Source organism: Cupriavidus sp. 2KB_3 (assembly GCF_052115685.1).
Lineage (GTDB): Bacteria > Pseudomonadota > Gammaproteobacteria > Burkholderiales > Burkholderiaceae > Cupriavidus > Cupriavidus campinensis.
Genome location: NZ_JBFRHD010000033.1, coordinates 1 through 54,514, shown reverse-complemented (window position 1 = coordinate 54,514; position 54,514 = coordinate 1). Strand labels below are relative to the sequence as shown.

The following is a 54,514-nucleotide window of genomic DNA, read 5'->3' as shown; positions in this document are numbered from 1 at the left end:
TTGCGTCGTGGCATAGCCGAATACATCCGGTACTACAATCACGACCGCATCAAGCTCAAGCTAAAAGGGCTGAGTCCTGTGCAATACAGGACCCAGCCCTTGGCCGCGGCCTAACTTACCCGTCCAACTTTAGGGGGTCAGTTCAAAGCCGGGCGCCCCTTCATCGGTCTTACTAACGGTCAGACAATACTCAAACCGTAGTCTTGGCCTCCTGCGCCCGCAGGCGAATATGCAGCTCCCGCAGTTGCTTCTCGTCCACCGCCGACGGGGCCTGCGTCAGCAGATCCTGTGCACGCTGGGTCTTCGGGAAGGCAATCACGTCGCGGATGGAATCCGCGCCGGCCATCATCGTCACGATGCGGTCGAGGCCGAAGGCCAGGCCGCCGTGCGGCGGCGCGCCGTATTGCAGTGCGTCCAGCAGGTAGCCGAACTTGGCCCGTGCCTCTTCCTCGCCAATCTTCAGCGCGCGGAACACCTTGCTCTGCACGTCCTCGCGGTAGATACGGACCGAACCGCCGCCCATTTCCCAGCCGTTCAGCACCATGTCGTATGCCTTGGCGATGCACTTGCCCGGATCGGTTTCCAGGTACTGCAGGTGCTCGTCCTTCGGGCTCGTGAACGGGTGGTGCATGGCCACCCAGCGCGCGTCTTCCTCGTCGTACTCGAACATCGGGAAGTCGATCACCCACAGCGGCTTCCACACGTCCTCGAACAGGCCGCTCGACTTGCCGAACTCGGAATGGCCGATCTTCAGGCGCAGGCCGCCGATGGCGTCGTTGACCACCTTGGCCTTGTCGGCGCCGAAGAAGATGATGTCGCCGTCCTGGGCGCCGGTGCGCTTCAGGATCTCGGCAATCGCGGCGTCATGCAGGTTCTTGACGATCGGCGATTGCAGGCCGTCGCGGCCCTTGGCCACTTCGTTGACCTTGATCCAGGCCAGGCCCTTGGCGCCGTAGATGCCCACGAACTGGGTGTAGGCGTCGATTTCGCCACGCGAGATCGAACCGCCGCCCGGCACGCGCAGACCCACCACGCGACCGTTGTCGCTGTTGGCCGGGCCCGAGAACACCTTGAAATCGACGTCCTTCATCACGTCGGTCAGCTCGGTGAACTCAAGCTTCACGCGCAGGTCCGGCTTGTCCGAGCCGAAGCGGGCCATGGCCTCGCGGAACTCCATCACCGGGAACTTGGCGTCCAGGTCCACGTTGATGGCGTTCTTGAACACGGTGCGCATCATGTCCTCGAACAGGTCGCGGATCTCCTGCTCGGTCAGGAACGACGTCTCGCAGTCGATCTGCGTGAATTCGGGCTGGCGGTCAGCGCGCAGGTCCTCGTCGCGGAAGCACTTGGTGATCTGGTAGTAGCGGTCGAAGCCCGACACCATCAGCATCTGCTTGAAGATCTGCGGCGACTGCGGCAGCGCGAAGAAGTGGCCCGGGTTCACGCGCGACGGCACCAGGTAGTCACGCGCGCCTTCGGGCGTGCTCTTGCCCAGCATCGGCGTCTCGATGTCGATGAAACCCTGGGCGTCCAGGTACTTGCGCACTTCCATGGCCACCTTGTAGCGCAGGCGCAGGTTGTACTGCATCTGCGGGCGGCGCAGGTCCAGCACGCGGTGCGTCAGGCGGGTGGTTTCCGACAGGTTGTCGTCGTCCAGCTGGAACGGGGGCGTGACCGACGGATTCAGCACGGTCAGCTCATGGCACAGCACCTCGATCTTGCCCGAGGTCAGGTTGGCGTTCTCCGTGCCGGCCGGGCGCGGGCGTACCTTGCCGGTGATGCGGATGCAGAACTCGTTGCGGATTTCCTCGGCGGCCTTGAACATTTCCGGGCGATCCGGATCGCAGACCACCTGCACCAGGCCCTCGCGGTCTCGCAGATCGACGAAGATCACGCCGCCGTGGTCGCGCCGGCGCTGTACCCAGCCGGTCAGGGCCACTTCCTGGCCGATCAGTTGTTCGGTCACCAGACCGCAGTAGTGAGTACGCATGGAGGACATAGGAGAAATTCCCGGTAATGCGCGGCCGCGAGGCGGCCCGCGCGCAATTCAATGAGTAGGGTTCGAGTCGGCGACCGCAACCGCCGCTTCGGCGGTGTCCGCGGCCTCGGCTGCATCCGCCGGGCGGCCCGGCGTGCCGGACTTGCGGGGCAGCTCCGTCGGCGCCACCACGCCCATCGAGACGATGTACTTGAGCGCGGCGTCGACGGTCATGTCGAGTTCGATGGTGTCGGCCTTGGGCATCATCAGGAAGAAGCCCGAGGTCGGATTCGGCGTGGTCGGCACGTAGACGCTGACGTATTCGCCCTGGAGGTGATTCTGCACGTCTCCGCCGGGCCGGCCAGTCAGAAACGCGATGGTCCACGACCCCTCGCGCGGATACTGCACCAGCAGCGCCTTGCGGAACGCGTTGCCGGACGACGACAGCAGCGTGTCAGAGACCTGCTTCACGCTGGTGTAGATGGGGCCCACCACGGGGATGCGGCCAAGCAGCATCTCCCACCAGCGCACCAGCCGCTGGCCGATGAAGTTGTGCGCCAGCACGCCCACCAGCAGGATGAACAGCAGCGTCAGGATGGCGCCAAGACCGGGAATGCGGCGCCCGAACAGGTTCTCGGGCTGCCACGCCACCGGCAGCAGGGCCATGCTCTGGTCCATCGTGCCGATGATCAGATTGAGCACCCACAGCGTGATGCCCAGCGGCACCAGCACGAGCAGCCCGGTCAGAAACCAGGTCTTGAGGGCGGACGTTTTCTTGGCAACCACGGTCTTGGCCATGAGGTCAGGCGCTGGCGCTGCCGCCCGCCGAGGTGCCGGGCGTAGACGACGTGGACGTGGACGTGGACGACGAAGCCGAAGCCGACGATCCGGACGACTCACCGCCCGAAGCCGGGGCCGGGGCCGATGCCGCCGCGCCGCCCGCGGCAGCCGGCGCGCTGGTGCCGCCGCTGCCGCCACGGAAGTCCGTGACGTACCAGCCCGAGCCCTTGAGCTGGAAGCCGGCGGCGGTCAGTTGTTTCTTGAAGGACCCGGCAGCGCCGCAGGATGGGCAGTCCGTGAGCGGGGCATCGCTCATTTTCTGCAGCACATCGCGCCCGTGGCCGCAGGCGTCGCAACGGTAGGCATAGATCGGCATGATGGTTCTTTTCGCGGAAATCTGGATTGGGAACAACAGGTGGCAGCGCCGGAGGCCATTTGCAATGGCAATTCGCGGAAAAACACCCGCACGGCGATGCAAAGCCTCGGATTATAAACTGTCGGAGCCCGGTCCACCGCCGGGAAAAGAGGCCATTCACGGCGCCTCAGGTCGTCCATAAGGCGCCTGGCGCCCGTTTCATGGGCGCCGCCGGGGTGCCGGACGCGGTTTCATGCCGGGAAGTTACGCAATATGCACTTCCTTGACGCCCGGCCGCTCGCTGATCCATTGCGGCAGCAGCGAGCCGAACACCATGCCGCTGATCGAGAACAGCAGGCCCACCATCTGGGGCGGCACGGCGGCGTCGGCGAAGGCCACCTCGCAGGTCAGCCACGACGCCAGCCCCAGCAGGATGGCCGCCAGCCCGCCCTGGCGCGTGGCGGGCTTCCAGAACAGCCCGAACGCCAGCGGCACGAAGGACGACACCAGCGTCACCTTGTAAGCGTTTTCCACCATGTGGAAGATCGACAGGTGCGAATTCAGCGCAAACAGCGTCACCAGCGTCGTGAAGACCAGCACCACGGCCTGCATCACGCGCAGGAACTGCTTGTCGGTCAGATGGCGGAAGTACGGCCGCAGGATGTTCTCGGCGAAGGTCACGGACGGCGCCAGCAGCGTGGCCGACGCGCAGCTCTTGATGGCCGACAGCAGCGCGCCGAAGAACATCACCTGCGCGAACATCGGCGCATGGGTCAGGATCAGCTGCGGCAGGATCAGCTGCGAGTCCGTGTTGATGTATTTCTCGACCATGCCGGGGTCGATCATCGTGGCCGAATAGGCCAGGAACATCGGGATGAAGGCGAAGAAGAAGTACAGCACGCCGCCCAGCACCGAGGCGCGCCCGGCGATCTGCTCGGTACGCGACGAGGTGACGCGCTGGAACACGTCCTGCTGCGGAATGGAGCCCAGCATCATCGTGAACAGCGCCGCCGCGAAGCCGATGATCTGCACCAGGTCCAGCGACGGCAGGAACTCGAACTTCCCGGCCGCCGCCGCGTGCGACACCACCGCCGTCACGCCGCCAGCCTGCCCGCTGACCTCGTAGCCGATATAGAGCATGCCGACCACGATGATGATCATCTGGATGAAATCGGTCACCGCCACCGACCACATGCCGCCGAACAGCGTGTAGACCAGCACGCTGGCGGCCCCGATCATCATGCCGGCGTCCTGCGACAGCGCGCCGTCGGACACTGTGTAGAACACCAGCCCCAGCGCCTTGATCTGCGCCGCCACCCAGCCGAGGTAGGACACCACGATACATAGCGTGGTCAGTACTTCGGCCACCCGCCCGTAACGGTTGTGATAGTAGTCGCCGATGGTCAGCAGGTTCATCCGGTACAGCGGCCGGGCGAAGAACAGGCCCACCAGGATCAGGCAGAGCGAGGAGCCGAACGGGTCGGACACCACGCCGGAGAGCCCCTCCTTGAGGAACACGGCTGGGATGCCAAGCACGGTTTCGGAGCCGAACCAGGTGGCGAACACCGTGGCGGTGACGATATAGAACGGCAGGCTGCGGCCGGCCACGGCGAAGTCGGCGGTGCCCTTGACGCGCAGCGCCGCCCACAGGCCAATGCCGACGGAGATAACCCAATAGACGATGACGAACCAGATCAGCATGCCGCTGCCCTATCCCAGATTTCCGAAGTTGCGGAGAAATGCCGGCGGATTATAGCGATGCAGACCCGACGGGTCGAAAAAAAATCCCCGGGCGCGGCGAATTCCCCACGCCGGTGCGGGAAGCGCCGCATGGACGACTTGGGAACGGCTCAGGCTGGATTCAGGCCCGGCGGCGCCAGACCTGCCAGCGCTCTTGCCCGGCCGCGAAGACCGGCAGCGGCGCGGCGGACGGCCGGTCCTCCACCAGTTCGAAGGCCGGCGCCAGCAGCCGGTCCAGTTCGGCGCGGGGCATGGCGAACGGGGGCCCGCCGCGCGTCTCGCCTATATAGAAGTAGCCGGCCAGCAATCCGCCCGGCAGCAGCAGCGCCGCCACGCGGTCAGCATAGGGCTGGCGCAGCGCTGGCGGCAGCGCGCACAGGAAGGCGCGCTCGTAGATCAGCTCGCACGGCGGCTCGGGCGTGAAGGCGAAGAAATCCGCCTCCCGCACCACCACGGCGGCAGCCCCAAGCGCCCGCCGTGCCGACGCCACCGCCTCGGCGGAAAAGTCGATGGCCGTCACCGGCCAGCCGCGCGCGTGGAGCCAGCCGGCTTCCCAGCCGTTGCCGCAGCCCGGCACCAGGGTCGGACACGGCGCCAAGCCGGACGCGAAGGTCTCGAACTCGGCCGGCACGCCCTGGGCGTCCCAAGGCGTGAAGTGCCGCGCAAAGCGCTCGTCCCAGAAGGCCGCATCCGCGGCGTTGCGGGTCTCGAATTCGCGTTTCGGGGCGCTAGACATCGTACTCGTCCGATGCTTACCAGTAGCCGGCCCAGGCCAGCGCCTGCACCAGCACGATGCCGGCCAGGAAACCGCCAACCAGCATCAGCGCCGTGGACAGCCGGCGGTTGGTGCGCCGCTGCTCCACCACCAGCTGTGCCAGCAGCCGCTCCTGCTCGCCATTGTTCTGCAGCGCGCGGCGCTCCAGAAACTGGTGCGCCAGGCGGGGGAAGTCAGGCAGCATCTTGGCCCACTGCGGCGCCTCCACCTTGACCCGCTCCCAGGCGCCCTGCCAGCCCACCTGCTCGTACATCCACTTTTCGAGGAACGGCTTGGCGGTCTTCCAGAGATCGAGTTCCGGATCGAGTTGCCGGCCCAGCCCTTCGATATTGAGCAGCGTCTTCTGCAGCAGCACCAGTTGCGGCTGGATCTCGACGTTGAACCGCCGCGAGGTCTGGAACAGCCGCATCAGCACCATGCCAAGCGAGATCTCGCGCAGCGGCTTGTCGAAGTACGGCTCGCAGCAGGCGCGCACGGCTGACTCCAGCTCCTCCACGCGCGTCTCGGCCGGCACCCAGCCCGACTCCACGTGCAGCAGCGCCACGCGGTGGTAGTCGCGTCGGAAAAATGCGATGAAATTCTGCGCGAGGTAGTTCTTGTCGAACTCGGACAGCGCGCCGACGATGCCGAAGTCCAGCGCGATATAGCGCCCGAACGTCTCCGGCTGGATCGACACGAGGATGTTGCCCGGGTGCATGTCGGCGTGGAAGAAGCCGTCGCGGAACACCTGCGTGAAGAAGATCTCCACACCCTCCTCGGCCAGCTGGTGCATGTCCACGCCCGCCGCCTTCAGCGACTCCATGCGCGAGATCGGGATGCCGTGCATCCGCTCCATCACGAACACGTTGCTGGTGCACCAGTCCCAGAACACTTCCGGCACCAGCAGCAGCCCGCTGTCGATGAAGTTGCGGCGCAGCTGGCTGGCGTTGGCGGCCTCGATCATCAGGTCGAGTTCGTCGTGCAGGTACTTGTCGAACTCGGCCACCACCTCGCGCGGCTTGAGCCGGCGGCCATCCACCCAGACGCGCTCGAGCCACGTCGCCATGTCGCGCATCAGCGCCAGGTCGCTGTCGATCACGGGCAGCATGCCGGGCCGCAACACCTTCACGGCCACCTCGCGGCCATGGTTCGGGCCACCGCGCAGCGTGGCGAAGTGCACCTGCGCAATGGACGCGCTGGCCACCGGCGTGTGCTCGAAGTTCTCGAACAATTCCGAAAGCGGCCGGCCGAGCGACTTCTCGATGATCTTGACGGCCAGCACCGGGTCGAACGGCGGCACCTGGTCCTGGAGCATCGCCAGTTCGTCGGCGATGTCGGGCGGCATCAGGTCGCGGCGGGTGGACAGCACCTGCCCGAACTTGACGAAGATCGGCCCGAGCGCGGTCAGCGCCATCCGCAGGCGCTCGCCGCGCGGCTGCTCCAGCTTGCGGCCGATGGTGATGACCTTCACCAGCAGCTTGATGCGCCGGCTCTTGAAGCCGGACAGCACGAGTTCATCGAGCCCGTAATACAGGATGACAAAGACGATCTTGCAGAGACGCAGAAGGCGGGTCATGCGGGTTCTTTACGGTGCGGAGGCAGGCCACGCGCGCAGGCGGCGGCGCAGGCGAAAAGGAGGGGGGACGACGGCCGGGCCATCAGCGGTGTGCGGACGGCAGCTTGCCCGGCGCGGCCGGCTGACGTTCCAGCCGTTCCAGCCGCTTTTCCAGCCGCTCGAGGTCGTCGCGCAGTCGCGCCACGTCATCGGTAAAGCCGTCCAGCGCGGCGTGGCGCACGAGCGTCGGTTGTTCGTCGAGCAGGTATTCCGTCACATTGTCGAGCAGGGCGCGGCCCACACGGGTGGCATTGCCGTGCACCTGGCGCGCGCCATCGACCACGCGTTGCGCCACGCTGTCACTGACCGGGCCGCCCATCACGCCGCGCAGCGCGCGCGCCAGGTCTTCGGCGGCGTCCCAGCGCAGGTTGCGGGCCAGCGTGGACACGGCGTTGGCCAGTTCCGCATCGCCTTCGATCCGCACATGCCGCATCGCGGCGGCCTGCCCGCCCTCGGCCACGTCGGCCACCACCAGTGGCCATTGCTGCAACGGCACCAGCAATGTCACAGCCGGCGCCTCGGCCACCGGAGCCTGTTCGATGCAGCCCTGTTCGGTCACCTTCAGCGCCAGCGCGAAGGCGGCGGCATCGAAGCGGATCACGCGGCCGGCAAAGGGCGACAGCAGCGCGCAGGCCCACGGCTCCTGTTCGATCAGGTGATTGAGTGCGGCGACGATCGGCGCGGCCAGCGGGGAAGGCAAGGCGTTCATGGCGAGCGGTCTGCGGAAATTCGGGCAATAAAAAAGGCCCACGCGCGCGTGGGCCTCCATTCTAAGCTACTCGCCCGCCGCATCCGTGGAAGCGGCGGGGAGATTACGCTCAGGACTCCTGCTGAATGCCGGCCAGCAGCCAGCCACCGTTGCCGCTGGTGGCCTTGGCCAGGTTCCAGACCTCGGCGAACGGCTGGGCCGGCTCGCCCGCGCGCTCGCGGATCATGCCGGCGTAACGCACGCTGGCAATGTGCTGCGTCGGCGTATCCTCGATGCCCAGCAGTTGGGCATCGAGCGTCACGACGTCGGTCTTGTTGACCTCGGCGCCACGCTCGGCCAGATCCATCTTGATCTCGGCGAACATTTCCGGCGTGGTGAATTCGCGGATGTCGTCGAGATTGCCGGCGTCCCAGGCGGCCTGCAGGCGCACGTAGTGAACCTTGGCATTGCGCAGGAAGGCTTCGGTATCGAAGTCGGCCGGTACGCCCCACGGTTGCTGCGATGCAGCAGCCACGGCGCCGGCAGCAGCGCCACCCATTACCGGGCTGGCCGCCGCGCCGCCGTAGGAGGCGGGTTGCGCGGGTTGCGCCGGCTGCTCGGCCTGACGGAAGCTCGGCTCGGCGGTGCGCGACAGGTCATTGCCGCCGAAACCACCCTGGCCGCCCTGGTTGCCCATGCCGGCGTAGGCCGGCTGCTGGCGGCGCGCTGCGCCACCGCGGAACTTGCGGATCAGCCAGAAGGCCAGCAGCGCAATGCCGCCGATCAGGATCAGGTTCGACAGGAAGCTGGCAGCCGCCCCACCCAGGCCAAAGTGCGAGAGCAGGTAGCCCAGGCCCAGACCGGCCGCCAGGCCGCCGAGCATGCCGCCCCAGTTACGCTTGGGTGCTGCAGCCGCCGCACCGCCGGCCGCGCCAGCCGTGGCCGGTGCTGCCTGGTTGGGTTGCTGGGCCGGTTGCTGCGTCGGCGATTGCTGGGCCGGCGCCTGCTGGCGTTGCTGCGTCACGGAGGACGACTGCTTGCCAACACTGCGCGAGCCGCCCAGCCGCTTGGCATTGGCGTCCAGTGCGACCCCCAGCGCCAGCGTCGCGATCAGCGACGCGGCGAGGAATTTTCCACGAAAAGAAGACATTTTCTGCGATCCCCTGTCAGTTTCGGCCATCTAAGGCCGAACATGGCGAATTAGTACTTACGCCCGACGTGGAGCGCCACCACTCCGCCCGTCAGATTGAAGTATTCGACCTTCTCGAGCCCCGCATGTTCCATCAAGCGTACAAGTGAACCCTGGTCTGGATGCATTCTGATCGATTCTGCGAGATAGCGATAGCTCGGGGCATCCCCAGCCACCCGCTCGCCCAGCCACGGCAAGACCTTGAACGAGTAAACATCGTAGGCTTTTTCCAGCGGCTTCCAGACCTTGGAGAACTCCAGCACCATGACCTTGCCGCCCGGCTTCACCACGCGGCGCATCTCGGCCAGGGCCTTGTCCTTGTGGGTCATGTTGCGCAGCCCGAACGCCACCGTCACCAGATCGAAGTAGTTGTCCGGGAAGGGAATCCGCTCGGCGTCGCACAGCGCCACCGGGGTCACCACGCCCTTGTCGAGCAGGCGGTCGCGGCCCACGCGCAGCATGGATTCGTTGATGTCGGTCAGCCAGACCTCGCCGGTCGGGCCGGCCCGCTTGGCAAACGCCTTGGCCAGGTCGCCCGTGCCGCCGGCGATGTCCAGCACCTTCTGGCCCGGGCGCACATTGGCCTGGGCGATGGTGAACATCTTCCAGAGCCGGTGCATGCCGCCGGACATCAGGTCGTTCATCACGTCGTACTTGCTCGCGACCGAATGGAACACGCCGGCTACCTTGCCGGCCTTCTCCGTTTCGTCGACTTTCTCGAACCCGAAGTGGGTCTCGCTCATGTCTGGTACTCCAGGTGCGGATATATATAGGTATAGACGGGGCTTCAGTGGTGATGGCCGCAGGCATGGCCACCGCCGGCCGCCATCGGCGCATCGCGGTCGACGCCGGCGGCTTCGAGCCGCTTCAGGTAGTCGGCCCACAGCGCTTCCTGCTGGTCGCCCAGGCGATACAGCAGCTCCCACGAGTAGATGCCGGTGTCGTGGCCATCGTCGAAGCGGATCAGGATCGCGTAGTTGCCCACGGGCTCCACCGCCGCAATGCCCACCTCGCGCTTGCCGGTCTGGAGCGTTTCCTGGCCCGGGCCATGGCCCTGGACCTCGGCGGAGGGCGAATACACGCGCAGCAGCTCGAACGGCAGGCGCCACGCGCGGCCATTATCGAAGCCGATTTCCAGCACGCGCGACTGCGTATGCACGGTCAGCGCGGTGGGATGGGGGGTGTCTTTCTCTAGGCCAGCCATAGTAGGGTCACGCGGGTAGCGCGTCCAGGGTGTCTTGTACGACCCGATAGCTTACTCCACCGCCCATGCCTTGCCCATTCCGGGGGCCGGCGCCGCTCTCGTCGCGTTCGCCGGCCGGCGCCACGGGCACGTAGCGCAGCCGCCGGTCATGGAAAGCGGCCACGGTACTGCGGTGCGCGATGCTGACGATGGTGGCGTCCGGCAGGCTATCGACCATCAGCTGGTACATGGCGGCCTCGGTTTCCTCGTCGAGCGCCGCGGTGGCCTCGTCCAGGAACAGGAAATCGGGCTTCTGGAGCAGCGCGCGGGCGAAGGCCAGCCGTTGCTGCTCGCCCGGCGAGAGACGCAGCGACCAGTTATCGAACACATCGAGCTGGCTCGCCAGCATGGCCAGCCGGGCCTGGCGCAGCACGTCTTGCAGCGCCTCGCACGAATGCGCCGTGCCGGCGTCCGGGTAGGCCAGCGCATCGGCCAGCGTGCCGATCGGCAGGTAGCTGCGCTGCGGCAGGAACAGCAGGCGCTTGCCCGGCACGGCGATGCGGCCGTTGCCGTAAGGCCAGATCCCGGCCAGCGCGCGGAACAGCACGCTCTTGCCACAGCCGGACGGGCCGCTGACCAGCCACCGCTCGCCCTGCCCGATCGACAGCGAGAACGGCGCCACCAGCGGCCGCTGGCGCGGGTGGATGGGATGTTGCGGATCCACGCCCTCTTCGTCCGGGCTCTTGCCGCCGCGCACCGGCAGCGCCAGCGCGAGGCCGGTCAGGTCGATGCCGTCCTGGCCTTCCGCCACCACCACCTCGATATCGCCCGGGCCCTCTTGCGTCAGGTCCTGGCGCTCGGCCACGCGGATGGCGTCCTGGAAGTCGATCAGACGGTTCGCGGCGGCCTTCCAGCCGACCAGCGTGGCGTAGCTGTCCACGAACCAGGACAGCGCGCCCTGCACCTGCCCGAAGGCGGAATTGATCTGCATCAGCCCGCCCAGCGTGAGCTTGCCGGAGAAGTAGCGCGGCGCGGCCACCAGCAGCGGGAAGATGATCGCGAACTGGCCGTAGCCCGAGTTCACGAAGGTCAGCCGCCGGGTGTAGCGCATCAGCTGGTTCCAGTTCGCCCGGATCCGTTCGAAGCGGGCGCGCAGCCCGGCCTGCTCGGTCGGCTCGCCGCGATACAGCGCCACCGGCTCGCTGTTCTCGCGCAGGCGCACCAGCATGAAACGGAAGTTAGCTTCGTACTGCTCCTGCTGGAAAGAGAGGCCGATCAGCGGCCGTCCCACGAAGTGGGCAATCAGCGAGCCGATCACCGCGTAGCCGGCGGCGAACCAGACCATGTAGCCGGGAATCGTCAGTTCGGTGCCGCCCAGCACGAAGCTGATCGGCCCCGAGACCACCCACAGGATGCCGATGAAGGACACCAGCGTGACCACCGAGTTCAGCAGCCCCATGGAGAGCGTCAGCGCGCCGTCGGTGAACTGGCGCAGGTCGTCGGCCAGACGCTGGTCGGGGTTGTCGGTCGAATGGGTCTGTTCGATACGGTAGTAGGCCTGGTGGCCCAGCCAGCGCTGCATGAACACGCCGGTCATCCACGTCCGCCAGCGCATCTGCAGCATCATCTGGTAGTACTGGCGCGAGATCGCCAGCACGATGAAGCAGGCCGCGATCCACGAGAATCGCAGCAGCAGTTCCTTGAACGAGACGAAGTCGCGCTGCTCCAGGGCGTTGTAGAACACCCGGTTCCACTCGGTCAGCAGCACGTTGATATAGACGATGCCGAGATTGAGCGCGACAACCAGGAGCAGCAGCCCCAGCCCCGCCTTGCGGTCTTCGGATTTCCAGTAAGGCTTGATCAGGTCCCAGGTGGCCGCCAGGCGCAGCCGGCTCTGGATCTTGAGGGCCTCGGCCGGGACGGCCGGGCCGGGCACGGTGACGGACGACGGTGTGGAAGACATGGTGGCGCAGGTGTGGCCCACCGCCGTTCTGGCCAGCGGGCATGTTGTTGTTCGACGGAGGTCAGACGTCGCCGCCCCGTGGCGGGTTCCGTGCCGCCCTCCGGTCAGTCAGCCATGCTCGGTTGTTATTGCAGCCAGACAATCAGTCAGCGGAGGGGATGACGGCAAGCGCGGTGCGCAGCGTCGGCAGCCGCAGGGCCAGCTCCCCGATGCGCGCCGGCTCCGCCGCGCGCTGGGGCGCCGCCCAGATCGCCTCCGGGAAATGCGTGTCCCAGCGGTAGCGCGGAATGATATGCCAGTGCAGGTGCGGCACCATGTTGCCGAGCGCGGCCAGGTTGACCTTGTCCGGCGTCATGACCTCGCGCACGGTGCGCTCCACCCGGGCCACCAGCCGCATCAGCCAGGCCTGGTCGGCATCGTCCAGATCGGTCAGCTCGGCGGCGTGGTCGTTCCAGACGATGCGGCAGAAGCCGGGATGCCGCTCATGCTCGACGAGGATCACGCGGGCGCGATCCCCCATCCAGACCAGTTCGCCGCCATCGGCTTCGCACAGGGGGCAGTTGGGGAGTCGCGTCATGGTGTCCGCCGGAGTCCGCTGGCTGCCTTACACCAGCACGCGCTCGATGCCGCCGGCGTTGGCGCGGGCCACGTACTCGGGCAGCCAGTTCTCGCCCAGCAGGTGCTTGGCCATCTCGATCACGATGTAGTCGGCCGTGACCGAGGCGTCCTCGTTGTAGCGCGACAGCCCCTGCAGGCACGACGGGCAGCTGGTCAGGATCTTCACGTCGCCGGTGAAGCCGTCCGTGCGCAGCTTGTCGGCGCCCTTGCGCATTTCCTCTTCCTTGCGGAAGCGGACCTGCGTGGAGATGTCCGGGCGCGTCACGGCCAAAGTGCCTGATTCGCCACAGCAACGCTCGTTCTTCTCGATCTTGCCAGCGTTGGTGCCCGAGTTTCCGCCCATCAGGTCATTGACCAGCTTGGTCGGATCCATTGTCTTGATCGGGGTGTGGCAGGGGTCGTGGTACATGTAGCGCGTACCGGTCACCCCTTCCAGCTTCACGCCCTTCTCGAGCAGGTATTCGTGGATGTCGATGATGCGGCACCCCGGGAAGATCTTGTCGAATTCATACCCGGCAAGCTGGTCGTAGCACGTGCCGCAGCTGACCACCACGGTCTTGATGTCGAGGTAGTTCAGCGTGTTGGCCACGCGGTGGAACAGCACGCGGTTGTCGCTGACCATCTTCTCGGCCTTGTCGTACTGGCCGTTGCCGCGCTGCGGATAGCCGCAGCACAGGTAGCCCGGCGGCAGCACGGTCTGTACGCCCACGTGCCACAGCATGGCCTGCGTGGCCAGCCCCACCTGCGAGAACAGCCGCTCCGAGCCGCAGCCCGGGAAGTAGAACACCGCCTCGCTCTCGGCCGTGGTCAGCTTCGGGTCGCGGATGATCGGCACGATCTCGTTGTCCTCGATGTCCAGCAGCGCACGGGCCGTCTTCTTGGGCAGGTTGCCCGGCATCTTCTTGTTGATGAAGTGGATTACCTGCTGCTGCACCGGCGGCTTGCCCACCGTGGCCGGCGGGTGCTGGGTCTGCTTGCGGGCGAACTTCTTCAGCACCTCGTTGCCGAGCCGCTGGGCCTTGTAGCCAAGCCCGATCATCGCCGTGCGGGTCAGGTTGATGGTCTGCGGGTTGGTCGCGTTCAGGAAGAACATCGACGCCGCGGTGCCCGGGTTGAACTTCTTCTGGCCCATCTTGCGCAGCAGGTTGCGCATGTTCATGGACACATCGCCGAAGTCGATCTTCACCGGGCACGGCGTCACGCACTTGTGGCAGACCGTGCAGTGGTCGGCCACGTCCGAGAACTCGTCCCAGTGCTTGATGGACACGCCCCGGCGCGTCTGCTCCTCATACAGGAAGGCCTCGATCAGCAGCGAGGTGGCCAGGATCTTGTTGCGCGGGCTGTACAGCAGGTTGGCGCGCGGCACGTGGGTGGCGCACACCGGCTTGCACTTGCCGCAGCGCAGGCAGTCCTTCACGCTCTCGGCAATCGCGCCGATGTCGCTCTGCTGCATGATGATGGACTCGTGCCCCATCAGGCCGAACGACGGCGTGTACGCATTGCGCAGGTCGGCGCCCGGCAGCAGCTTGCCCTTGTTGAAGCGGCCCTGCGGGTCCACGCGTTGCTTGTAGGCGCGGAATTCGCCGATCTCGTCCTCGGTCAGGAACTCCAGCTTGGTGATGCCGATGCCGTGCTCGCCCGAGATCACGCCGTCCAGCGAACGCGCCAGCGCCATGATGCGGGCCACCGCGCGGTGGGCGTCCTGCAGCATGGCGTAGTCGTCCGAGTTCACCGGGATGTTGGTGTGGACGTTGCCGTCGCCGGCATGCATGTGCAGCGCCACGAACACGCGGCCGCGCAGCACCTGCTTGTGGATCTTCTGCGCCTCGTCCAGGATCGGCTTGAACTCGCCGCCGTTGAAGATCTTGCGCAGCTCGGCACGGACCTCGCTCTTCCAGCTCACGCGGATGGTGCGGTCCTGCAGCAGGTGGAACACGTTCGCGTCCGGCTGCTGGTGCAGGCGTTCCTCGAACGCCGGGCCGAGCAGGCCCAGGCCGTGGCCGATCAGCGCGGCGCGCGCGGTGGCGAGCGGCACGTCCAGGTGGTCCTGCAGGTAGCGCCAGCGCGCACGCACCTCGCGCAGCAGCGTCAGCGCGTGCTGCACGCGGTCTTCCAGCAGTTCGGCGCTCGGAATCTCGTTGGCGTCGTCGCTGCGGCCCAGCGGCAGGTTGCCGCGCGCGAAAAACGCTTCCAGCTCGTCGGCCAGCTTGAGCTTGTTCTTGATCGACAGCTCGATATTGATGCGCTCGATGCCGTCGGTGTACTCGCCCATCCGCGGCAGCGGAATCACCACGTCCTCGTTGATCTTGAAGGCGTTGGTGTGGCGTGCGATGGCAGCCGTGCGCGAGCGGTCGAGCCAGAACTTCTTGCGGGCCTCCGGGCTCACCGCGACGAAGCCTTCGCCGCTCTTGCCGTTGGCCATGCGGATCACTTCCGAGGTGGCGCGCGCCACGGCGTCCTCGTCGTCGCCGACGATGTCACCGATCAGCACCATCTTCGGGAAGGCGTTGCGCTTGCTTTTGGTGGCGTAGCCCACGGCGCGCAGGTAGCGCTCGTCCAGGTGCTCCAGGCCGGCCAGGATGGCGCCGCCCTCGCGCTTGGACTCGCCGTCCAGGTAATCCTTGATCTCGACGATGCTCGGAATCGCATCGCGCGGCTGGCCGAAGAACTCCAGGCAGACCGTGCGCACGTGCTTGGGCATGCGGTGCAGGATCCAGCGCGCGCTGGTGATGATGCCGTCGCAACCTTCCTTCTGCACGCCGGGCAGGCCGGCCAGGAACTTGTCCGTGACGTCCTTGCCCAGCCCCTCCTTGCGGAACTTGCGGCCCTCGATGGCCAGCGTCTCGGTGCGCAGCACCTTGTCGCCCGGCGCGCGGTTGCCGTCGGACCACTTCAGTTCGAAGGTGGCCACGGGCACGTCGTGGATCTTGCCGAGGTTGTGGTCCAGGCGCGTGATCTCGAGCCAGTTGCCCTCGGGATCGACCATGCGCCACCAGGCCAGGTTGTCGAGCGCGGTACCCCACAGCACGGCCTTCTTGCCGCCGGCGTTCATCGCCACGTTGCCGCCGATGCACGAGGCATCGATCGAGGTGGGGTCCACCGCGAACACCAGGCCGGCCTTGTCGGCCGCGTCCGCCACGCGGCGCGTGACCACGCCGGCGCCGGAGAAGATCGTCGCCACCTTGTGGTCCACGCCGGGCAGATCGGTCTGCTCGACCGGGCCCAGCTGCTCGAGCTTCTCGGTGTTGATGACGGCCGAGAACGGCGTCAGCGGCACGGCGCCACCGGTGTAGCCGGTGCCGCCCCCGCGCGGGATGATGGTCAGGCCGAGTTCGAAGCAGCCCTTGACCAGGCCGGCGATCTCTTCCTCGCTGTCCGGGGTCAGCACGACGAACGGGTATTCCACGCGCCAGTCAGTGGCGTCGGTCACGTGCGAGACGCGCGACAGCCCATCGAACTTGATGTTGTCCTTCTGCGTGACCTTGCCCAGCACGCGTTGCGCGCGCTTGCGCAGCTCGTAGGCATCGGCAAATTCCTGCTTGAACGACTCGATGGCCTGCTTGGCGAAGGCCACCAGCTGCTCCACCCGGTGCGAGCGGTCCTCGGCGGCCGGCTCGGCGTGCTCGGCACGGTCGGCGGCGCGGCGCTTCTCGATCTCGCTCAGGCGGTGGTGCAGCGCGCTGACCAGCATCTGGCGGCGCTTGGGGTTTTCGAGCAGGTCGTCCTGGAGGTACGGATTGCGGCGCACGACCCAGATGTCGCCGAGCACTTCGTACAGCATCCGTGCGGAGCGGCCAGTGCGGCGCTCGCCACGCAGTTCATCCAGAATGCGCCAGGCTTCCTCGCCCAGCAGGCGGATAACGATCTCGCGGTCCGAGAAGGACGTGTAGTTATAGGGGATCTCACGCAGGCGCGCGGGGGCGTCCTGTGCGGCGAGCTTGGCATCGAGCACGAGTGGGGCGTTCATGGCGGGACCGCTTCCTGCTGCGCACGGGGACAGTGCGCGATTGTCGTTCATTGAAGCGCGATTGTACTGCAACGGCCCGCTTCGCTGCACCGCAACAAGGCATAAGGGGCGGTTCGGTCAGAACCATTGACGGATCGCTTCCCCCACGCCGTGCCAGAACGAGTCCGGAATCCACATCAGGCTGGCCGTCATCACAAGGTAGCGGAAGAACTTGCCGATCGCCATATAACCCAGGCTGGGCCAGAACGGCAGCCGCAGCCATCCCGCCAATGTGCACAATGGATCACCTATAGCAGGCAACCAGGACAGCAACAACGTGGGCGGGCCCAGCCGGCGCATCCAGCGGAAGTATTTGGCGTCCAGCTTGGGCTTGTGCTTCTTCACCGGGTGGCCGCGATGCTCGGCGTGCTCCCGCTCGTGCTGCAGGTGCTGGCGCCGCTGGCGGTAGCGCACCAGCGCCAGCTTGGCGGCGTAGCCGAGCCACCAGTCGATGGCCCCGCCCACGGTATTGCCCACCGTGGCCACGAGGATGGCCGGCCAGAACATGTCCGGGTTGAGCTTGATATAGCCAAACACGGCCGGCTCGGAGCCCAGCGGCAGCAGCGTGGCCGAGACCAGGCTGACCACGAAGATGGCCGGCAGGCCCACGCTGGGCAGGGCGACGGTTCCAAACAGCCAGTCGATGAACGCTTGCATGGTCCGGGGGACGGGTCGATGTGCGCCGGGCCGCCCCATACCGGGGAACCCGCATGGCAGCACCGGGGGTTTTGTGATTTACTGTTAGAGCCGGTTCTGGCCAATCGTTCACGGCCGCGTCGCGGAATTCGCCACGCCGAGCACCGCCGGCAAGACCGGGCCCCAGGCCCGGCAGCACCAATATCACGAAATAGCCGTAGCAACCAAGCGGCAGTACCGCGTCGTGGCCCGTCCCGCGCAGTCGTTCGGGATTTTTGCGGCAGGCCATGCGCGTCCACCCCATATTGGAGACAAGCATGGCGATTGCGATCCGCCTGACGGTCAATGGCAAGCCCGTTGACGCGCAGGTAGAACCCCACACCCTCCTGGTCCAGTTCCTGCGCGAAACCCTGCGCCTCACCGGCACGCACGTGGGCTGCGACACCGCCCAGTGCGGCGCCTGCACCGTCCACCTCGACGGCCGGGCGGTGAAGTCGTGCAACATGCTGGCGCTCCAGGCGGACGGCGCCAAGGTCACCACCATCGAGGGCCTGGCGCCGGACGGGCAACTCCATCCGATGCAGGAAGCGTTCCGCGAGTGCCACGGCCTGCAATGCGGCTTCTGCACGCCGGGCATGGTGATGGCCGCCACCGCACTGCTGCGCGAGCGCCCCAACGCCGACGCCCAGGCCATCCGCGAGCAGCTGGAAGGCAATATGTGCCGCTGCACCGGCTACCAGAACATCGTCCGCGCCGTGCAGCAGGGCCAATCCAGCATGCGCAGCGGCCAGGCCGTCGCCAGTGCGGAATAGGAGCCGACCATGAACGCACCCGAGAAGTTGATCGGCGCGCCGGTCCGCCGCAAGGAGGACTACCGCTTCCTGACCGGCAACGGCCAGTACACCGACGACGTGACCCTGCCACGCCAGAGCTACGCCTGTTTCGTCCGCTCGCCGCACGCCCACGCGCGCATCCGGTCCATCGACAAGACCGAGGCGCTGGCCTCGCCCGGCGTGATTGCCGTGCTCACCGGCGAGGAAATGGCCGCCGACAAGGTGGGCGGCCTGCCCTGCGGCTGGCTGATCCACAGCATCGACGGCACGCCGATGAAGGAACCGCCCCACCCCGCACTCGCGCACGGCAAGGCCCGCCACGTGGGCGACCAGGTGGCGCTGGTCATCGCCGAATCGCTCCAGCAGGCGCGTGACGCCGCCGAGAAGGTGGATGTCGACTACGAGGAACTGCCCGCCGTGGTCAGCCCGGCGGACGCCGCCGCGGCCACCACGCTGGTCCACGACGACGTGCCGGCCAACACCTGCTACACCTGGGGCCATGGCGACAAGGCCGCCACGGACGCCGCCTTCGGCAAGGCGGCGCACGTGACCACGCTCGATATCATCAACAACCGGCTGATCCCGAACGCGATCGAACCGCGCGCGGTCAACGCCAGCTACACGCGCCAGGACGACAGCTACACGGTCTACGTGTCGAACCAGAACCCGCACGTGGAGCGGCTGCTGATGGGCGCCTTCGTGCTCGGGCTGCCGGAGTCCCGGCTGCGCATCATCGCGCCGGACGTGGGCGGCGGTTTCGGCTCGAAGATCTTCCTCTACCCCGAGGACGTGGCGCTGACCTGGGCGTCGAAGAAAATCGGCCGGCCGGTGAAATGGACCGCCGAGCGGTCCGAGTCCTTCCTGACCGACGCGCACGGCCGCGACCACGTGACCAAGGCCGAGTTGGCGCTGGACGCCGATGGCAAGTTCCTGGCCATGCGCGTGCACACGGTGGCGAACATGGGCGCCTACCTGTCCACCTTCGCCAGCAGCGTACCGACCATCCTCTACGCCACGCTGCTGGCCGGCCAGTACGCCACGCCGGCGATCTATGCCGAGGTCAAGGCGGTGTTCACCAACACCTCGCCGGTCGATGCGTACCGGGGCGCGGGCCGCCCGGAGGCCACCTACGTGGTCGAGCGGCTGGTGGAGACCGCCGCGCGCGAGATGAACATCGACCCCGCCACGCTGCGGCGCAAGAACTTCATCCACGACTTCCCGTACGCCACGCCGGTGGGCCTGACCTACGACACCGGCGACTACGAGCCGTGCCTGGCGCGTGCCGAGGAACTGGCCGACGTGGCCGGCTTCCCGGCCCGGCGCGAGGCGGCGAAGCAGCGCGGCAAGCTGCGCGGGCTGGGCTACTCCTGCTACATCGAGGCGTGCGGGCTGGCGCCATCGAACATCGCCGGGGCGCTCGGCGCGCGGGCGGGCCTGTTCGAAGTGGGCGAGATCCGCGTCCATCCCACCGGCACGGTGACCGTGTTCACCGGCTCCCACAGCCATGGGCAAGGCCACGAGACCACCTTCGCGCAGATCGTGGCGGACCGGCTCGGCATCGGGCTGGAGGCGGTGGAGATCGTCCATGGCGATACCGGCCGGGTGCCGTTCGGCATGGGCACCTATGGCTCGCGCTCGCTGGCGGTGGGCGGCTCGGCAATCATGAAGGCGCTGGACAAGGTGGAGGCGAAGGCCAAGAAAATCGCCGCGCATCTGCTGGAGGCGTCCGACGCCGACATCGAGTTCCAGGACGGCGTGTTCCGCGTGGCTGGCACCGATCGCACCAAGACCTTCGGCGAGGTGGCGCTGACCGCCTACGTGCCGCACAACTACCCGCTCGACAAACTCGAGCCGGGCCTGAACGAGAACGCGTTCTACGATCCGACCAACTTCACCTACCCGTCCGGCGCCTATGTCTGCGAGGTGGAGGTGGACCCCGACACCGGCGAGTCGCAGGTGGTCAAGTTCACCGCCGTGGACGACTTCGGCAACATCATCAATCCGATGATCGTGGAAGGCCAGGTGCATGGCGGCATCGGCCAGGGGCTGGGCCAGGCCATGCTGGAGCAGTGCGTGTACGACCCCGACAGCGGCCAGCTGCTGACCGGCTCCTACATGGACTACGCCATGCCGCGCGCGGCCGACCTGCCCGACTTCACCGTGGAGACCGCCAAGGGCACGCCGTGCACGCACAACCCGCTCGGCGTGAAGGGCTGCGGGGAGGCCGGGGCCATTGGTTCGCCACCGGCGTTCATCAACGCGCTGGTCGATGCCCTGGCGCCGCTCGGCGTGCGCGACGTGCAGATGCCGGCCACGCCGCACCGCGTGTGGCAGGCCATCCAGTCCGCACAATCCACATCGGCCTGAATCGGGAGGAAGACATCATGTACGCATTCCAGTTCGAACGCGCCACGGATGCCAAGGCCGCCGTGGCCAAGCTCAAGGCGGACGCCGACGCCAAGTTCCTGGCCGGCGGCCAGAGCCTGCTCGCGGCAATGAAGCTGCGGCTGGCGGCGCCCAGCATGCTGGTGGACGTCTCGCGCATCCCGGGCATGGCGGACATCCGCGTGGAGGGCGACGAGTTGGTCATCGGCGCCGCCGCGCGCCATGCCGACGTGGCCGCCCATGCGGAAGTCATGCGCCGCATTCCGGCGCTGGCGGCCATGGCCAACGGCATCGGCGACCGCCAGGTGCGGGCCATGGGCACCATCGGCGGCTCGCTGGCCAACGACGACCCCGGCGCCGACTACCCGGCCGCCGTGCTGGGCCTCAACGCCACCGTGGTCACCGACCGGCGCAACATCGCCGCGGACAGCTTCTTCAAGGGGCTCTATGAAACGGCGCTAGCGCCCGACGAGCTGATCACGGCGGTCCGCTTCCCCACCCCGGACCAGGCCGCCTACATCAAGTTCCGCAACCCGGCCTCGCGCTTCGCGCTGGTCGGCGTGATGGTGGCGCGCACCGGCAAGCTGGTGCGCGTGGCCATCACCGGCGCGGCAGACAGCGTGTTCCGCGCGCCCGACCTGGAACAGGCCCTGACCGCCAGCTTCACCCCCGCCGCCGCCCGCGCGGTCAAGGTGGACGCCGCCCGGCTCAACACCGACCTGCACGCGTCAGCGGAATATCGCGCGCATCTGATCCCGGTACTGACGGCGAGGGCGGTGGAGCAGGCGTTGAAGGGTTGATGCTTGGCTATGGCCCCCATCCTCCGGGATGGGGAGCAAACAGCCAGCCCTACCCGACTACGACAGGTGCCAGAAATTGGCGCGGTCGGTCCGATAGGTCGCGGCAGCGTTGTTGAAGTAGCACTGGTCGTAGCAGTGGGCGCCGTCCCATAAGGTGGCGTGTCCCTTGGCGTCCGTCCAACCCGATATTTCGAAGACCAGCAGCCCTCGCTGTCCGGCCAGCACGCCGCCGTCGGAAGGCGGATGCGCAACTATCTCCGGCCAGCCCAATTGAAGCCTGAGGTAGTCGAGCACCCTCTCGATGCGATAGAAGTACCAGTTGCCATCCGCACCGGAAACAGTTTCCTTCTTCACAAAGGGGATCCGCGCACCGGTCTGGTTCAGGACGTAGCTGATGCGCACGGCGCAGGTGTTCTCCCAACGCCGCTTCGGATCCGGGTGCAGGATATTGCGCTTCACCATGCCGCCAATCACGTTCGTCACGCGCACAGAGGAATTGGAGGGGTCGTAAATGCGATTGGCCGCAGTCCAGGCAGCATGAAAGGATGGTCTCGTCATCATCGCTCCTTTCGATAGGTCCGGTTCGGACTCGGGACGTAACGCTTGACCTGTTCCTCGAGCGCTTTGCTGTGAAAGAGGTCCAGGCACTTCAGCAGGCGGAATTCCTGGCCCCTCGCATGGCGCTTCAGTCGAGGGTCGTGGTAGTCGCGGGCCAGAAAGCGTTCGATGAGAGGCGGGATCCCATCGTTACTGGATGCCAGGTCGTAGTAGAGCGATGCGCTCAGTTCATCCGCCGTCTGGCTTGCATCGGCCGATGCGGCGGCATCGCCTTCGTATGCCCGGGCGATGCAGCGCACCAGCACCATGTCCTTGTAGTTCTGGCCGTACGTCCGGCCCGCCGCTTGGGGCCCGTTCTCGGAAGCCTCCTTCGCGCGGCTTTCCCCGGTGGCGAGTGCGGCGGCCAGCAATAGCCCAATGCATGTGGATCTTTTCATCGAAAGGCACCCATCTTCAGAACGCCTGCTGAAGCAGATCGACCACGTCGACGCTGACCGGCGTTGTATTGCCGTTCTGGCGGTACACGCCGGCCTTGAAGTACGGAAACTGGTCGTTATGGCTACCGAGCGGCACGATGCTGTCCCGTACGAGGTCCACGGACCTGCCGCCCGGGGGCGTCGCCATGACCGTCAGGGAGGACGTCGGGTCTTCCAGGGTCGGCCATTTCACGCGGACGCGGAACACCATCGGCACGTTGGCGCGGATGACCCCCTCACCCAATTTCTCGCGGTACAGGACGGTGACGGTCTTGCCGTTGTCACAGCGCTTGGTATCCCCCACCCGCACGGTGTTGACGCGGACGTTGCAGCCGGTGGCGTCGCTGTACTGGGTAGGCTGGTTGTGCGCGTCCGTCAGGCTGCTGGTCGCGACGAGGGAGAAGTAGCCGTCCTTGAAGCGGAAGCTCAGCGGCGGCTGGACGCTGCCTTCGAAGCGGGCGCCTTGTTTGATCAGGTCGTTGTAGGCCGGCGCGTTGCGCGGCGAACGGCCTATCTCGCCCGAATTCCGGTTGCAGCTGTTGGCGTCCCGCGTGCTGTAGGGCTTGCAGTAGAGGTCCTTGTCGTCCACGGCGTGGAACTGGGCGACGATGGCGTCCCAGTTGGTGTACGGGGCGCCGGGCGAGTCATTGAAGCGTAGCGTGAAAGCGAGGTCGATCTGGCGTGGGCTTTTCTGCGCGCAGTCTCGAAAGATATCGTGCGCCGCTTCGCGGAAGGCCTGCTCCTGGGGTGACAGCTTGCCGAATTCCGCCGGCGTCAGGAAGCAGTTCGACACCTCCTGCCGGCCGCGCTTGCCGTTCGCCAGCGTGTTGTCCTGGGCACCGAACAGCTGTAGCCGGAGGCCCTGATGGAAACTGTAGCGGGACGCCTTGCCCTTGCCGTTGTTGCCGATCGGCACGACCTGCACCTCCCACCGGGTACCCGGGCGGAAGTACCTGACGCAGTTCCGGTGGTAGACCTGTTCCTGCACGGCATTGTAGTTGCCGAAGAGCCGACGGTGGCCATCCACGCGGCACTGGGCGACTTCCGCCGCATGGAGCGGCGTGGCAGCGCCCAGTAGAAGACAAGGCAAAAGGATGCGCTTCATGGTGTCTTTCCTTCTTTCTGTTCAGCGGGTGACCCGGTCGGACCGGGCCTTGCGCAGCATGACCAGAGGCCGACTTCCCGCCAATCGCAAAACATCGTAAAAAACACCGGACCTGATCTCGCGCAAGTCCCAGCCATTTCGCATACTATTTCCAGAGAAGCGCCCGACTGGCCCCCCACGTATCGCGCCGAGGATCGCCCCCCCATGCTTCCCGCCTCTATCGACGACACCGCCGCCCTGCTGCACCGCCAGCAGTATTTCGCCGACCGCGAGACGGCGACCGTGCTTTATCTCGCCCTGCGCATGCAGCGGCCGCTGTTCCTGGAGGGCGAGCCCGGCGTGGGCAAGACGGCGCTCGCGCAGGCCATGGCGGCGGCGCTGGGTACGCGGCTGTTGCGGCTGCAGTGCTACGAGGGGCTCGATGCCGCCAGCGCGCTCTACGAATGGGATTACCCGCGCCAGATCATGGCGCTGCGGCTGGCCGAGGCGCGCGGCGAGCGGCCCGAGCAGCAGTCGCTCTATCATGACGATTTCCTGCTCAAGCGCCCCCTGCTCGAAGCCCTGCTGCCCGACCCCGCTGCGCCGGGCGTGCCGCGCGTGCTGTTGATCGACGAGATCGACCGGGCCGACGAGCCGTTCGAGGCCTTCCTGCTCGAAGTGCTGTCCGAATACCAGGTGTCGATTCCCGAGATTGGCGTGGTACGGGCCGAGCGGCCGCCGCTGATCGTGGTCACCTCCAACCGCACGCGCGAGGTGCACGACGCGCTCAAGCGGCGCTGTCTCTACCAGTGGATGGGCTACCCGGACCGCCAGCGCGAGCTGGAGATCGTGGCCGCCCGCGCGCCCGAGGCGGCGGTGGCGCTGCAGCATCAAGCGATCGACTTCATCCACCGGCTGCGCGGCATCGACCTGTTCAAGGCGCCCGGCATTGCCGAGGCGATCGACTGGTGCCGCGCGCTGGCCGCGCTGGGCGTGACCGAACTGGACCCCCAGTCGGTGCGCGACACGCTGGGCGTGCTGCTGAAATACCAGGACGACCTCGCTCGCGCCGATGGCCCCACGGTGGCCGAACTGCTCGCCGGTGCCCCGCCGGAGCGCTAGCGCCATGCCGCACGCTACCCCGGCCACCCCGGCCCTCCCCATGCTCGCGCGCAACGTCACGCATTTCATGCGGCTGTTGCGCGATGCCGGCTTCGGGCTGTCGCCGGCGCATGCCGTGGATGCGCTCGACGCGCTGCGCCACATCGATATCGGCGCGCGCGGCGAGGTGCGCGCCGCGCTGGCCGCGCTGGTGCTGTCCGGCCCCGACCAGCGCCCGCTCTTCGACGCCGCCTTCGACCTGTTCTGGCGCGACCCGGACTGGGAAGGCAAGATGCGCGCGATGCTGCTGCCGCGCGTGGATGCCGGCGCGCCGCCGCCCAGGCGCAGCAACCGGCTCGCCGATGCCCTCGCCGCGCGCCAGCCGCCGCCATCGCCCGGCCAGCCCAACCCGCCCGCCCGCGAGGAGCGCTTCACCGCCCCGCTGACGTTTTCCGATCAGGAGCGACTGGCTCAGCGCGATTTCGAGACGCTGACCGCCGAGGAATGGCGCGCGCTGCAACACCTCGTGCGCACCCGGCGCGCCCATCTGGCGCTCCAGCGCACGCGCCGGCTGCGCGCCGCCGCCGGCGGCACCCACGCCGACCTGCGCGCCAGCGCGCGGCTGGCCGTGCGCCAGCATGGCGAATGGCTGCGCTGGAAATACCGCAAGCATGCCGAGCGCAAGCCGCCGGTGGTGCTGCTGCTCGACATCTCGGGCTCGATGAGCCAGTACTCGCGCGCGGTGCTCTACTTCTGCCACGCGCTGATGCAGTCGCGCGAGCGCATGCACGTGTTCCTGTTCGGCACCCGGCTGACCAACGTCACGCGGGCGCTGCGCGAGCGCGATCCCGACGAGGCCGTCGCGCTCATCACCGGCCAGGTGCGCGACTGGGCCGGCGGCACGCGCATCGGCGCGGCGCTGGCGCAGTTCAACCGCCAGTGGGCGCGCCGCACGCTGTCCGGCCGCGCCACGGTGCTGCTGGTCAGCGACGGCATCGATTTGGAACACATCGACCTGCTCGACGCCGAGATGGCGCGCCTGCGCCGTTTTGCGCACCGCATCATCTGGTTGAACCCGCTGCTGCGCTACGCCGGCTTCTCGCCGCAGGCGCGCGGCATGCAGGCCATCCTGCCGCACGTGGACGCGCTGCGCCCCGCACACAACCTCGACAGCCTGTTCGCGCTCGAATCCCTGCTGGCGGACGACGCGCGCCGGCCCTTCATCCCAACGCCCAAAGGAAGCCCCCCATGGAGATGACCCAGACCCAGCGCCTGCCCGTGCCCCGTGACGTGGCATGGGGAGCCTTGAACGACACGGACGTCCTCAAGCAATGTATTCCGGGATGTGAGAGCATCGAGCCCGATGGCGAAAACGCCTACCTGCTGGCGATGACCGCCGCGGTGGGGCCGGTCAAGGCGCGCTTCAAGGGGCGCATGGTGCTGAGTGACATCCAGGCGCCGGAAAGCTATACGATCCAGTTCGACGGGCAAGGTGGCGCGGCCGGCTTCGGCAAGGGCACCGCCCGTGTTTCACTGGTGGATCAAGGCGACGAGACCGACCTGACCTATGTGGTGCACGCGCAGGTAGGTGGCAAGATCGCGCAGATTGGCTCGCGGCTGGTGGATGGCGCCGCGCGCAAGCTGGCCGAGGCCTTCTTCACGCGCTTCACTGAGGCGGTGAGTGGCGGCAAGGAAGCCGAAGGCCAGGCAGTCAACGAGGAAGCCGACGCCGCGCAAGCGGATGGCGGCGATGAGCAACAAGGTAGCGAGAAGCGGAAACGATCATGGACAGCGTGGATCTCGAAGTCCTGAAGAGCAGCGTGCGGTGGCAACAGGCGCACCACGGGGTATTGCTGGTGACGGTGGTCAGAACCTGGGGCTCGTCGCCGCGCCCGGAAGGCGCGATGCTGGCCGTGCGCGATGACGGCCTCGTGGTCGGCTCGGTCTCGGGCGGGTGCATCGAGGACGACATCATCGACCGCGTGCGGCGCGAGGGCATCCACGCCAGCCGCCCGGAGGCGATCAAGTACGGCATCAGCGCCGAGGAAGCGCACCGCTTCGGCCTGCCCTGCGGCGGCACCATCGAACTGGTGGCGGAGCCGCTCAAGGCTGCCAGTGGCATCGCCGAACTGCTCGATGCCGTGGAGAGCGGCCGGCTGGTCGCGCGCACGCTCGACATGGCCACCGGCGCCGCCACGCTCGGGCCGGCGCAGGCCACCGACGGCCTGGCGTTCGACGGTGACAAGCTGCTGACCATCCACGGTCCGCGCTACCGCATGCTGGTGATCGGCGCCGGACAGTTGTCGAAGTACCTGTGCCAGATCGCCGTGGGGCTGGGCTTCCACGTCACGGTCTGCGACCCGCGCGAGGAATACACCGAAACGTGGGACATCCCCGGCGTGACGATGGTGCGCACGATGCCCGACGACACCGTCATGGACATGAAGCTCGACGAGCGCAGCGCGGTGATCGCGCTCACGCACGACCCCAAGCTCGACGACCTGGCGCTGATGGAGGCCCTGCGCACGCCAGCCTTCTACGTGGGTGCGCTCGGCTCGCGCCGCAACAACCAGGCGCGCAGGGAACGCCTCAAGGAGTTCGACCTCACCGACCTGCAACTGGCCCGCCTGCACGGCCCGGTGGGCATCTACATCGGCAGCCGCACGCCGCCCGAGATCGCCATCTCGATCCTGGCCGAGGTCATCGCCGCCAAGAACCACGTCTCGCTGCCGGACATCCTCCAGGTGGAAGGCGCCAAGGCCGCGCGCGAGATCGCCGCGGGCGAGGCGGAATGTCCCGTGCTGCCGGCCACGGCCACGGTCACGGCCACACAGTCATGAAGAAGCCCGCACGCGCCCCGCTGACGCCGACCGACCTGCCGGTCGGCATCCTGCTCGCCGCCGGTTTCGGCAAGCGTTTCGATTCCACCGGCACACGCAACAAGCTGCTGGAGGTACTGCCCGACGGCCGCACCGTGGCGTGGCGAAGCGCGCGCACGCTGGCGGCGGCGCTGCCGAATTCGATTGCGGTGGTGCGGCCCGGCAACGCGGCACTGGCCGAGGAACTGCGGCGCGGCGGCTGCCGCGTGGTGGAGGCGCCCGATGCCGAGGCTGGCATGGGCGTGGCGCTGCGCGCCGGCGTGGCGGCCACCGCCGAGGCACGCGGCTGGGTGGTGGCGCTGGCGGACATGCCGTGGCTGCCGATGGAACTGGTACGCGCCGTGGCGCTGACCATCACCACGCCGGAAACCATCGCCGCGCCATGGCGCGACGGCAAGCGCGGCCATCCTGTCGGCTTCGGCGCCGCCTGGCGCGATGCCCTGCTGAAGCTCGACGGCGACGAAGGCGCACGCGCCTTGCTGACCGACCAGCCGGTCACCCGCATCCTGACCGAGGATGACGGCCCGTTCCGGGACATCGACACCCCGGGCGATCTGGCGCCGCACGGCAAGTAAGCCGCAGGGCGGCTTCATCGTCCAGACGGTCTTAGCCGCCCTCGGTCTCCATCAGCGTCCGCAGGTATTCCCGGCTCCACCAGTGCACGTCCTGCTGGCGGATACGCTCGAGCAGCTTTTCATGCCGCGCCCGCCGTTCAGCCAGCGGCATGTGCAGCGCCTGCTGCACCGCCTGCGCCGTGGCGCGCGTGTCGTACGGGTTCACCAGCAGCGCTTCCTTGAGTTGCTCCGCCGCGCCGGCAAAGCGGGACAGCACCAGCACGCCCGGGTCTTCGGGGTCCTGCGCGGCGATGTATTCCTTCGCCACGAGGTTCATCCCGTCGCGCAGCGGCGTAACCAGTGCCACGCTGCTGGCACGGCACAGCCCCGGCAGCCGGCGCCGCGAGGTGGAGCGGTGGATGTAGCGCACCGGCATCCAGTCCAGCTCGCCATACTCACTGTTGATGGCCCCGGTGATGCCCTCCATGTCGCGCCGCAGGTCGGCATAGGCATCGACCGATTCGCGCGAGGGCGCCGCGATCTGGATCAGCGTGGCGCTGGAGCGGTTCTCGGGGTACTCCGCCAGCAAGACCTGGAACGCCTTGAGCCGCTGCGGCAGTCCCTTCGAATAGTCGAGCCGGTCGATGCCGAGCAGCAGCCGGCGCCGCGCGTACTGGTGGCGCATCATCTCGTAGGTCTCGCGCGCCTCGTCGCCGCGGCCCAGGTCGATGAACTCGTCCACGTCGATGCCGATCGGGAACGCCTGCGCGCGCACCGTGCGGTGGAAGGCGCGGAAGCGGTACTCGCCCATCGGCTCGGCGCTGGCCTCGCCCTGCACGTAGCGTGAGAAGTGGTCGAGATCGGCCTGGCTCTGGAAGCCCAGCAGGTCGTAGGCGAACAGCGCCCGCATCAGCCACTCGTGCTGGGGGATGGCCGCGAGGATCAGCGGCGGCGGCAACGGAATGTGGAGGAAGAAGCCGATGCGCTGGCTACAGCCGATGGCGCGCAGCTCAGCCGCGAGCGGGATCAGGTGGTAGTCGTGGATCCAGATCACGTCGTCCGGCTTGAGCAGCGGCGCCAGCTTGCGCGCGAACAGCTGGTTCACGCGCCGGTAGGCGTTCAGGTTGCCGCCCGCGTCGAAGTCGGCCAGATCCAGCCGGTAGTGGAACACCGGCCAGAGCACGCCGTTGCTGTAGCCCAGGTAGTAGGCGTCATAGTCTTCGCGGCTCAGGTCCACCGTGGCCAGCGTCACGTTGCCAGCCTGTGAGATGTGCAGCTCGCCCTCGCCCGGCGTGCCGCCGTGGCTGGGTTCCACCGCGCGGCCGCTCCAGCCGAACCACAGGCCGCCGGTCTTGCTCAGCGCCTCGGAGAGCGCCACGGCCAGGCCGCCCGCCGCGTGGTTGCGCGGGTCGGCAACCCGGTTCGATACCGCTACAAGTCTTCCCATAGATCGCTTCTTGTTGTTGCCAATCCTGTCGTCAAATCACCGAATCCCACGGGGCGGAAAGCCGCATGGCGCCGTTGATCAGGCCGACCATCGAGTAGGTTTGGGGGAAATTGCCCCACATCTCTCCGGTGACCGGGTGTGTGTCTTCCGAAAGCAGCCCCAGCGGGTTGCGCGAGGCCAGCATGGCCTCGAAGATCTCGCGCGCCTCGTCGCGGCGGCCGATGCGGGCCAGCGCGTCGATGCGCCAGAACGTGCAGATGTTGAACGCCGTCTCGGGCTTGCCGAAATCGTCGGGCGCCTCGTAGCGGCGCATGTACGGGCCGTCGCACAGCGAGGCCTCCAGCGCCTTGACCGTGGAGACGAAGCGCGGGTCCTTCGGGTCGATGAAGTTGACCTCGGCCATCAGCAGCACGCTGGCGTCGAGTTCCTTCCCGCCGAAGCTCTCCGCGAAGGCCTGGCGCGACTCGCTCCAGGACTCCTCCAGGATCTGCTTCTTCATGCGGCTGGCGTGGTCGTGCCAGTAGGCGGCGCGCGCCGGCTGCCCGAGCGCGTCGCCGATCTTGGCCAGCCGGTCGCAGGCGGCCCAGCTCATCAGCGCCGACGAGGTGTGCACGCGCGCCCGGGTGCGCAGCTCCCACATGCCGGCGTCCGGCGTGCCGAACACGCGCACGGCCTGCTCGCCGACTTCCTCCAGCCGCGCATATTCGGCCGGCCCGCCCCGGTGCAGCAGGCGATGGTCGTGGAACGCCTGCGCGGCGCCGAGCACCACGTTGCCGTAGACATCGTGCTGGAAATGCTCCTGCGCCTGGTTGCCCACGCGCACCGGCCCCATGCCGCGATAGCCCGGCAGGTGATCGAGAATGCTCTCGGGCAGCTCGCGCTCCAGCCCGATGCCGTACAGCGGCTGGATATGGCCATCCTGCGACTGCATCACCACGTTGGAAAGCCAGCGCAGGTAGTCCTCCATCGTGCCGACTTCGGACAGGCTGTTCAGCGCGCGCACCACGAAGAAGGCGTCACGCAGCCAGCAGAAGCGGTAGTCCCAGTTGCGGCCGCTGCCGGGGGCCTCCGGCATGCTGGTGGTCATGGCGGCGACGATGGCGCCGGTTTCCTCGTACAGCGACAGCTTGAGCGTGATGGCGGCGCGGATCACCGCGTCCTGCCACTCGCGCGGCACGGCCAGGCGACGCGTCCAGAGCCGCCAGTACGAGGTGGTTTCCTGCTCGAAGTCCCGCGCGGTTTCCTCCACGCCCTGCGTCAGCGTCTCGTCCGGGCCGAGGATGAAGTTGTAGCCGCGCGTGACCAGGAACGGCGTGTTGGAGAGCACGTAGGCCAGCGGCGCGTCGGTGGTCATGCGCAGCGTCATGTCTTCGCCGATAAAGCGCGCATGGCTGCTGCCGCGCGTCATCTGCGGCTTGTTGCGGCCCCAGTTGAAGCGCGGCGCCACGGTCACACGCACGCGCGGCGCGCCGCGCACCGGGCGGATGCGGCGTACCAGCGTCAGCGGCCGGAAGTAGCGCCCAAGGCGGAAGAAGCGCGGGCAGAAATCGGTGATTTCCAGGCAGTTGTCGTGCTTGTCGATCAGGTGCGTGCGCAGGATGGCCGTGTTCGGCTCATACCACTGCGTGGCCTCGACGAAGTCCTCGATCTCGATGGCCCAGTGGCCGGCGTTCTCGCTCGGGTCCAGCAGCGCGTTGAAGACCGGGTCGCCGTCGAAGCGCGGCATGCAGCACCAGACGATGCGGCCCCGGCCATCGACCAGCGCCGAGAAGCCGCAATTGCCGATCATGCCGAGCGAGAGCGACGGGTCGGCGTAGCGGCACGAGGTGTCCGAGTCGGTGTTGACTGCCGGCGCCTCGGGCCGCTGCGCGGCGTTGGCGGCATCGGCGGAATCTGTGTGATCAGTGGCAGGCTGGTTCACAACAAATCCTCCCTTAAGGTCGGTGTGATGGTGGGGTCCCTGGGTGTCGCATCCGGGGCGGCGTCCCGGGTGGCCATCCAGTGCGTCAGTGCGTGGGCCGATTCGTGCAGCCAGCCGCGCAGTGCGTCGGGGCTGGCCAGCATCGCCGTGGCGGCTGTGGCGCGCTGGCCCACCAGCAGGCCCACGCCGCCCAGTTCGCGTACCACGACGAAACCGGCCTCGTCGGTCACGTCATCGCCGGCAAACAGCGGCATGCGGCCCGCGAACGGTGGCGTGCGCATGAAGGCCGCGATGGCATCGCCCTTGTCCACGCCAGCCGGCTTGATCTCGACGACCATCTTGCCGGGCAGCGCCTCCAGGCCGGCCGCGTCGCGCAGCACGTCGGCCACGGCGGCACGCACCAGCGGCTCCAGTTCCGGCACCTGGCGATAATGGATGGCCACGGCGACGGATTTCCGTTCGAGTTGCAGGCCGGGGTGCCGGGCCACCAGCGCCTCCAGGTGCGGCAGCAAGGCGCCGATGCCGGGCGCCGGGGGCGTGATGATCCGTTCGCCGCCATTGCGGAACTCCGCGCCGTGAATCCCGGCGGCGGGCAAACGCAAGGGTTGCAGGAAGTGGTCGAGCTCGGCCACAGGCCGGCCCGAGATGATGGCCAGCGCGCCGTCCAGGCAGGTATGCAACGCACGCAGCGTGCCAACCAGTTGGGGCTCTACCTGCACCAGGTCGGGGCGCGGCGCGAGGTCGGCCAGCGTGCCGTCGAAGTCCAGGAACAGCGCGATATGGGGTTCGATTAGGGGTAGCGGGGGCATCGCGTTAAACCGTAACACGTGTGTTTGACGAGCGTCCACCCGATGCTGTCCTACATCGCGGCCCGGACTGGCTGTGGCGCTTTCGGCACCCACGCCGACACGCCACGCGCCGGCGCGGCGCTACCGGGCACGTTCCGCCCGCATCACGCCAGTGCCGCCCGGATGGGCGCCATCCATTATCATTGGCGGTTTCCGCCGAATTTTCCGGCTTTTTTTGCCCGCGCCTTGCCGCCCGACTATCGCGCCCCGCCCTGCCCATCATGACCGCCAAAACCGCAAAGACCGCCAAGCCAGCCCCCGCCACCAAGGCCTCCCGCGCCGCCACGCCCGACTACCTGCGCAAGATCCTCACCGCCAAGGTGTACGACGTGGCGCAGGAAACCGAGCTGACCTACGCGCACGCGCTGTCGGCCCGCACCGGCAACGCGGTCTGGTTCAAGCGCGAGGACACCCAGCCGGTGTTCTCGTTCAAGCTGCGCGGCGCGTACAACAAGATGGCGTCGCTGACGCCTGACGAGCTGAAGCGTGGCGTGATCGCCGCTTCCGCCGGCAACCACGCGCAGGGCGTGGCGCTGTCGGCGGCGCGGCTCCAGTGCAAGGCGATTATTGCGATGCCGACGACCACCCCCCAGGTGAAGATCGATGCGGTGCGCGAACGCGGCGGCGACTGGGTCAAGATCGTGCTGCACGGCGAGTCCTACAGCGACGCCTACCTGCACGCGGCGGAACTGGAGCAGAAGCACAAGCTGACCTTCATCCACCCGTTCGACGACCCGGAGGTCATCGCCGGCCAGGGCACCATCGCCATGGAGATCCTGCGCCAGCACCCGGGCCCGCTCCACGCCATCTTCGTGGCGATTGGCGGCGGCGGGCTGATCTCGGGCGTGGCGGCCTACGTCAAGGCCGTGCGGCCGGAAATCAAGGTGATTGGCGTGCAGACCTTCGACTCGGACGCGATGAAGCGCTCGGTGGAAGCCGGCAAGCGCATCGAACTGAAGGACGTGGGGCTGTTCGCGGACGGCACCGCCGTGAAGCTGGTGGGCAAGGAAACCTTCCGCATCACGCGCGAGCTGGTGGACGAGATCATCCTGGTGGACACCGACGAGATCTGCGCCGGCCTGAAGGACGTGTTCCAGGACACCCGCAGCATCCTCGAGCCGTCCGGCGCGCTGGCCGTGGCCGGCCTGAAGCGCTACGCCGAACGCGAGAAGCTCAAGGGCGAGCAACTCGTGGCGATTGCCTGCGGCGCCAACATGAACTTCGACCGCCTGCGCTTCGTGGCAGAGCGCGCCGAGGTGGGCGAGGCCCGCGAGGCCGTGTTCGCCGTGACGATTCCCGAGGAGCGCGGCAGCTTCAAGCGCTTCTGCGAGCAGGTGGGCACGCGCAGCGTGACCGAGTTCAACTACCGCATCGCCGACCAGGGCGTGGCGCACATCTTCGTGGGCGTGCAGATTGCCAGCCGCGCGGAGAGCGACAAGATCGCCGCCAACTTCCGCCGCCACGGTTTCGACACGCTCGACCTCTCCAACAACGAGCTGGCCAAGCAGCACATCCGCTACATGGTGGGCGGCCGCTCGCCGCTGGCGCACGACGAACTGCTGTTCCGCTTCGAGTTCCCGGAGCGGCCGGGCGCGCTGATGAAGTTCCTGTCGAGCATGAGCCCGAACTGGAATATCAGCCTGTTCCACTACCGGAACCAGGGCGCCGACGCCTCCAACATCCTGGTGGGCATCCAGGTGCCGAAGAACGAGAAGCGCGCCTTCCGCGACTTCCTTTCCACGCTCGGTTACGTACACTGGGACGAGACCGACAACCCGGTCTACAAGCTGTTCCTGTCCTGAGATCGCGATCATGACGCTCCCCGAACACTCGCCGCTGGGCAAGCCCTCGGCCTACAAGACGGAATACGATCCGACGCTGCTGTTCCCGATTCCGCGGCAGCCCAAGCGCACCGAGATCGGCCTGGCCGAAGGGCGCGCGCTGCCGTTCTTCGGCGTGGATATCTGGAATGCCTACGAGGTGTCCTGGCTGAACCTGAAGGGCAAGCCGCAGGTGGCGCTGGCGACCTTCATCATTCCGGCCGATACGCCGAATATCGTCGAGTCGAAGTCGTTCAAGCTGTACCTGAACTCGTTCAACCAGAGCAGGATCGCCTCGGCCGAGGCGCTCCAGCAACTGCTGCACCACGACCTCTCCGAGGCCACCGGCGGCACGGTGCAGGTGCGGCTGGTCACCGAGGCGGACCTCGGCACGCAGAAGATGGGCGAGCTGGACGGGCTGCTGCTGGACCGCCTGGACATCGAGACCGACATCTACGAGCCGGACCCGACCCTGCTGTCGGCCGACCAGGACGAGACGCCGGTGGAGGAGTCGCTGGTCTCGCACCTGCTCAAGTCGAACTGCCTGGTCACCGGCCAGCCGGACTGGGGCAGCGTACAGATCCGCTACGTGGGGGCGCCGATCGACCAGGAGGGGCTGCTCAAGTACCTGATCTCGTTCCGCAATCACAACGAGTTCCACGAGCAGTGCGTGGAGCGGATCTTCACGGACGTGATGCGCATGTGCAAGCCCGTGAAGCTGGCCGTGTACGCGCGCTACACGCGCCGCGGCGGGCTGGACATCAACCCGTTCCGCACCAATTTCAACACGCCTTGGCCGGACAACCGGCGCAACGCGCGCCAGTAAGGCAGCAAGGGGGCAAGCGCCCTCAAAACTCCGCGTGTGCGCGGATGCCGTAGAACTTGGCGGGTCCGCGGTCCCGGTTGTAGCCGGGATTGCGGATGTACTGGAAGTCCGGGCTCAGGCTCAGGGTCTTCCAGACCGCGAAACTGTAATAAATCTCGAACACTTGCTCCGGGCCGTAGCGCAGCGCGCCATCGCCCAGGAACGCGCCGAGGCCGCCCGCCGCCAGATAGTTCCGGTGCGATGAGCCAAGCATGTTCGCCGCCACCGCCACGCCCACCTCGTCGTTGGGCCGCCCCCATGCCGTGCCCTTCAGCGTGCCGCCGCCGGCCACCTGCCGGCCGATCTCGGTGAAGGCGTAGGTTTCGGTCTTGTCGTCAGACATATTGGCGCGGAAGAACACCCCCAGCGCATCGGTCACCTCCTGCACCATCGCCACGCCGATGCCGAGCTTGCTGTGCTCGCGCCGCACGGCGGCGAGGTCCGGCGTCACGCCATTGGCCTGCCCGTAGGCGATGGCGTCGTTGAACGACCCCATATTGGCCTGGTTCCGCCACAGCAGCAGCCGCGCCTGGCCCGGGCGCCCGGCCAGCGCGTAGCGCTTTTCCAGTTCGAGGACATCGCCGTAGTGCTGAAACAGCCGCGTGTCCAGCTCGCGCCCGTTTGACTCCAGCGGCAGCAGGAAGTGGCCGAAGCGCGCCGACCAGCCATCGCCGATGTACTCCAGCGCCGCGCCCCAGTTATAGCCGCGCGAATCGGCCGGATAGTCGAACGAGCCGTGCGTCATGAACGACCAGTTCATGAACTGCGTGCGCGGGTCCGAGCCGTACGGATTCTGGTCGAATACGTCGATCACGCCGAAGTTGCCGGCGGTCAGCACCACCCGGCGCTTGTCCACGGTGCGGGCGAACTGGTTGAAATCCGATTCGAGTTTCTCGTCCCCGCCGCCCAGGCCCCAGGTCTGGCGGATAAAGGCGCGCGCGCGATAGAACTTCGGGCTGGTGCTGGCCGTCTTGGCCAACTCCCCGTTGGACAGCCCGCCCAGGCCGTGCAGGTCCGAGAACGGCACGCCCTGCGCCACTTCCGGGTTGAAGTGGAACTCGGCGCCCTGCCAGAGCCGCAGGCCAAGGTCGAGCGTGCCCGTGAACGAGTAGCTCTTGGCGCGCTCGGTGGTCAGGCTGTTCTCGCCCGAATACGCGGCGCCAAAGGACGGCTTGCGCTGCCATATATAGGTGGTCTGCCCGTGGATGGCGAACGGGCTTTCGGTGTCGGGCTCGGCGGCGGCAGGGGCGGGGGCAGCGGCAGGCTGGGCAACGGCGTCCTGGGCGAACGCGCCGGGCGCGGCGGCCAGCGTCGCCCAGGCAAGGCCGGCGCAGGCCATCAGTCGGAAACGCGGCATCGGGAAAATCGGCTGGGACGGATGCGCCACAGCGGCCATCCGAAACTGGCGCGAAGCATAGCCAAGCCCTCCTGACGTGTCTACCGTGGTTGTTGCAACGCACCAAAAAAAGCACGGTGCCCCCACGTCGACTTTGTAACGTGCCTTGAATTAATTAATTCGAAAATTAATATTCAGCCGATACGAACCGCTGCGCCGATGCCAACCCAGCCGCCCAACCTACCCAAAGCTACGGCCAGCCCGGACGCCCGACGTCCGGGCCGTCCCGCCGCCGCCCGCGCCGATGCCGGCCAGCGCGATCGCCTGATCGAAGCCGCCGTAACCCTGTTCGCCAGACATGGCGTAACCGCCACATCGACCAAGGCGATTGCCGCCGAGGCCGGCGTGACTCCGGCGCTGGTCCATTACTACTTCCGCGAGCGCGAGCAGTTGCTGGAAGCGGTGTTCGAGGAACGGCTGCTGCCGCTGGTCGATCAGGTCTTCAGCGGCGCCCCGCCCGCCAGCGATGGCCCGCCGCCTGATGTGAGCACGCTGATCCAGGGCCTTGCGGGCCGGCTGATCCGGGTGGCGTCGGCCACGCCGTGGTTTCCGGGGCTGTGGATCCGCGAGATCGTCGGCGTCGAGGGCCAGTTGCGCGAACGGCTGGTGCAGCGCGTGGCCACGCAGCGCGCCACGCTGATCACCGGCCCGTTGATGGCGGCGCAGGCGCGCGGCCAGCTCAATCCGGGCCTGGAGCCCGCGCTGGTCATGGTCTCGCTGATCGGCCTGACGCTGCTGCCGCTGGCCACCACCCATATCTGGCAGCGCCTGCCCGGCGCGGAAGCCATCGACACCGACACGCTGGTGCGCCACGTGACCGCCCTGCTGGCCCACGGGCTGTCCGCGCCCGCATCCCCTTCGTCGACCTAACGCCATGGAGCCGCGCATGCCCTCCCGCCTCCCGCAGTGCCTCCTGCAGTGCCTCCTCCTGCTCGCCGCCTGCACCGCGCTGGCCGCCTGCAGCCGCGACAAGCCCGTCACCTGGCAAGGCTATGTCGAGGGCGAATTCGTCGCCGTGGCCTCGCCGTTCGCGGGGCGGCTGGAAAAGCTGACCGTCGATCGCGGCCAGCAGGTGGCCAACGGCGCGCCGCTGTTCGTGCTCGAATCCGACGACGAACGCGCCGCGCGCCAGCAGGCCGCCGAGCAGGTGCGGGTGGCCGAGGCGCAACTGGCCGACATCCAGATCGGCAAGCGGCCCGTGGAAGTGGCCGTGAACCAGGCCCAGCTGGCGCAGGCCCGGGCCCAGGCCACGCGCAGCGCGGCCCAGCGCAAGCGCGACGAAGCGCAGTTCGAGATCGGCGGCATCTCCCGCGCGCAGCTGGACGAGACCCGCGCCACGGCCGATGCCGACGCGGCGCGCGTGCGCGAGCTGCAACGGGATATCGACGTCGCCCGCCTGCCCGGCCGCAAGGACCAGCTCGCCGCCCAGCAGGCCCAGGTGGAAGCCGCGCGCGCCGCGCTGGCGCAGGCCGAATGGAAGCTCTCGCGCAAATCGGTCAACGCCACGGCCGCCGGGCTGGTCTATGACGTGCCCTACCGCCCCGGCGAATGGGTGCCCGCCGGCAGCCCCGTGGTGCGCATGCTGCCGCCGGCCAACGTGAAGGTGCGCTTCTACGTACCCGAGGCGGCGGTCGGGGCACTGAAGAATGGCCAGTCGGTGCAGATCCGCTGCGACGGCTGCGCGGCGCCCGTCTCGGCGAAGATCACCTATGTGTCGAACGAGGCCGAGTTCACGCCGCCCGTCATCTACAGCAACGAGACGCGCCGCAAGCTGGTCTTCCTGATCGAAGCCCGCCCCACGCCCGAGGACGCCCCCAAGCTGCGCCCTGGCCAGCCCGTGGAGGTGGCGCAGTCATGAACGACGCCGTGGATCGCGCCAACGGCGCGTTGGCGATCGACGTCAAGGGGCTGAACAAGCGCTTCGGCGACAAGCACGTGGTCAACGACCTCACCATGCAGGTGGCGCGCGGCGAGATCTTCGGCTTCCTCGGCCCCAACGGCAGCGGCAAGACCACTTCCATCCGCATGATGTGCGGGCTGCTGACGCCGGATTCGGGCTCGGGCACCTGCCTGGGCTTCGACATCCTGAAGCAGGCCGCCGAGATCAAGCGCAACGTCGGCTATATGACGCAGCGCTTCTCCTACTGGGAAGACCTGTCGATCCGCGAGAACCTCGATTTCGTGGCCCGCGTCTACGCCATGCCCAACCGCCGCGAGGCGGTGGACCGCGCGCTGGAAGGTCTCGGCCTGCAATCGCGCGCCGCGCAGCTGGCTGGCTCGCTGTCCGGCGGATGGAAGCAGCGGCTGGCGCTGGCGGCGTGCCTGCTGCACGAACCCCGGCTACTGCTGCTCGATGAACCCACCGCCGGGGTCGATCCCAAGGCCCGGCGCGACTTCTGGGAGCAGCTTCACCAGCTGGCCGCGCGCGGCATCTCGGTGCTGGTCAGCACGCACTATATGGATGAGGCCGAGCGCTGCCACAAGCTCGCCTATATCGCCTATGGCCGGCTGCTGGCGCAGGGCACGTCGGCGGAGGTGGTAGCCAGCCAGAACCTGGCGACGTGGAGCGTGGAGGGCGACAACCTCGCCGCGCTTTCCACCGCGTTGCAGGGCCAGCCCGGCGTGGACCAAACCGTGGCCTTCGGCACGGCGCTGCACGTCACCGGCCAGGACGCCGGCCAACTGGAGCAGACGCTCAAGCGCTATGCCGGCGCGCATCACCGCATGCATCCGACCGAGACCAGCCTCGAGGACGTGTTCATCTACATGATGAGCGGCGCGCAGGACAACATGGCAGCCCGGCCCAGCAAGCCGGTCAAGTCCGCCAAACCCGGGACGGCCGCACCATGAGTGCTGACAACCGCAATATCCACAACATCCACAACATCCACACTAGCCGCTTCTCGGTGCAGCGCTGGTGGAGCATCGTGCTGAAGGAGTTCCTCCAGCTGCGGCGCGACCGCATCACCTTCGGCATGATCGTCGGCCTGCCGATCATGCAACTGCTGCTGTTCGGCTTCGCCATCAACAGCGACCCGCGCCATATGCCGACCGCCGTGATCGTCGCCGAGCATAGTGATTTCTCGCGCACCTTCGTCCACGCGCTGGAGAACACCACCTATTTCCGCGTGGTGCGCACCCTGCCGGACGAGGCCGCCGGGCGCGAGGCGCTGCTGCGCGGCGACGTGCAGTTCGTGGTCAGCATCCCCACCGATTTCTCGCGCAAGCTGCTGCGCGGCGAGCGCCCGGTGATCCTGGTCGAGGCCGACGCCACCGACCCCTCGGCCACCGGCCCCGCCATCGGCGCGCTGGCGCAGCTGCCGGTCAGCGTGGCGCGCATCGACCTCAAGGGCGCGCTGGCCCCGCTGGCCGGCGGCAAACCCGCCTTCGACGTCAACGTGCAGCGCCTCTACAACCCCGAGGGCATCACCCAGTACAACATCGTGCCGGGCCTGATGGGGGTGATCCTGACCATGACGATGGTGATGATGACCGGCCTGGCGATGACCCGCGAACGCGAGCGCGGCACGATGGAGAACCTGCTTGCCACGCCGGTGCAGCCGCTGGAGGTCATCTCCGGCAAGATCGTGCCGTACATCTTCATCGGCCTGATCCAGGCCACCATCATCCTGCTGGCGGCGCGCTACGTGTTCCAGGTGCCCTTCCTCGGCTCGGTGGTGGGCGTGTACCTGGCGGCGCTGCTGTTCATCGCGGCCAACCTGACGGTGGGCATCACGCTGTCCTCGCTGGCCAAGAACCAGCTGCAGGCGGTGCAGCTCACGTTCTTCTACTTCCTGCCCAACATCCTGCTGTCCGGCTTCATGTTCCCGTTCGCCGGCATGCCGACGTGGGCCCAGTGGATTGGCAACGTGCTGCCGATGACCTACTTCAACCGGGTGATCCGCAGCATCCTGCTCAAGGGCAGCGGCTGGGTGGAGTTATGGCCGAACGTCTGGCCGATGGCGCTGTTCACGGCCGTCGTCATGACCATCGCGGTGCGCTTCTACAAGCGCACGCTCGACTGAGGGGGGATGCCATGCGGCTCGTCTCGCTTGCCCTGTTGCTCTCGCTGGCCGGCTGCGCGGTCGGCCCCGAGTTCCAGTCCCCCGCTGCCGTGCCCGACGCGCGCTACACCCCGGGGCCACAGCCGGTGGCGACCGTGCCGGCGCTGGGCAAGTCCCAGTCCTTCGTGCCCGGCGACCCGCCCCAGCAATGGTGGACCCTGTTCGGCAGCGACAAGCTGGACGCCACCGTGCGCGCCGCGCTGGCAGCCAGCCCCACGCTCACGCAGGCCCGCGCCCGGCTGCGGGAGGCCCAGGAGAACCTCAACGCGCGCACCGGCGCCACGCGGTTTCCCACCGTCGATGCCTCGCTCAACGCCACGCGCCAGCAGGTGGACCTGACCTCGGTCGGCATCACCCAGTTCCCCAGCCCTGGCCCGTTCACGCTCTACAACGCCACCGTGCAGGTCTCCTACGCGCTGGACCTCTTCGGCGGGCAGCGGCGCGAACTGGAAGGCTTGCAGGCGGCTGTCGATTACCAGCGCTACGAACTTGAGGCCGCGCGGCTCTCGCTGGCCGCCAACGTGGTGACGGCGGCGATCCGCGAAGCCGGGCTGCGCGCCCAGCTGGCCGATACCGTGGCGATGGCCGAGGCGCAGCGCCGCCAGCTCGGCATCGTGACCGAGCGCCTCAAGCTGGGCGGCGTGGCGCGCGTGGACGTGCAGCGCCAGCAGGCCGAACTGGCGCAGACGCAGGCGCTGATTCCGGGCCTCTCCCAGCAGATCGATGTCACGCGCCACCAGTTGGCCGTCTACATCGGCCAGACCCCGGCCAGCGCGCAATTGCCGGAATTCGGGCTCGCCGACCTGACCCTGCCCGAGACGCTACCGGTCAGCCTGCCCGCCGAACTGGCCCGCCGCCGCCCCGACATCCGCGCCGCGGAGGCGCTGCTGCATCAGGCATCGGCCGATATCGGCGTGGCCACGGCCAACCTCTATCCGCAGATCACGCTGACGGCCAGCGGCGGCACGCAGGAGATGCGCGCGCGCGACCTGTTCAGCAGCATGAATGTGTGGAGCCTGGCGGCCGGCGTGGTCCAGCCCGTGTTCCATGGTGGCGAGCTGCGCGCCCGCAAGCGCGCCAAGGAGGCGGCCTACGAGCAGTCGCTGGGCGCCTACCAGCAGGCGGTGCTGCAAGGCTTGCAGAACGTGGCCGATACGCTGCGCGCGCTCGACGCCGACGCCGCCACCCTCCAGGCCCGCGAGGACAACGCCCGCCAGACGCGCGGCACGCTGGCCATCGTGACCGAGCAGTACCGGCTCGGCGGCGTGAGTCAGTTCACGCTGCTGGACGCCGAACGCCAGTCCCGCCAGGCCGCGCTCGACCTCTCCCAGGCGACCGCCACCCGGCTGGCGGACTCGGCAGCGCTGATGCAGGCGCTGGGCGGGGGGTGGGAATGAGTCCTCAGCGGAGTCCGGCCGACAAAAACCCCTTCAGCCGCCGCACGCCCTCGTCCAGCCGTTCCACGTCGCACGCGTAGCACCAGCGCACAAAGCCTTCGCCCTCGTCGCCAAAGGCGCTGCCGGGGGCCAGGCCGAGGTGGGCTTCCCGCACCAGCTGCTTGCACAGCGCGAGGCTGTCCGTCGCGCCGGCCAGCTTGAAGAACACGTACATCGCACCTTCTGGCGCGTGGGCGTCCACGCCCGGCAGGGCCGACAGGGCGCTCACCAGATGGTCGCGCGCGCCGCGCAGGCGCTGCACCAGATCCTGCGTGAAGGCCTCGCCTTCGGTCACCGCCGCCACGCCGGCCTCCTGCACGAACGACGGCGCGCAGGAGGTGTTGTATTCCACCAGCTTGCCGAGGTCGTCCATCAGCGCCGCCGGCAGCACCATCCAGCCGAGCCGCCAGCCGGTCATCAGCCACGCCTTGGAGAACGAATTGACGGCGATCACGCGGGCGTCACGCGGGGCGATGTCGAGGAAGGACGGCGCGACGCGCCCTTCCGGGCCGTAGTAGAGCCGCTCGTAGACCTCGTCGGCAATGATCCAGATGCCGTGCCGCTGGCAGTGGTCGAACACGGCCTGCTGGGCGGCGCGCGGCATGACCCAGCCCGTGGGATTGTTCGGCGAATTGATCATGACGGCACGCGTGCCCGGCGTCAGCGCGGCGAGCAGCTTGTCCACGTCGAGCGCCCAGCCGTGCGGGCCGTAGTCCAGCGTCACCGTCTCCACCGTGGCGCCGAGGATGCGCGGGATCTCGACGAGGTTGGGCCAGAGCGGCGTCACGGCCACCACGCGGTCTCCGGGGCCGGTGACGAGCTGGGCGGCCAGCATCAGCGCGTTGACGCCGGCGCTGGTCACGGCCACGTTGCCAACCGGCGTGTCGCCATGCAGGCGGCTCACGTAGCCGGCCAGCGCAGCGCGCAGCGGCGGAATGCCGAGGTTGTGGGTGTAGAACGTGGCGCCGGACGCCAGCGCCTGGCTGGCGGCATCCCGGATAAACGCCGGCGTGACCTGGTCCGACTCGCCGAACCAGAACGGCAGCACATCGGGCAGGCCGATGCCCGCGTTGGCCACCTCGCGGATGCGCGAGGCGCGCAGGCTGCGCACGGTGTCTCGCGCCAGCGGCGCAGTGGCAGGGGAAACAGGCGGCTGGGACATCGGTGCTCCGGGGGTGAGGGACGATGAAGCCGCCAGCGTAGCGGAAACGGCCGATGTGCGCTCCCCCCTCCCGGGGGCGGGAGAGGGGGCGGGAGAGCGGGCGGGAGAGGGGAGGCAGCCGTCAGGCGTCGAACCGCGCGCGCAACTGCTGAGCCGTCATCGCCCCATAGCCCAGCGCGCCCAGCGGCGCCGCCACGGCGCGCAGCAGCGCGGCGTTGTCCGGCGCCGTGGCGCCGTCCGGCAGGGCCATGTTGTTCTCGAAGCCGATGCGCGCGTGGCCGCCGAGCATCACGGCAGCGGCGGCGCAGTCGGCTTCCTGCTTGCCGAACGCGCAGACGGCCCATTCCACGCCGGTGCCTTCCAGCCCGGTTTCGCGCCAGGCGGCAAGGAACGGCAGCAGGTCCGCAGGCGCCGACTTCTGTCCCGCCGAATAGCGGCCCAGCACGAACAGCACCCAGTGGCGCCCGGCCGGGATCGCCCCGCTCTCGCGCAGCGCGGCGTAGCGGTGCACGTCGGCAGCGTCGTAGAGGATGTATTGCGCCACCACGTGCTCGCGGTGCATCCAGCCGAAGAACTCGGCGGCAGCGGGCAGCGCGGCGGGGTCGGGCACCAGTTCGCGCACGGCCACGGACGCCGCCTCGGGGCGCAGCGCCCGGACGGTAGCGATCTGCTGGGCCGGCTGGTAGATGCCCACGGCCTCGGTGGTCAGTTGCAGGACCAGCGCGTCACCCACAGCCTGCCGCACCGCCGCGATGGCTGGCGCGTAGTCGGCCACCTCCAGGCTGTGCGTGCCATCGGCGCGGCGCACGTGCAGGTGGATCATGGCGGCGCCGGCGTCCACGCATTCACGGGCGCATTGGGCCAGCTCGTCCGGGGTCATCGGCAGTCGCGCGTGGTCCGCGTGGGTCTTGCGGGCGCCGTTGGGCGCCACGGCCAGCGCGAAGGGGCGGCGCAGGATGTCTTCAGTCATGGGGGTATCTCAATCTCAAGCGGGCAGGACCACGCGCACGGCCTGCGCGAAACGGTCCACGATATTGTCGATGTCCGCCGCCGTGCAGATGAAAGGCGGCGCAAACAGCACATGGTCGCCGTGCACGCCATCGACGGTACCACCCATTGGATAGACCAGCACGCCGTGCTCCATGCACGTGCGCTTGAGCACCGCGTGGGTCTTGCGCGCCGGGTCGAGCGTGGCCTTTGTGGCGCGGTCGGCCACGAACTCCACGCCCACGAACAGCCCGCGCCCGCGCACATCGCCCAGGTTCGGATGGTCGGCCAGCACCTCGCGCAGCCGCGCGCGCAACTGCTCGCCGCGCGCCAGCACGTTATCGAGCAGATTGTCTTCGGCGATGGTCTGCTGCACCGCCAGCGCCGCCGCGCAGGCCGTGGCATGGCCGATATAGGTGTGGCCGTGCTGGAAGAAGCCGCTGCCGCCGACGATGGCTTCGTAGATGCGGCGCGTGGACATCATCGCGCCAATCGGCTGGTAGCCGGCGCCGAGGCCCTTGGCGATGGTGACGATGTCCGGCACCACCCCGTCTTCCGCGCAGGCAAAGAGATGGCCGGTGCGGCCCATGCCCGACATCACCTCGTCGAGGATCAGCAGCACGCCGTACTTGTCGCACACGGCGCGAATGCGCTTCAGGTAGTCGCCCACCGGCGGCACCACGCCGGCCGTGGCGCCGACCACGGTTTCGGCGACGAAGGCGGCCACGCTCTCCGGCCCCAGTGCGAGGATCTTGGCTTCGAGTTCGTCCGCCAGCCGTTGCGCGTACTGGGTGTCCGTCTCGCCGGCGGCCTGGTCGCGGTACGCATAGCACGGCGACACATGGTGCGCGGGCACCAGCAGCGGCAGGAACGGCTCGCGCCGCCACGCGTTGCCGCCAATCGCCAGCGCGCCGAGCGTGTTGCCGTGGTAGCTCTGGCGGCGCGCGATGAAGTGGCGGCGCTGCGGCTCGCCGGTCTCGACGAAATACTGGCGCGCGAGCTTCAGCGCGGCTTCCACGGCCTCCGAGCCGCCCGAGACGAAGTAGACGTGATCGAGATCCCCCGGCGCGGCCTCGGCCAGCGTGCGGGCCAGCGTCTCGGAGACTTCGGTGGTGAAGAACGAGGTGTGGGCGTAAGCGAGCGTATCGACCTGCGCCTTGATGGCCGCCACCACGCGCGGGTGGCCGTGGCCGAGGCAGGACACCGCCGCGCCGCCCGAGGCATCGAGGTAACGGCGACCGGTGCTGTCGATCAGCTCGATCCCCTGGCCGCCAACGGCCACGGGCATGGTTTGCTTGGGATTGCGATGGAATACGTGCGTCATGATGGGAGAAGCTGTCCTGTGCGGGGCGCCGGGATCAGGTGCGAGTATAGGAACAAGCGCGCCCTCTTTGCAACATGTGTTTCATTGATCGACACAAAAGAAACGTTCGATCCGTTAATCGACGTGAGGATGGGGCGCCGACCTGTGCAACAATCGTTGCATTCCGCGTTCCGCCCTCGCCCATGTCCCCTGACACCACCCCTGCCTCGCCCTCTTCGCTCGATGCCCTGCTGACCCAGCTCCGCGCCGATTTCCCGACGCTGAGCGCGCAGTTCCAGAGCGGCGCGCGCTACCTGCTCGACCATCCGCATGACATCGCGCTGCATTCGATGCGCAAGGTGGCCGCCAATGCCGGAGTGCAGCCCGCGACACTTGTGCGGCTGTCGCAGTCGCTCGGGTTCGAAGGCTGGCAGGGCCTGCGCGAGCTGTTCATGGAGGCGATGCGCGACCAGGGCGCGCAGCCCTACGCCAAGCGGGCGCGCAAGGTGGTGAAGGAATCCGGCTCGAACCAGATGCTGGCCGAGATGATCGAGGTCCAGCATCACAACCTGGACGCGCTGCTGGCCAACAACGCCGAAACGCTGCCGCAGGCCGCCGACCTTCTCGCGGCGGCGCCCAACGTCTACGTGGCCGGCTTCCGCTCGTGCTTCCCGATCGCGTTCACGTTCCACTATATCTACCGGCTGTTCCGCAGTTCGGTGCACCTGGTGCGCGGCGATGCCGGCACGCTGGAGATGGAACTGCGCGCGCTGACCGCCAAGGACGTGGTGCTGGTCACCGCGTTCGCGCCGTACTCGCAGGAGAGCCTGCGCGTGGCCTCGGCCGCACGGGAGGCCGGCTGCAAGGTCGTGGCGCTGACGGACAGCACGGTGTCGCCCATCGCGCTGGAGGCGGACTGCACGCTGCTGTTCGCCATCGACAGCCCGTCTTTCTTCCCGTCGATCACGGCCGGCGTGGCGATGGTCGAGGCGCTGGTGGAGCAGCTGCTGGCCCGCAAGGGCAAGGGCGCGATCCGCGCGCTGGAGCAGACCGAGGGCCAGCTGCACCGCACCGGCGCCTACCTGCCGGCCCAACGCGGCTAGCCCTGCCGTCTTTCGAACTTATTCGAACGCCTCGTCGTTGGGGCTGGCGTAGGCCTTCTTCATCGGCTCGCTGAGCGGCAGGTCGAAGCTGATGTTCTTGGGCGGGACCGGCTTGGCGAACCACTTGGCGTACAGCGTGTGGATCTCGCCGCTCTTGATCAGGCCGCTGATGGCGCCGTCCACCACCTGCTTGAAGCCGGGGTCGTCCTTGCGCATCATGAATGCGTAGGCCTCGAACGACTGCGGCGTGCCGACCACGGTCCAGTCGCCGGGGTTGGGCGCCAGCGTGCGGGCGCCGGACAGCAGCACGTCATCCATCATGAACGCGGCCACCCGGCCCGATTGCAGGATCAGGAAGGACTCGCCGTAGTCCTTGGCGCTCTGGATCGTGATATTGGCCTGCTTCTCGTCGTTGAGCTTGCGCAGGATCCGTTCCGAGGTGGTGCCCGCGTTGGTCACCACGGCCTTGCCCGACAAATCGCCAAAGTCATGGATCGGGCTGCCCTTCTTCACCAGCAGCCGCGTGCCGGCCACGAAAAACGTGGTCGAGAACGCCACCTGCTGCTGGCGCGACTTCAGGTTGGTGGTGACACCGCATTCCAGGTCCACCGTGCCGTTCTGCACCAGCGAGATCCGGTTCTGCGAGGTCACCGGCACCATGCGCACCTGCAGGCTGGCCGCGCCCACTTCTTTCTTCACGCTGTCGATCACGCGGTCGCAGATGTCCTGCGAGAAGCCGATCACCTTCTGGCTGGCGTCGTAGTACGAGAACGGGATCGACGAGGTGCGGTGCCCGATCGAGATCGTGCCGGACGACTTGATCTTGGTGAGCGTCGGGCTGGCGGCCACGTCGGCCGCGAAGGCCGGCGCGGCTGTCGTGGCCAGGGCGACCAGGGCGGCGGCGGTAGCGATCAGGCTGAGCACCGGGCGGACGAAAATCGACTTGGGCATGGGAAACACTCCTGGTTTGGATGGATGCGTCAGGTGTTGCAATGCTAGGCATTGAGCAACAAGTGTTCCATCATGGATTACCATGAAACAAATGTGTTATTCCCGGGAATGGGGCGGCGGAGGGCGAAAAGGACCGCAGGAGGGAAATAAAAACGCCCCGGATCGGGGCGTTGGGGTGCAGCCTGGGGAGCGCCGGCAAGATGCTGCGACGCAGCAATCCTACGTTCCGCACTTCTCCTTGAACGTCTTCTGCAACTGCCGGCGGGTGCGGTCGCGCTCCACGGACATCACGTCACTGCCCTGGCTGTTCTCTACCGGCGCGCCGGGCTTGTAGCTGCGCTTGGGCGTCTCGTTCATCTGCCGCATCAACTGCTGGCATTCCGCGTCGTTGATGGTCTGCTGGGAGGGCGCGGGGGCGCCGGGCGGGCGCGGCGTGGGGCGGTACGGCGATTCGCCCTCCTTCACGGCATCGCCGATGACGTTGTCGATGGCGGCCGTGCCACCGGGTTGGGGTTGGGGCTGGGGTTGGGGCTGGTTCTGGGCATAGGCCGGGAGGCAGGCACCCAATGCGAGGAGAACGACGGCATGGCACTTCACTGCGGCAAGGCAACGGCTCGGCATGACGAACTCCTTCCCTGTGGTCGGTGCTGCCATGGTAACGCCTAACGCGTCCGCCCGGCCCCGAAGCGGCCAGGGTGGCCGGGCTGACGACTCATGGCGACTCGCGGGCCAGCGCCAGCGCTTCCAGCAACGTCTGGTGATCCCCGATATGGTTGGCCAGCAGCAGGATCAGCCGCGCGTTGGCGGCCTGGCTGGCGGCGGCGTCGAGGTCGCGGTGCATGTCGATCAGCGCCTCGTAGAAGTCGTCGGGGCGCGCGAGGTTGGGTGCGGTGTTGAGGGCCATCGGCGGGTCTCCTGGCAGGGGCGCGGTGCGGGCGGTCACGCCATCGCCATCGGCTTCGGTTTCGGGGCCGGGGAGATCGCTGGCCGGGCCTGGGCCTGGGCCTGACCGATGGCCCGGTCCAGTGCCGCACCGATGCGCACCGCATCCACCGTGCGCCAGCGCGCGCAGACGTGCTGGTCCGGGCGGATCAGGTAGCAGGTGCCGGCGCGGGCGTCGTAGCGCCGGGCGGCCAGCCCTTCCACATCACGGACCACGGTGGCGCCGGGCCACGGATCGGCGGAGGCGGCGATGGCCGCGTCGGTCACGAAGACCAGCCGCAGTGGCACCGCGCCCTGCTGCAAGCCTTGCAGCGCGCTGCGGGTCGCGGCATCGAGCCCCGCCGGCGCACCAAAGATCAGCGCCACGAACTGGTCGCCCAGCCGGGGCAGCAGCCACGGCTCACCCGTCGCGCCAGCCATGCCACATACCGGCGCATCGGCACACGCCGCGCCCGGCACCATCGTCCCGGCAAACGTCTCGCCGTCGCCATCGGCTGTATTGAGCGGCGATTCGTGGAGCACGGCCGGCACCGAGAGCCGCCCGCTGTTTACCAGTTGCCGCGCAAACCCGTGGTCCCGCGCCAGCGTGAGCACGGCGTCGCGGAAGGTGCGGCTGACGGCGCTCTTCGGGGTGATGAAATCGGTGGAACGCGTGGAATGGCGGATGTTCTCGTCGGCGGCAAACTCGCGCTCGCTGGCGTAGGTGTCCAGCAGGCTGTCCGGCGCGCGGCCCGCCAGCACATAGGCGAGCTTCCAGGCGAGGTTCTCGGCATCCTGCACGCCGCTGTTGGCGCCGCGCGCCCCGAACGGCGAGACGCCATGCGCCGCATCGCCCGCGAACAGCACCCGGCCATGGCGGAAGTGGTCCATGCGCACGCAGGAGAAGGTGTAGACGCTGACCCACTCCAGCTCGAACTTCGCATCCGGGCCGAGCAGCGCCCGCACGCGCGGCATCACGCGCTCCAGCGTTTTCTCCAGCACCGGGTCGGCATCCCAGCCGAGCTGGAAGTCGATGCGCCAGACATTGTCCGGCTGCCGGTGCAGCAGCACCGACTGGTTCGGGTGGAAGGGCGGATCGAACCAGAACCAGCGCTCGGGCGGGAACGCGGCCTCCATCTTCACATCGGCAATCAGGAAGCGGTCACGGAAGGTATGGCCGTGGCTCTCCAGCCCCATCAGCTTGCGCAGGCCGCTGCGCGAGCCGTCGGCAGCCACTACGTAGCGGCCGCACAGCGTGTAGCAGCCGTCGGGCGTCTCCACGGTCAGCGCCACATGGTCATCGCGCGACTCCAGGTTCACCGCGCGGCTTTTCCAGCGGATGTCGATGTTAGGCAGCGCGCGCGCCAGATCGAGCAGATAGCCCTCGACGTAATACTGCTGGAGGTTGATGAAGGCCGGGCGCTGGTGGCCGGACTCGGGCAGGAGGTCGAAGGCGTAGACCAGGCTGTCGCGCAGGAAGACCTTGCCGAGGTGCCAGCGCACGCCCTTCTCGACCATGCGGCTGGCGCAGCCGAGGCGGTCGAAGATATCCAGCGTGCGTTTGGCGAAGCAGATGGCGCGCGAGCCGGTGGAAAGCGTGCAGTCCTCGTCGATCAGCACCACCGGCACGCCATGCCGGGCAAGGTCGATGGCGGTGGCCAGCCCGACCGGGCCGGCCCCGACCACCACCACAGGATGCGGCGCGCCGGCGGCATGGCCCGGGCGCTGCTCCGCGCACGGCGTGTAGGCGTACTGCTGGCGCTGGTAATCCGGCTCGATGGCGGTATCGATGGCGGTATCGATGGCTTCCGTGGCCATGGCTCAGTCCTGCAGCGCGGCCCACATCTCCTGGTCGCGCTGGGCGGTCCAGATGCGCGGATGGGTGATGCCGGCGGCCTCGTCGAACGCGCGCGAGACATCGAACGGCAGGCAGTGCTCGTAGATGAACACCTGGCCGAACTTCGGGTCCATGGCCTTGCGCGTATGCGCCATGGCGGCCTTCAGGTCCATGCGCTCCGCCACGGCTTCCCGGCCAGCCTGGAGCAGCGTGGTGACGAAGTCCTTGGTGTAGGCGATGCCTTTGGCGACGTCGGCAGGCGTGGTCAGCGCGGGGCCGCGGCCCGGCACCAGCTTCTGCGGCTGCAACGCGGCCAGCGCGTCCAGCGTGGCCGGCCATTGGGCAAGCTGGGCGTCGCCGCAGTAGCAGGCGGCGTCGTACTCGACCAGATCGCCCGAGAACAGCACCTTCTGCTGCGGCAGCCAGACCACGGTGTCGCCCTTGGTGTGGCCGGCGCCCAGATGGGCGATGCGCACCTCCAGCTTGCCGAGGAACAGCGTGATTTCCTTGTCGAAGACCAGCGTCGGCCAGGTCAGGCCCGGCACGGTCTCCACGCCGGCGAACAGGCGCGGAAAGCGCTCGATCTCGGACTTCATGTCGGCCTCGCCGCGCTCCACGATCATCTCGTAGGTGCCCCGGCTGGCGATGACCTGCTGCGCCCCTTCGGCGAAGTATGCCGACGCGCCCAGCACGCGCACCGCGTGGTAGTGGGACAGCACCACGTACTTGATCGGCTTGTCGGTGATCTGGCGGATGCGGGCGATCAGGTCCTGCGCCATCGCCGGGGTGGCGGTGGTGTCGACGATCAGCACGCCGTCGTCGCCGATGATCACGCCCGAATTGGGGTCGCCCTCGGCCGTGTAGGCGTAGGCGTTCTCGGACAACTGGGTGAAGGTGATCTGCTTGGCTTCCAGGTCGGCCTGGGATGCGAATGCTTTTGCCATGTCGGTCTCGATGCGGGGGATAGGGCAAGCTTAGGAAGCCGCCCAATCTTAGTCAATGACAAATCGAATTGTCATTTGCTAAACATCCCGCCAGGCCGCATGCTGCCGTGGGGTGTGCGGGAAACTCCCTACCCGGCGTTACCCACCTTTACCGTCGTCCCCGGCCAGCGCCGGCAGGGTCTCCAGGCTGGCTGCCATCACGAAGTCGATAAAACGGCGCACGCGCGCGGGCACGTGGGTGCGGTGCGGGTAATACATATAGAGGCCGACGTTGCTGCTGCGGTAGGCCGGGAGGATTGACACCAGCCGCCCGGCCGCGAGGTCGTCCTGCACCATGTAGGCCTGGAGCTGGCCGATGCCGATGCCGGCGCGCACCGCCTCGATCTCGGTCTCCACGTCGCTGAAGGTGGTCACGGCCGGCACCTCCAGGTAGACCAGGTCGCCATCGACCATCAGCTCCCACGGCAACAGCCGGCCCGTGACCGGCCGGCGGAAGCCGGTGCAGGCGTGGCGGCGCAGGGCGTCGAGCGAGTCCGGCGTGCCATGCCGGGCCAGGTATTCGGGGGCAGCGCAGATCAGCAGCGGCAGGTCACACAGCTTGCGGGCGACGAGGTTCTGGCCGGGGCTGGTGCCGGCGCGGAAGCCGATGTCGATCTTCGCCTCGACGAGATCGGTGAACAGGTCGGTGAGCACCACATCGAAGGTGATGCCCGGATATTCCTCCCGGAACGCCCGGATCAGCGGCACCAGCACGCGGGCGCCCACCGAGTGCGGGGCGGTCACGCGGACCATGCCGTCGTCCTCGCTGCGGCTGCTGCGCACCTGCTCGAGCGCCTCGTCAAGCTGGCGCATGCCGGGCTCGGCCAGCTCGAACAGCCGGGCGCCCTCGGTGGTCAGACTCAGCTTGCGCGTGGTGCGATGGAACAGCCGCACCCCGAGGTATTCCTCCAGCGTGCGCACCGCCTTGCTGACCGCCTGCGGCGTGACCTCGGCCTCCACGGCTGCCCGCGCGAAGCTCTTGGCGCGCACCACGCCCAGGAACAGCGTCAACACCCTGGCCTTGTCCATGCGTTGCCAACCTCTGGTTGTCAATGAAGCAGGCATAGTACGCCGGGCGGCACGGTCCGCGCATGGCTTCCATGCCTGATTCCATTACTATCTGGGCTTCCCCAGCACGGATCAGGGCAGACATCGGCATGGCCGAACCCAGCGACAGCACCGACAGCACCGACAGCACCGACAGCACCGACAGCACTGACAGCACCGAGCGCGCGCAGCGCGGCATCCAGAGCGTGGAGGTGGGCGGCCGCGTGCTGCGGGCGCTGGCCGATGCGCGCCGGCCGATGTCGCTGGCCGACCTCGCCGCCGCCGCCCAACTGGCGCCGGCGCAGGCGCATACCTATCTGGTCAGCCTGACGCGGCTCGGGCTGATCAAGCGCGACCATATCGACGGTTACTACGAGCCCGGCCCGCTGGCGCTGCGGCTCGGCATGCTCCACCTCGATCACGATCCGGCCTATCGCGCCGCCGTGCCGCGCGTGCAGGCGCTGGCCGCGCGCATCGGCTTCAGCGTGGCGATCAGCCTGCCCACGCCGCAGGGGCCAACCATCGTGCACTACGCCCACGCCGGCACGCCGCTGCATGTGAACCTGCACGTGGGCACGGTCATGGCGCTGGCCGCCACGGCCACCGGCCGCACCTATTGCGCGTTCCAGCCGCCAGGGGACTGGCAGGCCATCTGGGCGCGACAGCATCCGCAGGGCGCCGACCTGCCCGCTTTCCTGCGCCAGCTCGACGACATCCGCGCGCGCGGCATGGAGCGCAGCATCGACTCGCCCAGCCCGGCCGTGAGCAGCCTCGCAGTGCCGTTGCAGGATGGCGATGGCGCGCTGCGGCTGGTGCTGACGGTGATCGGCTCCACGGGCGGCATCGACGTGGACTGGAGCGGCCCGGTGGCCACCGCCCTGCGCGACGCCGCGCGGGACATCGGCACCACCATCGCCGCCACCTTCGCCGCCACCATCGACAAGGCTCCCGCATGAGCGACGACACGCTAACCGGCGGCGCCAAGCCGCAGCGCGGCATCCAGTCGCTCGACAACACGGGGCAGCTGCTGATGGCGCTGGTGGCGGCCGGACGGCCCCTGCCGCTGGGCGAACTGGCGCGCGCGGCGGGCATGGCGCCGGCCAAGGCGTTTCCGCATCTGGTCAGCCTGCAGAAAATCGGGCTGCTGTCGCGCAATGCATCGGGGGATTTCGTGGCCGGGGCGTTGAGCCTGGAGCTGGGGCTGGTGGCGCTGCAACGGCTGTCGCCCACACGGGAGGCCGAGCCGGAGATCATCGCCCTGGCCCATGCCACGGGCTTGTCCGTGGCGATGGCGGTGCTTGGACCGCTGGGGCCCACGGTGATCCGGTTGGAGGAAGCGGCGCGGCCCCAGCATGTGAGCCTGCGCGTTGGCACGGTGTTGTCGATGGTCAATACGGCCATCGGGCGGACCTTCGCCGCCCATCTGCCACCGGACGTACTGGCCGGCGCGCTGGCGCAGGACGCCATCCGCATGGCCGGCACCCCGCACGGGACGCCGCCGGGCTATGCCAACCGGCTGAAGGCGGTGAAAGCGACAGGGATCGACAACGCCGTCAGCAAGCCGGTGCCCGGCATCGACACGCTGGCCGCGCCGGTGTTCGACCATACCGGGGCGCTGGCCATCGTCATCGCGGTGATGGGCAGCAGCGGCAGCTTCGACAGCGCCACGGACAGCGATACCGCCGCGCTGGTCCGCCAGGCCGCGCAGCGGCTGTCCTGGCGTTTCGGGGCGCCCGGGATGGGGCCGACGATCAGCGCGCGATGACCGGGGCGTGCACCGGCTGGGCACCGGCGCATTAATGAAGATGTTTCGTCATAGCCGGGGGGAGCAACATGAAACCCGCCCCCGGTGAGCGCTTGTTGAACGCGCTGCGTGCGACCAGGGCGCAAACCGCCAGTGTTCCAGCCAGCATGCCGAGGGACGAAGAGTTGTGGCCGTGAGATGAGAACCCCGTCGCGAAGGCGACGGCAGCCATTTCCAGCTTACGACCAAGTTTGTGATTGCGTGTCATAGCAGCTACCGTCTTTCGCCCTGTGCCCATTCAGGGTGGCCCGGCTCTTGATGCCGCGCCACCTACCTTGAATATCAGTACTCGATCACCGGCGCGTGCACCGGGGCGATCGACGCGTGCGGCGTCTGGGTGCGCTGGGCGGCCTTGTGGACCATGGTGTAGGCGTAGTCGATGCCCATGCCGTAGGCGCCCGAGTGTTGCTTGGCCAGGCCGGTCACGGCGTCGTACGTTTCCTT

Annotated in this window: 50 protein-coding genes and 1 pseudogene; 20 read left to right on the top strand and 31 right to left on the bottom strand. The window is 68.0% G+C overall.

The features are described 5' to 3' along the window. Positions 1–114, top strand: a 114-nt coding sequence (locus AB4120_RS26650) for an IS3 family transposase (RefSeq protein ID WP_441642540.1), incomplete at its 5' end; no start/stop codon positions are given. Between the two features lie 76 nt (positions 115–190). Here AB4120_RS26650 and aspS read toward each other — a convergent pair. From aspS to AB4120_RS26580, 14 genes are all read right to left on the bottom strand, one after another. Then, entirely contained in the window at positions 191–1,999 is a 1,809-nt protein-coding gene (aspS, locus tag AB4120_RS26645; RefSeq protein ID WP_149136730.1) for an aspartate--tRNA ligase, read from the bottom strand. A 48-nt stretch (positions 2,000–2,047) separates the two neighbouring features. Beyond that, positions 2,048–2,764 (bottom strand): DUF502 domain-containing protein, encoded by a 717-nt coding sequence (locus tag AB4120_RS26640; RefSeq protein ID WP_149136731.1) that lies wholly within the window; start codon positions 2,762–2,764, stop codon positions 2,048–2,050. Positions 2,765–2,780: 16 nt separating this feature from the next. Beyond that, the gene (locus AB4120_RS26635; RefSeq protein ID WP_149136732.1) at positions 2,781–3,134 is read right to left on the bottom strand and encodes an FmdB family zinc ribbon protein; all 354 of its coding nucleotides are present in this window, start codon (positions 3,132–3,134) and stop codon (positions 2,781–2,783) included. A gap of 243 nt (positions 3,135–3,377) precedes the next feature. Then, complete coding sequence (locus AB4120_RS26630; RefSeq protein ID WP_144203188.1) at positions 3,378–4,814, bottom strand: sodium:solute symporter family protein; 1,437 nt, start codon at positions 4,812–4,814, stop codon at positions 3,378–3,380. Positions 4,815–4,974: 160 nt separating this feature from the next. Further along, positions 4,975–5,589 (bottom strand): methyltransferase domain-containing protein, encoded by a 615-nt coding sequence (locus AB4120_RS26625; protein ID WP_149136733.1) that lies wholly within the window; start codon positions 5,587–5,589, stop codon positions 4,975–4,977. Between the two features lie 16 nt (positions 5,590–5,605). Further along, the gene (gene ubiB, locus AB4120_RS26620; RefSeq protein ID WP_144203182.1) at positions 5,606–7,183 is read right to left on the bottom strand and encodes a ubiquinone biosynthesis regulatory protein kinase UbiB; all 1,578 of its coding nucleotides are present in this window, start codon (positions 7,181–7,183) and stop codon (positions 5,606–5,608) included. A gap of 82 nt (positions 7,184–7,265) precedes the next feature. Further along, positions 7,266–7,931, bottom strand: coding sequence for a ubiquinone biosynthesis accessory factor UbiJ (locus tag AB4120_RS26615; RefSeq protein ID WP_149136734.1), 666 nt, complete (start codon positions 7,929–7,931; stop codon positions 7,266–7,268). Between the two features lie 109 nt (positions 7,932–8,040). Further along, the gene (locus AB4120_RS26610) at positions 8,041–9,060 is read right to left on the bottom strand and encodes a Tim44 domain-containing protein (protein ID WP_149136735.1); all 1,020 of its coding nucleotides are present in this window, start codon (positions 9,058–9,060) and stop codon (positions 8,041–8,043) included. Positions 9,061–9,110: 50 nt separating this feature from the next. After that, on the bottom strand, positions 9,111–9,842 hold the full coding sequence (gene ubiE / locus AB4120_RS26605) for a bifunctional demethylmenaquinone methyltransferase/2-methoxy-6-polyprenyl-1,4-benzoquinol methylase UbiE (RefSeq protein WP_144203174.1): 732 nt from the start codon (positions 9,840–9,842) through the stop codon (positions 9,111–9,113). A 44-nt stretch (positions 9,843–9,886) separates the two neighbouring features. Further along, a complete protein-coding gene (locus AB4120_RS26600) occupies positions 9,887–10,303 on the bottom strand; it encodes a gamma-butyrobetaine hydroxylase-like domain-containing protein (RefSeq protein ID WP_144203171.1) in 417 nt (138 codons plus the stop codon). Positions 10,304–10,310: 7 nt separating this feature from the next. Then, a complete protein-coding gene (locus AB4120_RS26595; protein ID WP_149136736.1) occupies positions 10,311–12,245 on the bottom strand; it encodes an ABC transporter ATP-binding protein/permease in 1,935 nt (644 codons plus the stop codon). 142 nt (positions 12,246–12,387) lie between these two features. Next, complete coding sequence (locus AB4120_RS26590; RefSeq protein WP_441643042.1) at positions 12,388–12,822, bottom strand: HIT family protein; 435 nt, start codon at positions 12,820–12,822, stop codon at positions 12,388–12,390. Between the two features lie 27 nt (positions 12,823–12,849). After that, positions 12,850–16,830, bottom strand: a complete 3,981-nt coding sequence (locus AB4120_RS26585) for a DUF3683 domain-containing protein (protein ID WP_149136738.1) — start codon at positions 16,828–16,830, stop codon at positions 12,850–12,852. Positions 16,831–16,947: 117 nt separating this feature from the next. Beyond that, positions 16,948–17,526 (bottom strand): YqaA family protein, encoded by a 579-nt coding sequence (locus AB4120_RS26580; RefSeq protein WP_144203160.1) that lies wholly within the window; start codon positions 17,524–17,526, stop codon positions 16,948–16,950. Positions 17,527–17,822: 296 nt separating this feature from the next. Here AB4120_RS26580 and AB4120_RS26575 point away from each other — a divergent pair, with 296 nt between their 5' ends. The 3 genes from AB4120_RS26575 to AB4120_RS26565 are packed head-to-tail and all read left to right on the top strand — an operon-like array spanning position 17,823 to position 21,523. Further along, complete coding sequence (locus AB4120_RS26575) at positions 17,823–18,317, top strand: (2Fe-2S)-binding protein (protein WP_149136740.1); 495 nt, start codon at positions 17,823–17,825, stop codon at positions 18,315–18,317. 9 nt (positions 18,318–18,326) lie between these two features. Next, positions 18,327–20,705: a xanthine dehydrogenase family protein molybdopterin-binding subunit gene (locus AB4120_RS26570; RefSeq protein ID WP_149136741.1), complete on the top strand. Its 2,379-nt coding sequence runs from the start codon at positions 18,327–18,329 to the stop codon at positions 20,703–20,705. Positions 20,706–20,722: 17 nt separating this feature from the next. Beyond that, positions 20,723–21,523 (top strand): FAD binding domain-containing protein, encoded by an 801-nt coding sequence (locus tag AB4120_RS26565; protein WP_144203151.1) that lies wholly within the window; start codon positions 20,723–20,725, stop codon positions 21,521–21,523. A gap of 57 nt (positions 21,524–21,580) precedes the next feature. Here AB4120_RS26565 and AB4120_RS26560 read toward each other — a convergent pair whose 3' ends face one another. From AB4120_RS26560 to AB4120_RS26550, 3 genes are read right to left on the bottom strand one after another with little or no spacing between them, the layout of a single operon-like run. Then, entirely contained in the window at positions 21,581–22,084 is a 504-nt protein-coding gene (locus tag AB4120_RS26560) for a type VI secretion system amidase effector protein Tae4 (RefSeq protein WP_262389486.1), read from the bottom strand. Further along, complete coding sequence (locus AB4120_RS26555) at positions 22,081–22,491, bottom strand: T6SS amidase immunity protein Tai4 family protein (RefSeq protein WP_187645086.1); 411 nt, start codon at positions 22,489–22,491, stop codon at positions 22,081–22,083. The genes AB4120_RS26560 and AB4120_RS26555 overlap by 4 nt, the downstream gene beginning before the upstream one ends. A gap of 43 nt (positions 22,492–22,534) precedes the next feature. Continuing rightward, a complete protein-coding gene (locus AB4120_RS26550; protein WP_149136743.1) occupies positions 22,535–23,662 on the bottom strand; it encodes a hypothetical protein in 1,128 nt (375 codons plus the stop codon). Positions 23,663–23,866: 204 nt separating this feature from the next. On the opposite strand from AB4120_RS26550, the gene AB4120_RS26545 reads away from it, so the two are divergent. From AB4120_RS26545 to AB4120_RS26525, 5 genes are read left to right on the top strand one after another with little or no spacing between them, the layout of a single operon-like run. Next, on the top strand, positions 23,867–24,763 hold the full coding sequence (locus tag AB4120_RS26545) for an AAA family ATPase (protein ID WP_144203141.1): 897 nt from the start codon (positions 23,867–23,869) through the stop codon (positions 24,761–24,763). A 4-nt stretch (positions 24,764–24,767) separates the two neighbouring features. Beyond that, the gene (locus tag AB4120_RS26540) at positions 24,768–26,000 is read left to right on the top strand and encodes a vWA domain-containing protein (protein WP_441643041.1); all 1,233 of its coding nucleotides are present in this window, start codon (positions 24,768–24,770) and stop codon (positions 25,998–26,000) included. Then, positions 25,991–26,554 carry a CoxG family protein gene (locus tag AB4120_RS26535; RefSeq protein WP_149136744.1) on the top strand — a complete coding sequence of 188 codons (564 nt, stop codon included), beginning with the start codon at positions 25,991–25,993 and terminating at the stop codon, positions 26,552–26,554. The genes AB4120_RS26540 and AB4120_RS26535 overlap by 10 nt, the downstream gene beginning before the upstream one ends. Continuing rightward, positions 26,527–27,582 carry an XdhC family protein gene (locus AB4120_RS26530; protein WP_149136745.1) on the top strand — a complete coding sequence of 352 codons (1,056 nt, stop codon included), beginning with the start codon at positions 26,527–26,529 and terminating at the stop codon, positions 27,580–27,582. Before AB4120_RS26535 ends, AB4120_RS26530 begins: the two co-directional genes overlap by 28 nt. Next, positions 27,579–28,196, top strand: coding sequence for a nucleotidyltransferase family protein (locus AB4120_RS26525; protein WP_149136746.1), 618 nt, complete (start codon positions 27,579–27,581; stop codon positions 28,194–28,196). Before AB4120_RS26530 ends, AB4120_RS26525 begins: the two co-directional genes overlap by 4 nt. A gap of 31 nt (positions 28,197–28,227) precedes the next feature. Here AB4120_RS26525 and AB4120_RS26520 read toward each other — a convergent pair whose 3' ends face one another. From AB4120_RS26520 to otsB, 3 genes are all read right to left on the bottom strand, one after another. Next, positions 28,228–29,622 carry an alpha,alpha-trehalose-phosphate synthase (UDP-forming) gene (locus tag AB4120_RS26520; RefSeq protein WP_092291779.1) on the bottom strand — a complete coding sequence of 465 codons (1,395 nt, stop codon included), beginning with the start codon at positions 29,620–29,622 and terminating at the stop codon, positions 28,228–28,230. A 31-nt stretch (positions 29,623–29,653) separates the two neighbouring features. Then, positions 29,654–31,411 (bottom strand): glycoside hydrolase family 15 protein, encoded by a 1,758-nt coding sequence (locus AB4120_RS26515; RefSeq protein ID WP_149137590.1) that lies wholly within the window; start codon positions 31,409–31,411, stop codon positions 29,654–29,656. A 128-nt stretch (positions 31,412–31,539) separates the two neighbouring features. Continuing rightward, the gene (gene otsB / locus AB4120_RS26510; protein WP_149136747.1) at positions 31,540–32,352 is read right to left on the bottom strand and encodes a trehalose-phosphatase; all 813 of its coding nucleotides are present in this window, start codon (positions 32,350–32,352) and stop codon (positions 31,540–31,542) included. Positions 32,353–32,394: 42 nt separating this feature from the next. Between otsB and AB4120_RS26505 the strand changes: the two genes are divergently transcribed. From AB4120_RS26505 to queF, 3 genes are read left to right on the top strand one after another with little or no spacing between them, the layout of a single operon-like run. Beyond that, a complete protein-coding gene (locus tag AB4120_RS26505) occupies positions 32,395–32,616 on the top strand; it encodes a hypothetical protein (RefSeq protein WP_441643040.1) in 222 nt (73 codons plus the stop codon). Further along, positions 32,613–34,193, top strand: coding sequence for a threonine ammonia-lyase, biosynthetic (gene ilvA, locus AB4120_RS26500; protein WP_441643039.1), 1,581 nt, complete (start codon positions 32,613–32,615; stop codon positions 34,191–34,193). Before AB4120_RS26505 ends, ilvA begins: the two co-directional genes overlap by 4 nt. Before the next feature lie 10 nt (positions 34,194–34,203). Beyond that, positions 34,204–35,037 carry an NADPH-dependent 7-cyano-7-deazaguanine reductase QueF gene (gene queF, locus AB4120_RS26495; RefSeq protein ID WP_149136748.1) on the top strand — a complete coding sequence of 278 codons (834 nt, stop codon included), beginning with the start codon at positions 34,204–34,206 and terminating at the stop codon, positions 35,035–35,037. 22 nt (positions 35,038–35,059) lie between these two features. On the opposite strand, the gene AB4120_RS26490 is transcribed toward queF, so the two are convergent. Continuing rightward, positions 35,060–36,433 (bottom strand): carbohydrate porin, encoded by a 1,374-nt coding sequence (locus tag AB4120_RS26490; RefSeq protein ID WP_441643038.1) that lies wholly within the window; start codon positions 36,431–36,433, stop codon positions 35,060–35,062. Between the two features lie 198 nt (positions 36,434–36,631). Here AB4120_RS26490 and AB4120_RS26485 point away from each other — a divergent pair, with 198 nt between their 5' ends. From AB4120_RS26485 to AB4120_RS26465, 5 genes are read left to right on the top strand one after another with little or no spacing between them, the layout of a single operon-like run. Continuing rightward, on the top strand, positions 36,632–37,342 hold the full coding sequence (locus AB4120_RS26485; RefSeq protein ID WP_149136749.1) for a TetR/AcrR family transcriptional regulator: 711 nt from the start codon (positions 36,632–36,634) through the stop codon (positions 37,340–37,342). A gap of 16 nt (positions 37,343–37,358) precedes the next feature. Continuing rightward, on the top strand, positions 37,359–38,330 hold the full coding sequence (locus AB4120_RS26480; RefSeq protein WP_262389489.1) for an HlyD family secretion protein: 972 nt from the start codon (positions 37,359–37,361) through the stop codon (positions 38,328–38,330). Beyond that, a complete protein-coding gene (locus tag AB4120_RS26475) occupies positions 38,327–39,322 on the top strand; it encodes an ABC transporter ATP-binding protein (protein WP_149136751.1) in 996 nt (331 codons plus the stop codon). The genes AB4120_RS26480 and AB4120_RS26475 overlap by 4 nt, the downstream gene beginning before the upstream one ends. Beyond that, complete coding sequence (locus AB4120_RS26470; RefSeq protein WP_149136752.1) at positions 39,319–40,497, top strand: ABC transporter permease; 1,179 nt, start codon at positions 39,319–39,321, stop codon at positions 40,495–40,497. Before AB4120_RS26475 ends, AB4120_RS26470 begins: the two co-directional genes overlap by 4 nt. Positions 40,498–40,508: 11 nt before the next feature. Further along, on the top strand, positions 40,509–41,933 hold the full coding sequence (locus AB4120_RS26465; RefSeq protein WP_441643037.1) for an efflux transporter outer membrane subunit: 1,425 nt from the start codon (positions 40,509–40,511) through the stop codon (positions 41,931–41,933). A gap of 4 nt (positions 41,934–41,937) precedes the next feature. Here AB4120_RS26465 and AB4120_RS26460 read toward each other — a convergent pair whose 3' ends face one another. The 3 genes from AB4120_RS26460 to AB4120_RS26450 form a co-directional block, all read right to left on the bottom strand. Continuing rightward, entirely contained in the window at positions 41,938–43,134 is a 1,197-nt protein-coding gene (locus AB4120_RS26460) for a pyridoxal phosphate-dependent aminotransferase (protein WP_149137592.1), read from the bottom strand. 121 nt (positions 43,135–43,255) lie between these two features. Next, positions 43,256–44,104 carry a 3-keto-5-aminohexanoate cleavage protein gene (locus AB4120_RS26455; RefSeq protein WP_392388461.1) on the bottom strand — a complete coding sequence of 283 codons (849 nt, stop codon included), beginning with the start codon at positions 44,102–44,104 and terminating at the stop codon, positions 43,256–43,258. Positions 44,105–44,119: 15 nt separating this feature from the next. Continuing rightward, complete coding sequence (locus tag AB4120_RS26450; RefSeq protein WP_149136753.1) at positions 44,120–45,445, bottom strand: aspartate aminotransferase family protein; 1,326 nt, start codon at positions 45,443–45,445, stop codon at positions 44,120–44,122. Between the two features lie 182 nt (positions 45,446–45,627). On the opposite strand from AB4120_RS26450, the gene AB4120_RS26445 reads away from it, so the two are divergent. Continuing rightward, positions 45,628–46,527, top strand: coding sequence for a MurR/RpiR family transcriptional regulator (locus AB4120_RS26445; protein WP_144203095.1), 900 nt, complete (start codon positions 45,628–45,630; stop codon positions 46,525–46,527). Between the two features lie 18 nt (positions 46,528–46,545). Here AB4120_RS26445 and AB4120_RS26440 read toward each other — a convergent pair whose 3' ends face one another. The 6 genes from AB4120_RS26440 to AB4120_RS26415 form a co-directional block, all read right to left on the bottom strand. Continuing rightward, positions 46,546–47,478 carry a glutamate/aspartate ABC transporter substrate-binding protein gene (locus AB4120_RS26440; RefSeq protein ID WP_149136754.1) on the bottom strand — a complete coding sequence of 311 codons (933 nt, stop codon included), beginning with the start codon at positions 47,476–47,478 and terminating at the stop codon, positions 46,546–46,548. 219 nt (positions 47,479–47,697) lie between these two features. Continuing rightward, the gene (locus AB4120_RS26435; RefSeq protein WP_149136755.1) at positions 47,698–48,132 is read right to left on the bottom strand and encodes a hypothetical protein; all 435 of its coding nucleotides are present in this window, start codon (positions 48,130–48,132) and stop codon (positions 47,698–47,700) included. Positions 48,133–48,190: 58 nt separating this feature from the next. Further along, positions 48,191–48,382, bottom strand: a complete 192-nt coding sequence (locus AB4120_RS26430) for a DUF2783 domain-containing protein (protein WP_149136756.1) — start codon at positions 48,380–48,382, stop codon at positions 48,191–48,193. Positions 48,383–48,417: 35 nt separating this feature from the next. Further along, complete coding sequence (locus AB4120_RS26425; protein WP_149136757.1) at positions 48,418–50,217, bottom strand: FAD-dependent oxidoreductase; 1,800 nt, start codon at positions 50,215–50,217, stop codon at positions 48,418–48,420. A 3-nt stretch (positions 50,218–50,220) separates the two neighbouring features. Continuing rightward, positions 50,221–51,180, bottom strand: coding sequence for an MBL fold metallo-hydrolase (locus tag AB4120_RS26420; protein ID WP_144203082.1), 960 nt, complete (start codon positions 51,178–51,180; stop codon positions 50,221–50,223). Between the two features lie 138 nt (positions 51,181–51,318). Continuing rightward, on the bottom strand, positions 51,319–52,248 hold the full coding sequence (locus tag AB4120_RS26415) for a LysR family transcriptional regulator (protein WP_149136758.1): 930 nt from the start codon (positions 52,246–52,248) through the stop codon (positions 51,319–51,321). Between the two features lie 128 nt (positions 52,249–52,376). Here AB4120_RS26415 and AB4120_RS26410 point away from each other — a divergent pair, with 128 nt between their 5' ends. Together AB4120_RS26410 and AB4120_RS26405 are read left to right on the top strand one after the other, a co-directional pair. Then, positions 52,377–53,222, top strand: a complete 846-nt coding sequence (locus AB4120_RS26410; RefSeq protein ID WP_441643036.1) for an IclR family transcriptional regulator — start codon at positions 52,377–52,379, stop codon at positions 53,220–53,222. Next, on the top strand, positions 53,219–54,031 hold the full coding sequence (locus tag AB4120_RS26405) for an IclR family transcriptional regulator (protein ID WP_149136760.1): 813 nt from the start codon (positions 53,219–53,221) through the stop codon (positions 54,029–54,031). Before AB4120_RS26410 ends, AB4120_RS26405 begins: the two co-directional genes overlap by 4 nt. Positions 54,032–54,352: 321 nt before the next feature. On the opposite strand, the pseudogene AB4120_RS26400 reads toward AB4120_RS26405, so the two are convergent. Then, positions 54,353–54,514: pseudogene (locus AB4120_RS26400) on the bottom strand (hydrolase); the annotation flags it as partial.

What these genes read in the sequence shown, in the direction of transcription:
- AB4120_RS26590 (WP_441643042.1), bottom strand. Translation starts at nt 12,822, where the DNA reads ATGACGCGACTCCCCAACTGCCCCCTGTGCGAAGCCGATGGCGGCGAA.
- AB4120_RS26575 (WP_149136740.1), top strand. Translation starts at nt 17,823, where the DNA reads ATGGCGATTGCGATCCGCCTGACGGTCAATGGCAAGCCCGTTGACGCG.
- AB4120_RS26610 (WP_149136735.1), bottom strand. Translation starts at nt 9,060, where the DNA reads ATGTCTTCTTTTCGTGGAAAATTCCTCGCCGCGTCGCTGATCGCGACG.
- aspS (WP_149136730.1), bottom strand. Translation starts at nt 1,999, where the DNA reads ATGTCCTCCATGCGTACTCACTACTGCGGTCTGGTGACCGAACAACTG.
- AB4120_RS26485 (WP_149136749.1), top strand. Translation starts at nt 36,632, where the DNA reads ATGCCAACCCAGCCGCCCAACCTACCCAAAGCTACGGCCAGCCCGGAC.
- AB4120_RS26515 (WP_149137590.1), bottom strand. Translation starts at nt 31,411, where the DNA reads ATGATCGGCAATTGCGGCTTCTCGGCGCTGGTCGATGGCCGGGGCCGC.
- otsB (WP_149136747.1), bottom strand. Translation starts at nt 32,352, where the DNA reads ATGCCCCCGCTACCCCTAATCGAACCCCATATCGCGCTGTTCCTGGAC.
- AB4120_RS26545 (WP_144203141.1), top strand. Translation starts at nt 23,867, where the DNA reads ATGCTTCCCGCCTCTATCGACGACACCGCCGCCCTGCTGCACCGCCAG.
- AB4120_RS26430 (WP_149136756.1), bottom strand. Translation starts at nt 48,382, where the DNA reads ATGGCCCTCAACACCGCACCCAACCTCGCGCGCCCCGACGACTTCTAC.
- AB4120_RS26550 (WP_149136743.1), bottom strand. Translation starts at nt 23,662, where the DNA reads ATGAAGCGCATCCTTTTGCCTTGTCTTCTACTGGGCGCTGCCACGCCG.
- queF (WP_149136748.1), top strand. Translation starts at nt 34,204, where the DNA reads ATGACGCTCCCCGAACACTCGCCGCTGGGCAAGCCCTCGGCCTACAAG.
- AB4120_RS26425 (WP_149136757.1), bottom strand. Translation starts at nt 50,217, where the DNA reads ATGGCCACGGAAGCCATCGATACCGCCATCGATACCGCCATCGAGCCG.
- AB4120_RS26565 (WP_144203151.1), top strand. Translation starts at nt 20,723, where the DNA reads ATGTACGCATTCCAGTTCGAACGCGCCACGGATGCCAAGGCCGCCGTG.
- AB4120_RS26585 (WP_149136738.1), bottom strand. Translation starts at nt 16,830, where the DNA reads ATGAACGCCCCACTCGTGCTCGATGCCAAGCTCGCCGCACAGGACGCC.
- AB4120_RS26615 (WP_149136734.1), bottom strand. Translation starts at nt 7,931, where the DNA reads ATGAACGCCTTGCCTTCCCCGCTGGCCGCGCCGATCGTCGCCGCACTC.
- AB4120_RS26540 (WP_441643041.1), top strand. Translation starts at nt 24,768, where the DNA reads ATGCCGCACGCTACCCCGGCCACCCCGGCCCTCCCCATGCTCGCGCGC.
- AB4120_RS26525 (WP_149136746.1), top strand. Translation starts at nt 27,579, where the DNA reads ATGAAGAAGCCCGCACGCGCCCCGCTGACGCCGACCGACCTGCCGGTC.
- AB4120_RS26635 (WP_149136732.1), bottom strand. Translation starts at nt 3,134, where the DNA reads ATGCCGATCTATGCCTACCGTTGCGACGCCTGCGGCCACGGGCGCGAT.
- ubiE (WP_144203174.1), bottom strand. Translation starts at nt 9,842, where the DNA reads ATGAGCGAGACCCACTTCGGGTTCGAGAAAGTCGACGAAACGGAGAAG.
- AB4120_RS26445 (WP_144203095.1), top strand. Translation starts at nt 45,628, where the DNA reads ATGTCCCCTGACACCACCCCTGCCTCGCCCTCTTCGCTCGATGCCCTG.
- AB4120_RS26465 (WP_441643037.1), top strand. Translation starts at nt 40,509, where the DNA reads ATGCGGCTCGTCTCGCTTGCCCTGTTGCTCTCGCTGGCCGGCTGCGCG.
- AB4120_RS26630 (WP_144203188.1), bottom strand. Translation starts at nt 4,814, where the DNA reads ATGCTGATCTGGTTCGTCATCGTCTATTGGGTTATCTCCGTCGGCATT.
- AB4120_RS26470 (WP_149136752.1), top strand. Translation starts at nt 39,319, where the DNA reads ATGAGTGCTGACAACCGCAATATCCACAACATCCACAACATCCACACT.
- AB4120_RS26405 (WP_149136760.1), top strand. Translation starts at nt 53,219, where the DNA reads ATGAGCGACGACACGCTAACCGGCGGCGCCAAGCCGCAGCGCGGCATC.
- AB4120_RS26435 (WP_149136755.1), bottom strand. Translation starts at nt 48,132, where the DNA reads ATGGCAGCACCGACCACAGGGAAGGAGTTCGTCATGCCGAGCCGTTGC.
- AB4120_RS26415 (WP_149136758.1), bottom strand. Translation starts at nt 52,248, where the DNA reads ATGGACAAGGCCAGGGTGTTGACGCTGTTCCTGGGCGTGGTGCGCGCC.
- AB4120_RS26455 (WP_392388461.1), bottom strand. Translation starts at nt 44,104, where the DNA reads ATGACTGAAGACATCCTGCGCCGCCCCTTCGCGCTGGCCGTGGCGCCC.
- AB4120_RS26595 (WP_149136736.1), bottom strand. Translation starts at nt 12,245, where the DNA reads ATGTCTTCCACACCGTCGTCCGTCACCGTGCCCGGCCCGGCCGTCCCG.
- AB4120_RS26450 (WP_149136753.1), bottom strand. Translation starts at nt 45,445, where the DNA reads ATGACGCACGTATTCCATCGCAATCCCAAGCAAACCATGCCCGTGGCC.
- AB4120_RS26535 (WP_149136744.1), top strand. Translation starts at nt 25,991, where the DNA reads ATGGAGATGACCCAGACCCAGCGCCTGCCCGTGCCCCGTGACGTGGCA.
- AB4120_RS26480 (WP_262389489.1), top strand. Translation starts at nt 37,359, where the DNA reads ATGCCCTCCCGCCTCCCGCAGTGCCTCCTGCAGTGCCTCCTCCTGCTC.
- AB4120_RS26625 (WP_149136733.1), bottom strand. Translation starts at nt 5,589, where the DNA reads ATGTCTAGCGCCCCGAAACGCGAATTCGAGACCCGCAACGCCGCGGAT.
- AB4120_RS26600 (WP_144203171.1), bottom strand. Translation starts at nt 10,303, where the DNA reads ATGGCTGGCCTAGAGAAAGACACCCCCCATCCCACCGCGCTGACCGTG.
- AB4120_RS26530 (WP_149136745.1), top strand. Translation starts at nt 26,527, where the DNA reads ATGGACAGCGTGGATCTCGAAGTCCTGAAGAGCAGCGTGCGGTGGCAA.
- AB4120_RS26410 (WP_441643036.1), top strand. Translation starts at nt 52,377, where the DNA reads ATGGCCGAACCCAGCGACAGCACCGACAGCACCGACAGCACCGACAGC.
- AB4120_RS26580 (WP_144203160.1), bottom strand. Translation starts at nt 17,526, where the DNA reads ATGCAAGCGTTCATCGACTGGCTGTTTGGAACCGTCGCCCTGCCCAGC.
- AB4120_RS26570 (WP_149136741.1), top strand. Translation starts at nt 18,327, where the DNA reads ATGAACGCACCCGAGAAGTTGATCGGCGCGCCGGTCCGCCGCAAGGAG.
- ubiB (WP_144203182.1), bottom strand. Translation starts at nt 7,183, where the DNA reads ATGACCCGCCTTCTGCGTCTCTGCAAGATCGTCTTTGTCATCCTGTAT.
- AB4120_RS26560 (WP_262389486.1), bottom strand. Translation starts at nt 22,084, where the DNA reads ATGATGACGAGACCATCCTTTCATGCTGCCTGGACTGCGGCCAATCGC.
- AB4120_RS26490 (WP_441643038.1), bottom strand. Translation starts at nt 36,433, where the DNA reads ATGCCGCGTTTCCGACTGATGGCCTGCGCCGGCCTTGCCTGGGCGACG.
- AB4120_RS26420 (WP_144203082.1), bottom strand. Translation starts at nt 51,180, where the DNA reads ATGGCAAAAGCATTCGCATCCCAGGCCGACCTGGAAGCCAAGCAGATC.
- AB4120_RS26520 (WP_092291779.1), bottom strand. Translation starts at nt 29,622, where the DNA reads ATGGGAAGACTTGTAGCGGTATCGAACCGGGTTGCCGACCCGCGCAAC.
- AB4120_RS26440 (WP_149136754.1), bottom strand. Translation starts at nt 47,478, where the DNA reads ATGCCCAAGTCGATTTTCGTCCGCCCGGTGCTCAGCCTGATCGCTACC.
- AB4120_RS26475 (WP_149136751.1), top strand. Translation starts at nt 38,327, where the DNA reads ATGAACGACGCCGTGGATCGCGCCAACGGCGCGTTGGCGATCGACGTC.
- AB4120_RS26505 (WP_441643040.1), top strand. Translation starts at nt 32,395, where the DNA reads ATGCTGTCCTACATCGCGGCCCGGACTGGCTGTGGCGCTTTCGGCACC.
- AB4120_RS26460 (WP_149137592.1), bottom strand. Translation starts at nt 43,134, where the DNA reads ATGTCCCAGCCGCCTGTTTCCCCTGCCACTGCGCCGCTGGCGCGAGAC.
- ilvA (WP_441643039.1), top strand. Translation starts at nt 32,613, where the DNA reads ATGACCGCCAAAACCGCAAAGACCGCCAAGCCAGCCCCCGCCACCAAG.